This window comes from Novosphingobium sp. UBA1939, assembly GCF_002336885.1.
Taxonomy (GTDB): domain Bacteria; phylum Pseudomonadota; class Alphaproteobacteria; order Sphingomonadales; family Sphingomonadaceae; genus Novosphingobium.
This window is the reverse complement of record NZ_DDFB01000010.1, coordinates 1-54,302: the sequence shown is the minus strand read 5'-3', so window position 1 is coordinate 54,302 and position 54,302 is coordinate 1. Positions and strand designations below refer to the sequence as shown.

At 63.7% G+C, this 54,302-nt stretch carries 66 protein-coding genes, 1 tRNA gene and 1 pseudogene (1 of these 68 running past the window's edge); 34 read left to right on the top strand and 34 right to left on the bottom strand.

What is annotated here, in order from left to right; translation table 11 throughout:
* From ccmC to B3547_RS01595, 6 genes are all read right to left on the bottom strand, one after another.
* Positions 1-68, bottom strand: partial view of a heme ABC transporter permease CcmC gene (ccmC, locus tag B3547_RS01620; RefSeq protein ID WP_124808748.1) — the 5' end (the start) only. Its footprint begins 661 nt before the window's first position; only the first 68 of its 729 coding nucleotides appear in the window; it begins with the start codon at positions 66-68; the stop codon falls past the left edge of the window.
* 135 nt (positions 69-203) lie between these two features.
* A tRNA-His gene (locus tag B3547_RS01615) sits at positions 204-280 on the bottom strand.
* A 122-nt stretch (positions 281-402) separates the two neighbouring features.
* Entirely contained in the window at positions 403-1,398 is a 996-nt protein-coding gene (gspK, locus tag B3547_RS01610; RefSeq protein ID WP_292959724.1) for a type II secretion system minor pseudopilin GspK, read from the bottom strand.
* The gene (gene gspJ / locus B3547_RS01605) at positions 1,395-2,015 is read right to left on the bottom strand and encodes a type II secretion system minor pseudopilin GspJ (RefSeq protein WP_292959723.1); all 621 of its coding nucleotides are present in this window, start codon (positions 2,013-2,015) and stop codon (positions 1,395-1,397) included. Before gspJ ends, gspK begins: the two co-directional genes overlap by 4 nt.
* On the bottom strand, positions 2,012-2,398 hold the full coding sequence (gene gspI, locus B3547_RS01600) for a type II secretion system minor pseudopilin GspI (RefSeq protein WP_292959722.1): 387 nt from the start codon (positions 2,396-2,398) through the stop codon (positions 2,012-2,014). Before gspI ends, gspJ begins: the two co-directional genes overlap by 4 nt.
* Positions 2,388-2,870, bottom strand: coding sequence for a GspH/FimT family pseudopilin (locus B3547_RS01595; RefSeq protein ID WP_292959721.1), 483 nt, complete (start codon positions 2,868-2,870; stop codon positions 2,388-2,390). Before B3547_RS01595 ends, gspI begins: the two co-directional genes overlap by 11 nt.
* Before the next feature lie 100 nt (positions 2,871-2,970).
* Between B3547_RS01595 and B3547_RS01590 the strand changes: the two genes are divergently transcribed.
* Entirely contained in the window at positions 2,971-3,606 is a 636-nt protein-coding gene (locus tag B3547_RS01590; protein WP_292959720.1) for a prolyl hydroxylase family protein, read from the top strand.
* Between the two features lie 12 nt (positions 3,607-3,618).
* Here the strand turns inward: B3547_RS01590 and B3547_RS01585 are convergent, their stop codons facing one another.
* The 15 genes from B3547_RS01585 to B3547_RS01515 form a co-directional block, all read right to left on the bottom strand.
* Positions 3,619-4,059 (bottom strand): MarR family winged helix-turn-helix transcriptional regulator, encoded by a 441-nt coding sequence (locus B3547_RS01585; RefSeq protein ID WP_292959719.1) that lies wholly within the window; start codon positions 4,057-4,059, stop codon positions 3,619-3,621.
* A 139-nt stretch (positions 4,060-4,198) separates the two neighbouring features.
* Complete coding sequence (gene rpmE / locus B3547_RS01580; RefSeq protein WP_124810317.1) at positions 4,199-4,423, bottom strand: 50S ribosomal protein L31; 225 nt, start codon at positions 4,421-4,423, stop codon at positions 4,199-4,201.
* A gap of 128 nt (positions 4,424-4,551) precedes the next feature.
* A complete protein-coding gene (gene fabZ, locus B3547_RS01575) occupies positions 4,552-5,028 on the bottom strand; it encodes a 3-hydroxyacyl-ACP dehydratase FabZ (RefSeq protein WP_292959718.1) in 477 nt (158 codons plus the stop codon).
* A 36-nt stretch (positions 5,029-5,064) separates the two neighbouring features.
* Positions 5,065-5,757 (bottom strand): OmpH family outer membrane protein, encoded by a 693-nt coding sequence (locus tag B3547_RS01570; protein WP_190287303.1) that lies wholly within the window; start codon positions 5,755-5,757, stop codon positions 5,065-5,067.
* Positions 5,757-8,465 (bottom strand): outer membrane protein assembly factor BamA, encoded by a 2,709-nt coding sequence (bamA, locus tag B3547_RS01565; protein WP_292959731.1) that lies wholly within the window; start codon positions 8,463-8,465, stop codon positions 5,757-5,759. Before bamA ends, B3547_RS01570 begins: the two co-directional genes overlap by 1 nt.
* 174 nt (positions 8,466-8,639) lie before the next feature.
* The gene (gene rseP, locus B3547_RS01560) at positions 8,640-9,767 is read right to left on the bottom strand and encodes an RIP metalloprotease RseP (RefSeq protein WP_125955966.1); all 1,128 of its coding nucleotides are present in this window, start codon (positions 9,765-9,767) and stop codon (positions 8,640-8,642) included.
* Entirely contained in the window at positions 9,767-10,933 is a 1,167-nt protein-coding gene (locus B3547_RS01555; RefSeq protein WP_292959717.1) for a 1-deoxy-D-xylulose-5-phosphate reductoisomerase, read from the bottom strand. Before B3547_RS01555 ends, rseP begins: the two co-directional genes overlap by 1 nt.
* Before the next feature lies 1 nt (position 10,934).
* Complete coding sequence (locus tag B3547_RS01550; protein ID WP_255530154.1) at positions 10,935-11,684, bottom strand: phosphatidate cytidylyltransferase; 750 nt, start codon at positions 11,682-11,684, stop codon at positions 10,935-10,937.
* A complete protein-coding gene (gene uppS / locus B3547_RS01545) occupies positions 11,671-12,315 on the bottom strand; it encodes a polyprenyl diphosphate synthase (RefSeq protein ID WP_292959730.1) in 645 nt (214 codons plus the stop codon). Before uppS ends, B3547_RS01550 begins: the two co-directional genes overlap by 14 nt.
* A gap of 68 nt (positions 12,316-12,383) precedes the next feature.
* Positions 12,384-12,941: a ribosome recycling factor gene (gene frr, locus B3547_RS01540; protein WP_124810313.1), complete on the bottom strand. Its 558-nt coding sequence runs from the start codon at positions 12,939-12,941 to the stop codon at positions 12,384-12,386.
* Between the two features lie 2 nt (positions 12,942-12,943).
* Positions 12,944-13,666 carry a UMP kinase gene (gene pyrH, locus B3547_RS01535; protein WP_194917355.1) on the bottom strand — a complete coding sequence of 241 codons (723 nt, stop codon included), beginning with the start codon at positions 13,664-13,666 and terminating at the stop codon, positions 12,944-12,946.
* Positions 13,667-13,852: 186 nt separating this feature from the next.
* Entirely contained in the window at positions 13,853-14,779 is a 927-nt protein-coding gene (gene tsf / locus B3547_RS01530) for a translation elongation factor Ts (RefSeq protein ID WP_292959716.1), read from the bottom strand.
* A 129-nt stretch (positions 14,780-14,908) separates the two neighbouring features.
* Positions 14,909-15,664, bottom strand: coding sequence for a 30S ribosomal protein S2 (gene rpsB, locus B3547_RS01525; RefSeq protein WP_124810310.1), 756 nt, complete (start codon positions 15,662-15,664; stop codon positions 14,909-14,911).
* 652 nt (positions 15,665-16,316) lie between these two features.
* The gene (locus tag B3547_RS01520; protein ID WP_194917357.1) at positions 16,317-17,132 is read right to left on the bottom strand and encodes a CDP-alcohol phosphatidyltransferase family protein; all 816 of its coding nucleotides are present in this window, start codon (positions 17,130-17,132) and stop codon (positions 16,317-16,319) included.
* A 44-nt stretch (positions 17,133-17,176) separates the two neighbouring features.
* Positions 17,177-17,926: a phosphatidylserine decarboxylase gene (locus B3547_RS01515; protein WP_292959715.1), complete on the bottom strand. Its 750-nt coding sequence runs from the start codon at positions 17,924-17,926 to the stop codon at positions 17,177-17,179.
* Between the two features lie 312 nt (positions 17,927-18,238).
* Between B3547_RS01515 and B3547_RS01510 the strand changes: the two genes are divergently transcribed.
* Together B3547_RS01510 and B3547_RS01505 are read left to right on the top strand one after the other, a co-directional pair.
* Complete coding sequence (locus tag B3547_RS01510) at positions 18,239-18,973, top strand: replication protein A (protein ID WP_292959714.1); 735 nt, start codon at positions 18,239-18,241, stop codon at positions 18,971-18,973.
* A gap of 486 nt (positions 18,974-19,459) precedes the next feature.
* Positions 19,460-20,014 (top strand): hypothetical protein, encoded by a 555-nt coding sequence (locus tag B3547_RS01505; RefSeq protein WP_292959713.1) that lies wholly within the window; start codon positions 19,460-19,462, stop codon positions 20,012-20,014.
* A gap of 141 nt (positions 20,015-20,155) precedes the next feature.
* On the opposite strand, the gene B3547_RS01500 is transcribed toward B3547_RS01505, so the two are convergent.
* Positions 20,156-20,515: an IS110 family transposase gene (locus tag B3547_RS01500; protein ID WP_292959712.1), complete on the bottom strand. Its 360-nt coding sequence runs from the start codon at positions 20,513-20,515 to the stop codon at positions 20,156-20,158.
* A 220-nt stretch (positions 20,516-20,735) separates the two neighbouring features.
* Positions 20,736-20,975, bottom strand: a pseudogene (locus B3547_RS01495) (transposase); the annotation flags it as partial.
* A gap of 132 nt (positions 20,976-21,107) precedes the next feature.
* Here B3547_RS01495 and B3547_RS01490 point away from each other — a divergent pair.
* The 3 genes from B3547_RS01490 to B3547_RS01480 are packed head-to-tail and all read left to right on the top strand — an operon-like array spanning position 21,108 to position 23,168.
* The gene (locus tag B3547_RS01490) at positions 21,108-22,223 is read left to right on the top strand and encodes an ATP-binding protein (RefSeq protein ID WP_292959711.1); all 1,116 of its coding nucleotides are present in this window, start codon (positions 21,108-21,110) and stop codon (positions 22,221-22,223) included.
* Entirely contained in the window at positions 22,220-22,552 is a 333-nt protein-coding gene (locus tag B3547_RS01485) for an STAS-like domain-containing protein (RefSeq protein ID WP_292959710.1), read from the top strand. The genes B3547_RS01490 and B3547_RS01485 overlap by 4 nt, the downstream gene beginning before the upstream one ends.
* Before the next feature lie 52 nt (positions 22,553-22,604).
* Positions 22,605-23,168 carry a hypothetical protein gene (locus B3547_RS01480; RefSeq protein WP_292959709.1) on the top strand — a complete coding sequence of 188 codons (564 nt, stop codon included), beginning with the start codon at positions 22,605-22,607 and terminating at the stop codon, positions 23,166-23,168.
* A gap of 88 nt (positions 23,169-23,256) precedes the next feature.
* Here B3547_RS01480 and B3547_RS01475 read toward each other — a convergent pair whose 3' ends face one another.
* From B3547_RS01475 to B3547_RS01465, 3 genes are all read right to left on the bottom strand, one after another.
* On the bottom strand, positions 23,257-24,078 hold the full coding sequence (locus B3547_RS01475) for a DNA adenine methylase (RefSeq protein ID WP_292959708.1): 822 nt from the start codon (positions 24,076-24,078) through the stop codon (positions 23,257-23,259).
* A gap of 166 nt (positions 24,079-24,244) precedes the next feature.
* The gene (locus B3547_RS01470; protein ID WP_292959707.1) at positions 24,245-25,261 is read right to left on the bottom strand and encodes a phage portal protein; all 1,017 of its coding nucleotides are present in this window, start codon (positions 25,259-25,261) and stop codon (positions 24,245-24,247) included.
* The gene (locus tag B3547_RS01465; protein WP_292959729.1) at positions 25,261-27,141 is read right to left on the bottom strand and encodes a terminase large subunit domain-containing protein; all 1,881 of its coding nucleotides are present in this window, start codon (positions 27,139-27,141) and stop codon (positions 25,261-25,263) included. The genes B3547_RS01470 and B3547_RS01465 overlap by 1 nt, the downstream gene beginning before the upstream one ends.
* Positions 27,142-27,319: 178 nt before the next feature.
* Between B3547_RS01465 and B3547_RS01460 the strand changes: the two genes are divergently transcribed.
* The 10 genes from B3547_RS01460 to B3547_RS01415 all read left to right on the top strand — a co-directional run bounded on the left by B3547_RS01460 (position 27,320) and on the right by B3547_RS01415 (position 32,963).
* Positions 27,320-28,204, top strand: a complete 885-nt coding sequence (locus tag B3547_RS01460) for a GPO family capsid scaffolding protein (protein WP_292959706.1) — start codon at positions 27,320-27,322, stop codon at positions 28,202-28,204.
* Positions 28,205-28,270: 66 nt separating this feature from the next.
* Positions 28,271-29,302, top strand: a complete 1,032-nt coding sequence (locus tag B3547_RS01455; RefSeq protein ID WP_292959705.1) for a phage major capsid protein, P2 family — start codon at positions 28,271-28,273, stop codon at positions 29,300-29,302.
* A gap of 93 nt (positions 29,303-29,395) precedes the next feature.
* Positions 29,396-30,121, top strand: a complete 726-nt coding sequence (gpM, locus tag B3547_RS01450) for a phage terminase small subunit (protein WP_292959704.1) — start codon at positions 29,396-29,398, stop codon at positions 30,119-30,121.
* Between the two features lie 117 nt (positions 30,122-30,238).
* Positions 30,239-30,712 carry a head completion/stabilization protein gene (locus B3547_RS01445; protein WP_292959703.1) on the top strand — a complete coding sequence of 158 codons (474 nt, stop codon included), beginning with the start codon at positions 30,239-30,241 and terminating at the stop codon, positions 30,710-30,712.
* Positions 30,712-30,930 (top strand): tail protein X, encoded by a 219-nt coding sequence (locus B3547_RS01440; RefSeq protein WP_292959702.1) that lies wholly within the window; start codon positions 30,712-30,714, stop codon positions 30,928-30,930. The genes B3547_RS01445 and B3547_RS01440 overlap by 1 nt, the downstream gene beginning before the upstream one ends.
* 4 nt (positions 30,931-30,934) lie before the next feature.
* Entirely contained in the window at positions 30,935-31,336 is a 402-nt protein-coding gene (locus B3547_RS01435; protein ID WP_292959701.1) for a hypothetical protein, read from the top strand.
* Entirely contained in the window at positions 31,329-31,460 is a 132-nt protein-coding gene (locus B3547_RS01430) for a hypothetical protein (RefSeq protein WP_292959700.1), read from the top strand. Before B3547_RS01435 ends, B3547_RS01430 begins: the two co-directional genes overlap by 8 nt.
* Positions 31,457-31,948 (top strand): phage tail protein, encoded by a 492-nt coding sequence (locus B3547_RS01425; protein ID WP_292959699.1) that lies wholly within the window; start codon positions 31,457-31,459, stop codon positions 31,946-31,948. The genes B3547_RS01430 and B3547_RS01425 overlap by 4 nt, the downstream gene beginning before the upstream one ends.
* Positions 31,945-32,406, top strand: a complete 462-nt coding sequence (locus B3547_RS01420) for a phage virion morphogenesis protein (protein ID WP_292959698.1) — start codon at positions 31,945-31,947, stop codon at positions 32,404-32,406. The genes B3547_RS01425 and B3547_RS01420 overlap by 4 nt, the downstream gene beginning before the upstream one ends.
* Before the next feature lie 116 nt (positions 32,407-32,522).
* Entirely contained in the window at positions 32,523-32,963 is a 441-nt protein-coding gene (locus B3547_RS01415; RefSeq protein WP_292959697.1) for a hypothetical protein, read from the top strand.
* Between the two features lie 97 nt (positions 32,964-33,060).
* Here B3547_RS01415 and B3547_RS01410 read toward each other — a convergent pair whose 3' ends face one another.
* From B3547_RS01410 to B3547_RS01390, 5 genes are read right to left on the bottom strand one after another with little or no spacing between them, the layout of a single operon-like run.
* Positions 33,061-36,060, bottom strand: coding sequence for a hypothetical protein (locus B3547_RS01410; RefSeq protein ID WP_292959696.1), 3,000 nt, complete (start codon positions 36,058-36,060; stop codon positions 33,061-33,063).
* A 3-nt stretch (positions 36,061-36,063) separates the two neighbouring features.
* Positions 36,064-36,330, bottom strand: coding sequence for a spike base protein, RCAP_Rcc01079 family (locus B3547_RS01405; protein ID WP_292959695.1), 267 nt, complete (start codon positions 36,328-36,330; stop codon positions 36,064-36,066).
* A gap of 13 nt (positions 36,331-36,343) precedes the next feature.
* Positions 36,344-36,535, bottom strand: coding sequence for a hypothetical protein (locus B3547_RS01400; RefSeq protein WP_292959694.1), 192 nt, complete (start codon positions 36,533-36,535; stop codon positions 36,344-36,346).
* Positions 36,536-36,548: 13 nt separating this feature from the next.
* Positions 36,549-36,926, bottom strand: a complete 378-nt coding sequence (locus tag B3547_RS01395; RefSeq protein WP_292959693.1) for a hypothetical protein — start codon at positions 36,924-36,926, stop codon at positions 36,549-36,551.
* On the bottom strand, positions 36,923-37,480 hold the full coding sequence (locus B3547_RS01390; protein WP_292959692.1) for a lysozyme: 558 nt from the start codon (positions 37,478-37,480) through the stop codon (positions 36,923-36,925). Before B3547_RS01390 ends, B3547_RS01395 begins: the two co-directional genes overlap by 4 nt.
* A gap of 111 nt (positions 37,481-37,591) precedes the next feature.
* Between B3547_RS01390 and B3547_RS01385 the strand changes: the two genes are divergently transcribed.
* The 14 genes from B3547_RS01385 (at position 37,592) to B3547_RS01320 (ending at position 48,729) form a co-directional block, all read left to right on the top strand.
* Positions 37,592-38,494 carry a baseplate assembly protein gene (locus B3547_RS01385; protein WP_292959691.1) on the top strand — a complete coding sequence of 301 codons (903 nt, stop codon included), beginning with the start codon at positions 37,592-37,594 and terminating at the stop codon, positions 38,492-38,494.
* On the top strand, positions 38,491-39,054 hold the full coding sequence (locus B3547_RS01380) for a phage tail protein I (protein WP_292959690.1): 564 nt from the start codon (positions 38,491-38,493) through the stop codon (positions 39,052-39,054). The genes B3547_RS01385 and B3547_RS01380 overlap by 4 nt, the downstream gene beginning before the upstream one ends.
* A 15-nt stretch (positions 39,055-39,069) precedes the next feature.
* Entirely contained in the window at positions 39,070-40,713 is a 1,644-nt protein-coding gene (locus B3547_RS01375; protein ID WP_292959689.1) for a gp53-like domain-containing protein, read from the top strand.
* Between the two features lie 24 nt (positions 40,714-40,737).
* The gene (locus B3547_RS01370) at positions 40,738-40,971 is read left to right on the top strand and encodes a hypothetical protein (protein ID WP_292959688.1); all 234 of its coding nucleotides are present in this window, start codon (positions 40,738-40,740) and stop codon (positions 40,969-40,971) included.
* A 98-nt stretch (positions 40,972-41,069) separates the two neighbouring features.
* On the top strand, positions 41,070-41,600 hold the full coding sequence (locus B3547_RS01365; protein ID WP_292959687.1) for a phage baseplate assembly protein V: 531 nt from the start codon (positions 41,070-41,072) through the stop codon (positions 41,598-41,600).
* Entirely contained in the window at positions 41,597-41,953 is a 357-nt protein-coding gene (locus B3547_RS01360) for a GPW/gp25 family protein (RefSeq protein ID WP_292959686.1), read from the top strand. The genes B3547_RS01365 and B3547_RS01360 overlap by 4 nt, the downstream gene beginning before the upstream one ends.
* A 10-nt stretch (positions 41,954-41,963) precedes the next feature.
* Entirely contained in the window at positions 41,964-43,094 is a 1,131-nt protein-coding gene (locus tag B3547_RS01355; RefSeq protein ID WP_292959685.1) for a phage tail sheath subtilisin-like domain-containing protein, read from the top strand.
* A gap of 14 nt (positions 43,095-43,108) precedes the next feature.
* Positions 43,109-43,618 (top strand): phage major tail tube protein, encoded by a 510-nt coding sequence (locus B3547_RS01350; RefSeq protein ID WP_292959684.1) that lies wholly within the window; start codon positions 43,109-43,111, stop codon positions 43,616-43,618.
* 103 nt (positions 43,619-43,721) lie between these two features.
* Positions 43,722-44,105 (top strand): phage tail assembly protein, encoded by a 384-nt coding sequence (locus B3547_RS01345; RefSeq protein WP_292959683.1) that lies wholly within the window; start codon positions 43,722-43,724, stop codon positions 44,103-44,105.
* 11 nt (positions 44,106-44,116) lie between these two features.
* The gene (locus B3547_RS01340; RefSeq protein ID WP_292959682.1) at positions 44,117-44,245 is read left to right on the top strand and encodes a GpE family phage tail protein; all 129 of its coding nucleotides are present in this window, start codon (positions 44,117-44,119) and stop codon (positions 44,243-44,245) included.
* A gap of 18 nt (positions 44,246-44,263) precedes the next feature.
* Positions 44,264-46,537, top strand: coding sequence for a phage tail tape measure protein (locus tag B3547_RS01335; protein ID WP_292959681.1), 2,274 nt, complete (start codon positions 44,264-44,266; stop codon positions 46,535-46,537).
* A gap of 30 nt (positions 46,538-46,567) precedes the next feature.
* Positions 46,568-46,924 carry a phage tail protein gene (locus B3547_RS01330; protein WP_292959680.1) on the top strand — a complete coding sequence of 119 codons (357 nt, stop codon included), beginning with the start codon at positions 46,568-46,570 and terminating at the stop codon, positions 46,922-46,924.
* On the top strand, positions 46,924-47,961 hold the full coding sequence (locus tag B3547_RS01325) for a contractile injection system protein, VgrG/Pvc8 family (protein ID WP_292959679.1): 1,038 nt from the start codon (positions 46,924-46,926) through the stop codon (positions 47,959-47,961). Before B3547_RS01330 ends, B3547_RS01325 begins: the two co-directional genes overlap by 1 nt.
* Positions 47,962-48,006: 45 nt before the next feature.
* A complete protein-coding gene (locus tag B3547_RS01320) occupies positions 48,007-48,729 on the top strand; it encodes a hypothetical protein (protein ID WP_292959678.1) in 723 nt (240 codons plus the stop codon).
* Between the two features lie 237 nt (positions 48,730-48,966).
* Here B3547_RS01320 and B3547_RS01315 read toward each other — a convergent pair whose 3' ends face one another.
* Positions 48,967-49,251, bottom strand: coding sequence for a helix-turn-helix domain-containing protein (locus tag B3547_RS01315; protein ID WP_292959677.1), 285 nt, complete (start codon positions 49,249-49,251; stop codon positions 48,967-48,969).
* Complete coding sequence (locus B3547_RS01310) at positions 49,248-49,625, bottom strand: type II toxin-antitoxin system RelE/ParE family toxin (RefSeq protein ID WP_292959676.1); 378 nt, start codon at positions 49,623-49,625, stop codon at positions 49,248-49,250. Before B3547_RS01310 ends, B3547_RS01315 begins: the two co-directional genes overlap by 4 nt.
* A gap of 194 nt (positions 49,626-49,819) precedes the next feature.
* On the opposite strand from B3547_RS01310, the gene B3547_RS01305 reads away from it, so the two are divergent.
* From B3547_RS01305 to B3547_RS01290, 4 genes are all read left to right on the top strand, one after another.
* Positions 49,820-50,812: an HNH endonuclease gene (locus tag B3547_RS01305; RefSeq protein ID WP_292959675.1), complete on the top strand. Its 993-nt coding sequence runs from the start codon at positions 49,820-49,822 to the stop codon at positions 50,810-50,812.
* Between the two features lie 143 nt (positions 50,813-50,955).
* Positions 50,956-51,309, top strand: coding sequence for a hypothetical protein (locus tag B3547_RS01300; protein ID WP_292959674.1), 354 nt, complete (start codon positions 50,956-50,958; stop codon positions 51,307-51,309).
* 157 nt (positions 51,310-51,466) lie between these two features.
* Positions 51,467-51,868: a TIR domain-containing protein gene (locus B3547_RS01295; RefSeq protein WP_292959673.1), complete on the top strand. Its 402-nt coding sequence runs from the start codon at positions 51,467-51,469 to the stop codon at positions 51,866-51,868.
* Positions 51,869-52,858, top strand: a complete 990-nt coding sequence (locus B3547_RS01290) for a caspase family protein (RefSeq protein WP_292959672.1) — start codon at positions 51,869-51,871, stop codon at positions 52,856-52,858.
* A gap of 41 nt (positions 52,859-52,899) precedes the next feature.
* On the opposite strand, the gene B3547_RS01285 is transcribed toward B3547_RS01290, so the two are convergent.
* Positions 52,900-53,604, bottom strand: a complete 705-nt coding sequence (locus B3547_RS01285) for a TerB family tellurite resistance protein (RefSeq protein ID WP_292959671.1) — start codon at positions 53,602-53,604, stop codon at positions 52,900-52,902.
* Between the last annotated feature and the right edge of the window lie 698 nt (positions 53,605-54,302).

The window sequence follows — 54,302 nt, the reverse complement described above, 5'->3', positions numbered from 1 at the left end:
CCCAGCAGCAAAGGCATCAACCAGCGCGCAAGGCGCAGAAAACGGGCGGGATTGGCAAAACCGTGCATGGACGCGGGAAACACATATCCTCGTCCGGCGGCGCGCGCCGCCGGTTCGCGCCACGCTCTGCCACCTGCGCCGTTCCGGGGCAAGCGCTTAGCGTCCCTCGAAAGGCCGAGATGCGCAGAGAATCTGAGGAAAGATGGGGCGATCGAAGGGGTTCGAACCCTCGACCTCCGGTACCACAAACCGGCGCTCTAACCAACTGAGCTACGATCGCCACAAGATCGGCGCCCCCATCGTAACACGATGCAGGGCGCGGGCGAGCCCCTTTGCAGAAAGGAGCGGCCTTGAAAAGCGAAAACTTGCGCGACCGCCACGCGCCCGCACGATTCCGACACCCTACCGGCTTTCGCGATCACCCCAGCTGCGGAACGCCACGCGCGCGGGCGTCACCCCGGTATCGATCAGCGCTTCCTCCTCCAGCCGCACCGAATCGATAGAGACTACCTGATCCAGCAGGAACCAGCGGCTGCGCACCTGCAACTGATCGAGCGGAAGCGCGCCGGTTGCCCCGGCCGTGCCTCCCAGCCGCGCGGTCGCTTCCGCCGCGCTGGCATAGCCGGCAGGCGGCCGACCCAGCACAAGCGCACGGGCGCGTTCGGGCGGAATCGTGGCGGGAGAAAGCATGGTCAGCAGGCGGATCTGGTCCAGCCGCAGCGTGTTGACGTTGACCGGTGAAAGCTCCGCAACCGGCAGCGCACAGAGCCAGGGCCGTAAACGCTGGTAGAGCACCGGTGTCATCCCCCGCACCGCGCGCAGTTCGCTGACATCGCCGATCAGCCGGTTGGGCGGGCGATAGGGCACCGGCCCGGCGCGATAGACATCGTCCTCCGCCCCGTTCGGCGCGGGCCGCTCGTCGCTGTCGATCCAGTCCGCCATGGCATCGCTCAGGCGGACCGCCTCGTTCGCCGGCACTGCCAGCCCCGCCATCAGCGCCCGCAACTGCGTGAGCGCCACGGGCCGCAGCGTGAACGTGCCGTCCACGCCCTGCTGGACCAGCGAATTGACGTTGAAGCAATTGCCCGCGTCGTCGATCCGCACGCGCGCCGCCCCGCGCGGCAGCGGCAACGGGAACTCTCGGCCCAGCAGTCCGATGCGGTCGACCGTGCGGCGATCGTCCGCATCGACCAGGGCCTTGAGCCGGGCCATTGCCACCGTTTCCGCGCTGGTGGCAGCAAGGCGCGCCTGCGTCATCGCCTGCCCGTTGCCGGCAAGCCGCGTCGCCAGGTTGAGCCGGTCGAGCATGACCGCCGCGATCACCGCCATGACCGCCACCAGCAGCAGCACCGACAGCAGTGCCGCGCCACGTTCGTGGGGAGGACGATCCCGCCTCACTGGTAGTTCACCCCGACCAGCGAGACGATGCGCAACGGCTCGCCCCCCGGCTGTGGTAGCAGCACTTCGATCGCCACCGGCAATTCGCCCATGCGCTGCGGCTCCCACCGGCCCTGCCATTGCCCGTCACGGCTGCGGAAGCGCAAGGCCGGCGGCCCCGCCAGCGGCAGGACGGCGGCGCCCGGCTCAGGCGCGGCGCCATCGGGGAACGGATAGCCGGCGCGCACCAGCGCCTTGCCGTCCCAGCGGTATTCCACCTTCTGCAGGCTGGGCCGCGCCGCGCCATCCGCGTTGGACCAGCCGCTGCGGGTGAAGCGCAGCACCATGCCGCCCGCTCCACCAGCTTCCAGCGCGGGATGAACCGCGCCGCTTTCGTCGCGCGCCAGACGCGGCGTGATCTGCGCCAGATCGGCGGTCCAGACCGACAGGAAGCGCCGGCTGGCGGCGATACGGTCGGTCCCGGCGCGGCTTGCCAGTTCAGCATCGACGCTGAAGCGCAGCAACGCCAGCGCGCCGCCGGCAATCATCGCGAAGATCAGCAACGCCACCAGCATTTCCACCAGCGTGAAGCCGTTTGCCGGATACGAAGGTTCGCGATGGCCGTGCAATGACGTCATGACACTGGCAACCGGGCAAAGTCGAGCGTGATCGCTTGGCTGGCGCGGCCCGGCGTTACCTCGCGCACGGTCAGCGTGATGGCCAGCACGCCGAAGTCCGCCTGCGGCGCGACGTGCCGCGTCCATGCGAACTGGCGGCCGGCATTGCGGATCGTGCCGCTGGCGTCGCCGATCGCGGGGGGAGCGGGATCGGTCAGGATTTCCGCCGCCATGTTCTGCGCCACGATCTCGCGCAACAGGCGCTGGTCCAGATCGGCGGTGCGCGCGATGCTGGCGCCCTCCATCCTGAGCAAGGCCAGCGCCGCCAGCGCGAACACCGCCAGCGCGATCATCAGTTCGAGCAGGGTGAAGCCCGCTTCCGCGCCGTTGCCGTCACGCCGCATCGAGCGTGACCTTTCCATCGCGCGCGATGCGCAGGATCAGATGCCGGTCCCCGCGTTCCAGCCGGACCGCGCCATCGCCGCTGGCAAGCCCCAGCGTATCGAACACGATGCGGCCCCGTCCGCCCGGCTGGGCGACCGTGGCCTGCGTGCCCTGCTTCCACGCCGCCAGATCGAAACCCTTGCCGGGAAGCGCCTGCCACGCGCCATCAACGCGGCGTTGGAAGTAATACCCGGCCGGCCCCACCACCAGCGCCACCGGCGCGCCACCAACGATCGCTTCGTCCCGCGCCGCGATGGTGCGCGCGGCGAAGCGTTCCGCCTCGTTGCGCAGGATGCGCTCGTCGCCGGGCATCGACAGGACCACCACCGACGCCAGCAGGCCGATCACGAACAGCACCACCAGCATCTCGACCAGCGAGAAGCCGTTGGCACGCCCGATGGACGGCGCGGAGCGGGACGACGACGGAGCCATACCGACGGGATAGCAGGCCGGGCGGCCACATCCTATGGCTGGCGGCACATCGCGCACAGGCGATGTTGGCGTTCGGTCTGGGACCGGCTAGCACACGATCATGGACGCACCCGTCAACGAAGCCTCGCTCGATCGGCTGCTCGCAACGCCGGGCCTCGTTCGCGTTCCCACTCCGCGCGCCGACATGGTGATCCTGCGCGATTTCCTGACCGCTGCGGAATGCGGGGCGCTAATCGCCCGGATCGAGGCCGACCGCCGGCCCTCGACCATCGCCGACCCCAACGGCGATTACTATTTCCGCACCAGCGAGACCTGCGACCTGCCGATGGCCGCTCCCGACGTGTTGGCGCTCGACGAACGTTTTTCCGCGCTGTGTGGCATCGACCGGCCGTTCGGTGAACCGATCCAGGGCCAGCGCTATGCCCCGGGACAGGAATTCAAGGCACACACCGACTATTTCGACGAACACGGCGCCGATTTCGACCGCTATTGCGCCGTTTCCGGGCAGCGCACCTGGACCTTCATGGTCTATCTCAACGCGGTGGAAGCCGGTGGCGCCACGCGGTTCAAGGTTCTCGACAAGCTGATCCATCCCGAACCGGGCAAGCTGGTGGGCTGGAACAACCGCCGGCGCGACGGCAGCGTCAACCCGGCGACGATCCATCACGCCATGAAAGTGCGCAAGGGGCTGAAATACGTGGTGACGAAATGGTATCGCGAACGCCCCTGGCAATAAGCTGGCCCTAGCTCAGCCCTCGGGTTCGGTACCAATGCCGCGAATCGTCGGCAGGCATCGCAACAGCGTTTCCACTTCGCCCGCGGCAAGCTGGGTGACGAAGCGCGCTTCATGCGCCGCAATGCGCTGATTGGCTTCGTCCGCCATTTTGCGCCCCTGATCGGTCAGGGTGAGCGCGTGCGAGCGGCCGTCGGCCCGGGTGCGCGCAACAAAGCCCCGGTCCATCAGGCGCGCGATGATCGGCACCATGTTGGCGCGCTTGATGGCCAGCGCATGCCCCACCTCGGTCTGCGAGCAATCGGGGTTTTCGCCGATCACCAATAGCGTGGTCACTTCCGCAGGCCGCAGGTCAAGGTCCGCCAACTCGCGCGCGAGGTCGGCCATCATCACCGCGGAAGCGCGGCGCAACTGATAACCCAGGCGGCTTTCCAGCGCGTTGGTCAGGGTGGTCATGGCGATACTCTAGAACGGCTATCGCAGATAGCAATGCCACGCACCGATACGGACGGATCGCTGCGAAACGCTTTAACGAAAGGGCGAAAACGAAAAGGGCGGCCGAAGCCGCCCTGCCCGTCTGGCTTTTCGCGCGCGATCAACGCTTGAGCGAAAGACCGCCGAACCGCTTGTTGAACTGCGCAACGCGGCCGCCCTGATCCATCTGACGCGTGCCGCCGGTCCAGGCCGGGTGCGAGGTGGGATCGATGTCGAGCGCCAGCGTGTCGCCTTCCTTGCCCCAGGTGGAGCGGGTTTCGAACACGGTGCCGTCGGTCATCTGCACCTTGATCATGTGGTAGTCGGGGTGGATATTGGCCTTCATCGGTCTTGCTCCGCTTGGCGACCGGTTCCGACCGGTCTTCGGGAAACTGGAAAGCGGCGCCCCTAATGGATACCGCGCGATTTGTCGAGTCCCTGGTCGGACGCCCCCGGCGTCCGTCGGGAGCCTGCTCAGCTGTCCGCGATCATTGCGGTGAAGCTGACCTCGCAGGTCACCTTGCCATCGACCATGGCCTTGCCCGCGAACTTGCAGACGCGCGCGCGCTTCTGCGTGAATTCAACGTGCAGGTGCAACAGGCAGCCAGGCTCCACCGGATTGCGGAACTTGGCGCCCTCGATCGCCATGAAATAGACGAGCTTGCCGGTGCCGGCGAGCCCAAGCGTTTCCACCGCGAGCACGCCGGCGGCCTGCGCCAGCGCCTCGATCTGGAGAACGCCGGGCATGATCGGCCGGCCGGGGAAGTGCCCCTGGAAGAACTGCTCGTTCATCGAGACAGCCTTGACCGCGTGGATCGATTCATCGGGCACAAGGCCCAGAACGCGATCGACCAGCAACAGGGGATAGCGGTGCGGAAGCGCCGCCATCACCTTGGTCACGTCATAGTCGAACGGTGCGGCGGCCGCGCCGTCCGTCTGATCTTCCGCCATGGTGCCCCCGTTTGACGATGTTCGACGCGGACGGCCTCAGCGGCCGACCGGCGCCTTCTTGTTGTCCGGCTGCGCGGCAGCGGCCTGCGCCGCCTGCTGCTGCGCCTGCTGTTCACGCTGCGCGCGCGGCAGCCAGCCGGCCGGCGGCACGAGCTGCGCCGAGGGGATCAGCGCGTTGAGTTCGGTCAGGATGTCCTGGTTCAGGTTGTACGCCTGGTCCGCCTTGATCACCGACTGCGAATCGAGAACCAGCGAGATCTTGCGCTTGGTCATCGCGCTCTGCGTGGCATCGTCCAGCTTGTCGCCGATCTGCTCCAGAACGTACTGTTCCGAAAGCTGCAGCGGCTCCAGGATCTGCTGGATTTCGCGCTGGCCGGCCTGCTCGATCTGCTGGATCTGCGCGTACTGCTGGCGCAGCGCGGCCTGATCGGGCTTGGGCGCCTTCGAATCCGCTTCCAGCTTGGCGTACAGCGGCTGAAGCTGCGCGGTGATCTGGTTCTTGCGGGTATTGGCCTGGTCGATCTGCGCCTTGTAGGTCACCGGGCGCTGCTGCTGCGCGGTCTGGTAGGCCGAGGACGAAGCGACGATCGCCGGGGGGTTGGCCACCGCGACGCCGGCGGCGACAACGCCACCGGTAGCGGCCGGAGCGGCTGGCGCGGCGGCCATGGCCTGCGGAGCAACCGAAACGAGAAGGCCCGCGACAAGGGCCGATGCAATGCGCGTGATCATCAGAACTGGGTTCCTACGTTGAAAGTGAATGCCTTGGGGTCGTCGCCTTCGACCTTGCTGAGGACTTTGGCGAAATCGATGCGGAAGGGACCGAACGGCGAGTTCCAGTTGACGCCGATACCAACCGAGATGCGCGGTTTGGGACTATCACCCACGAAGACCTCGTCGTACTTCTGCGCAACTTGGTTAACCGCCCCGCTGGAATCCTTGCTGGAAGTCGTCAGCTTCTGGGTCAGGTTATCGAGATACAGCAACGTTCCTGCCCCCGTTGTCTGTGGATGCGCCACACCAAACACGGCGCCCGCGTCAACGAAGATCGAAGGCCGCAGCCCCATCTCGCGCGCGCCCGAGCCCAGCGGAATCTCGACCTCGGCGTGGGCAAGGTAGTAATACTTGCCGCCCAGCGCGTCATCGACCCACTGGTTGCGATCAGTCGAAACCGTGCCACCCGCGCCGGTCTGCTGATCATACCCGGAATACTGCTTGCGCAGCACGCGGGGGCCAACGCCGCGAATGTCGAAGCCGCGGATCTGGGGTTCGCCCAGGAAGAAGCGGTCGGTCAGGCGCACGTCGTCGATCGACGGATCGTTGGAGCGGCTGCCCAGCGCCTTGATCGCGCCGCCTTCACCGCGCAACGAGAAGATGAAGCCGTGGCCCAGCGGTACATACTTCGAGGCGTTGGCCGTGAGGCGGGCATACTTGACCGAACCGCCAAGCCCGGCGATGTCGCCACCCAGCACCAGCGAGGAGCCGCGCGTCGGCCGCAGGCGGTTGTCGCGCGTGTCATAGACTAGCGACACACCGAGGATCGAGCTGGTGCGCTTGCCGATGGCGTCGCACAGATACCGACCGGCCAGCAACGGGCTGCACTGGCCGTTGAGGTAGTAGGTATCCTTGTCGAGCGTCACGTTGTCGAAGTTGAGCGTGTAGCGCCCGATCAGCGAGGTATATTCGGTCAACGCCACGCCGATGCGGGCCTGGAAGCCGGTGGTGGCCTGCCGGTAGGTCGTGTTGCGGTTGCTGTTGAAGTAGTTGAAGCTGTTGTAGTCGCGCCGATAGACGTCCATGCCGAACGACACGTTCCGGTCGAACAGGTAAGGCTCGGTAAAGCTCACCTGCACCGCGCGCGAATAGCGCGAATAGTCGACGCTGAGGCCAACGGTCTGGCCACGGCCACGGAAGTTGTTCTGCTGGATCGAGGCCTGGAAGATGAAGCTTTCAAGGCTGGAGAAGCCGGCGGAAAGCTGGAGCTGGCCGGTCGGCTTTTCCTCGACGTTGGCTTCCAGCACGATGCGGTCGGCCGCGCTGCCGGGCTTCTGCTCGACCTCGAACTTTTCCTGGAAATAGCCCAGCGACTTGATGCGGTTGGTGGAGCGCTTGATCTGCAGGCTGTTGAAGGCGTCGCCCTCGCCCAGGCGGAACTCGCGGCGGACCACCTTGTCCTGCGTCAGCGTATTGCCGTTGACGTCCACGCGCTCGACATAGACGCGCGGTGCTTCCGCCATGCGGAAGGTCACGCTCATCGTCAGGTCGTCCTTGTCGCGCTGGAAGTCGGGACGGACGTCGGCGAAGGCATAACCGAAGCTGCCGGCGGTTTCGGTGAGGCTGTCGACCGTGTCTTCAACGGCCTTGGCGTTGTACCACTGGCCCTTCTTGATGCTCAGCCGCTCGGCCAGCTTGTCGCCATCGAAGTCGCGCAGCTGGCTGTCCACCTTGACGTCGCCGAACTTGTAGCGCTTCCCCTCTTCCACCACGTAGGTGATGATGAAATCGCGCTTGTCGGGCGTCAGTTCGGCCACCGCCGAAACCACGCGGAAATCGGCATAGCCGTTGGTCAGGTAATACTGGCGCAGCTTCTGCTGGTCGAAGGCGAGGCGATCCGGATCGTAGCTGGTGCCCGAGCTGAACAGGCGGAAGAAGCGCGACTGCTTGGTCACCATCTGGCCGCGCAGTTCCCCGTCGGAGAACTTCTCGTTGCCGATGATGTTGATCTGGCGGACCTTGGACTTCGGCCCCTCGCTGATCTCGAACACGATATCGACGCGGTTCTGTTCGAGCATGACCATCTTCGGTTCGACCGAAGCGGCGAAGCGGCCCTGCCGCTTGTACAGCTCGATGATGCGGGCCACGTCCGCGCGCACCTTGGAACGGGTGAAGATCTGGCGCGCCGAAAGCTTGATTTCGGGCAGGATCTTGTCTTCCTTGAGGCGCTTGTTGCCCTCCAGGATGATACGGTTGACGACCGGGTTCTCCTTGACCTGGATCACCACGTCGCCGTTGTTGTTGCGCAGTTGCACGTCCGAGAACAGCTCGGTCGCGAACAGGTCCTTCAGCACCTGGTCGGCGGCGGCCTGGGTATAGCGATCACCTTCGCGCAGGCGGATGTAGGAGCGGATGGTATCCGGCTCCAGCCGTTGCGCGCCATCGATCGTGATCGTCTTGACCGTGACTTCCGCAACCACCGGTGGCGCGGCGGGCGCCGGCGCAGGGCTGGCGGGAACCGGAACCGCGCTGGCCGGCGCGGTTTGCCGGGCATGTTTGCCGAACAGGGCCGAAGGCTTGCGCGCAGGCTTCTGATCCGCCTGGCTCTGCTGCGCCGCCGCCATTTCGGGCACGCCGGCCATGCAGGTGGTGACCATCAGGGCAATAGCCACCGACGACGCCCGTGGCGAGGCAGGAACGGTCCGGCCCGAGTTACGTCCAATCATCACCAAGCGCCATCCCGTGTGTTCTTGCGGCAAACCCTTTTCAAGGACCGGCCGCACCAGCAATCGCCGCCATCTGCCCGAAGCAGCCCCGCCAATCAAGCAAGCAGGCTGTCCAAGCGTTCGATCGCCCCGCAAATTGTGGAAAATCCGGCCCCCGCGACCGGATTGTATCCCCTACCCCCCGAACACTTTCAGCGACGCAACGTCATTGATCGTAACAAAGAGCATCAAACCGACAACAAACGCCAACCCGGTCCGGAACGCCCATTCCTGGCCGCGCCGGCTGACCGGCTTCCTGCGCACCGCCTCGGCGGCGTAGAAAGCGAGATGACCTCCGTCCAGCACCGGAATTGGCAGCAGGTTAATGAACCCCAAGTTAATCGAGATCAGCGCGACGAACCATGCGTAGTTGCGCCAGCCCGATACCAGCTGCTCGCCGGAATACTTGGCGATCTTGATCGGCCCACCAAGCTCCTTCACCTCGCGCCGGCCGGTCACGATCTGGCCGATGCCGGTCACCATCATCCCGATGATGTCGCGCGTCTGCCCCACCGCGTCGGCCACGGCATCCACCGGCCCGGCGCGCACCACGTCGAAACGGGCCGGGCCGATGCCCAAATAGCCGATACGCTGTTCGTTTCCGAAAGCATCGGACATCACCTTGGCTTCGGGCGTGACCTGCATGGGCAATTGCTTGCCATCGCGCTCGATTACCAGATCCAGCGGCTCGGCGGGGTGCTGCGACACTTCCATGCGGATTTGCAGGAAATCGTCGATGCGCGCACCTTGCAGCGACACCACGCGGTCGCCCGCGCGCAGCCCGGCCTTGTCGGCCACCGAGGTCGGCTGGACCACGCCCACCACCGGCGAGGCAACAACACGCCCATCGATCATGTTGAACGCCGCCAGGATCAGCACCGCGAAAACCAGATTGGTCACCGGCCCGGCCAGCACGATCAGCGCGCGTTGCCACAGCGGCTTGGCCTGGAACGTCCGCTCGCGTTCGGCGGCGGGCAGCGAAAGCCAGGCGGGATCGGGCTGGCTCGCCGGGTTCATGTCGCCCGCGAACTGCACGTAACCGCCCAGCGGCAGCATGGACAGCTTCCAGCGCGTGCCGCGCTTGTCGGTCCACCCCGCCAGTTCCTTGCCGAACCCGATCGAAAAGCTTTCCGCCTTCACGCCGAACAGGCGGCCGACGAGATAGTGCCCCAGTTCGTGGATGAACACGAGCGGCCCGAGCACGAGCACGAAGGCGAGCAGGGTCACCAGGATCCCCGGATCGTGCAGCGGTGGTGTGGGCATCAGTGCGCAAGCTCCATCGTTTCACGCGTTCTGGCCCGCGCGGCGCGGTCCACCAGAATAACATCATCCAGCGAGCCCGGGGCGGAAAAGTCGTTCATCGAATCGAGCACGCGCGCCGCATTCTCCGCAATATCGGTGAACGCGATCTGACCGGCCAGGAACGCGGCCACGGCGATCTCGTTGGCGGCATTGAGCACGGCCGGCGCGGAACCGCCCGCCGTCACCGCCTCGCGCGCCAGGCGGGTGGCGGGAAAGCGCGTTTCATCGGGCGCGCGGAACGTCAATTCACCGATCGCGGCAAGATCGAGCGGCGCGCAGGGCGTGTCCATTCGCGCGGGCCAGGCGAGCGCGGAGGCGATCGGCACGCGCATGTCCGAAGGGCCAAGCTGCGCCAGCGTGGACCCATCGCGGTATTCGACCATGGAATGCACGATCGACTGCGGGTGAACGATGATGCGCAGCCGCTCCACACCCACGGGGAACAGGTGGAACGCCTCGATGAATTCCAGCCCCTTGTTCATCATCGTGGCCGAATCGACGCTGATCTTGGCGCCCATCGACCAGTTGGGGTGCTTCACCGCTTCGGCCGGAGTGGCCAGGGCCAGGCGTTCGGCGGGCCAATCGCGGAACGGGCCACCGCTGGCCGTCAGCGTGATCCAGCGGACGTTGGCGGCATCGTTGCCCTGCAGGCACTGGAAGATCGCGTTGTGTTCGGAATCGACCGGCAGCAGCGTGGCCCCGGTCCGGGCGACCGCCGCGGTCATCACCTCACCAGCGGAAACCAGTGCTTCCTTGTTGGCCAGCGCGATCACCTTGCCCTGTTCGATCGCCGCCATGGTGGGGGCAAGACCCGCGCACCCAACGATCGCGGCCACGGTGATATCCGCGCCGCGCGCGGCTGCCTCGACCAGCGCCGTCGGGCCGCCCGCGGCTTCCACGCCCGATCCGGCCAGATGTTCGCGCAGCTCGGGCAGCCGCGCCTCGTCGGCCACGACCGCCACTTCCGCGCGGAATTCGCGCGCCAGCGCCGCCAGTTCCGCCGCCTGCGCGTTGGCCGTCAGCGCCACCACGCGGAAGGCATCGGGATTGCGGCGGACGAGATCAAGGGTGGAGGCGCCGATCGAACCCGTCGCGCCCAGAACCGAAATCGTGCGTTGTCCGGTCATCTCAGGCTCCTCCGCCAAGTCCCATGGCCCAGGCCGTGCCCGCGACAATCGCCACCGGCAACAGGCCGTCCACGCGGTCGAACACGCCGCCGTGGCCGGGGATCAGGCGCGAACTGTCTTTCACGCCGGCCCGGCGCTTGAGCCAGCTTTCATAGAAATCGCCGGCCTGCGCCACCACCGCCAGCCCGGCGCCGGCCAGCGCCGCCATGCCGACGTTGGTGATCGCCAGCGCCTGCTTCAGGCTTGGCCCGGTCGGCCCCAGCGCCGACAGCATGTACCCGCCCGAAAGCGTGACCAGCGCCAGCCAGATGCCCGCCGCGGCCATGCCGCCGGCAAGGCCGGCCCAGGTCTTGGAGGGGCTGATTTTCGGCGCAATCTTGGGTCCACCCAGCGCGCGCCCGGTGAAATAGGCTCCGGTATCGGTGCAGATCACCAACCCGATCACCGCGATCAAAAGCGGCGTGGGCATGACGATCAGCGCGAGCGCTGCCCAGCCGATGTAGAACGCGCCGGTAATCGCCGCCGCTCCCAGACGCGCCGGGTCCGTCGCGATCCGGCTCGCTAGCATCACGTACTCGCCATAGGCGGCGAAGGCGACCAGCGCGATGAAGCAATCGAGCACCACCCCATCGCGCCATATGGCGAAGCCCGCGATGGCGAGCATGACCACGGCCGAGGCGACGCGCACCGGCAGGTCGCTCCGCCGGGCCGGCGTGGCAGCGCCTTCGGCGGACGGATCAGCGACCGCCAAAGCGCCGCTCGCGAGTCGAGAACTGCTCCAGCGCCTGCCGCAGATGCTCGGGCGTGAAATCGGGCCACAGCACGTCGGTGAACCACATTTCGGCGTAGGCGGCCTGCCACAGCAGAAAATTGGAAAGCCGCACCTCACCCGACGTACGGATCAGCAGATCGAGCGGGGGCAGATCGGCGGTATAGAGCTCGGCCTCGATCGCCTCCGGGGTGATCGCGCCCTTGGCAGCAGCCCGCGCCGCCGCGCGGGCGATCTCCTGCTGCGATCCATAGTTCAGCGCGATGGCCAGCGTGGTGCCGGTGTTCGCCGCCGTGCGCGCCATAGCATCTTCGACCAGCTCCACGATATCGGGGGCAAGCCCATGATAATCGCCGATAATCCGGAGCCGCGCGTTGTTGTCGATCAATTCCTGCAGATCGCTGCGGATGAAGGCCTTGAGCAGCCCCATGAGGTCGGCGATCTCGTCCGCCGGGCGCTTCCAGTTCTCGGACGAGAAGGCATAGAGCGTCAGCGCTTCAAGCCCCATGTCGCGCGCGGCGCGCGCCACTTCGCGCACCGCATCGACCCCGCGCTTGTGCCCGACGACGCGCGGCAGCAGGCGCTTCTTCGCCCAGCGCCCGTTGCCATCCATGATGATGGCGACGTGCCGCGCGACGCAACCGGTATCTCCCGACCCGTTTTTCGGGGCGACCGCCGCGCTCACTTGCCCAGGATTTCCTTTTCCTTCTGGGCGGCGGCTTCATCGGCCGCCTTGATGTAATCGTCGGTCAGCTTCTGGACGTCGGTTTCGGCGCGCTTGCGCTCGTCTTCCGAGATTTCCTTCTTGTTCTCGTCGGCCTTGAGCGCTTCCATGCCATCGCGACGGACGTTGCGGATCGCGATCCGCGCCTTTTCGGCATACTGGCTGGCCAGCTTGGCCAGTTCCTTGCGGCGCTCCTCGGTCAGATCGGGGATCGGCAGGCGCAGGTTGTTGCCGTCATTGATCGGATTGAGGCCGAGCCCCGCCGAACGGATCGCTTTTTCGACCGGCCCGATGTTCGACTTGTCCCAGACCTGCACCGACAGCAGGCGCGGTTCGGGCGCGGAAACGGTGGCGATCTGGTTTAGCGGCGTGTGCGCGCCATAGACTTCTACCGTGATCGGATCGAGCAGCGCGGTGTTGGCCCGGCCGGTGCGCAGGCCCGAAAGATCGCTCTTGAACGATTCAACCGCGCCCTTCATCCGGCGTTCGAGATCGGCCTTGTCATACTTGGCCATGGTCAGGCTTCCTTCTGCACGATGGTCTGCGTTCCCTCACCCGCCAGCACGCGGGCAAGATTGCCCTGCTCACGGATCGAGAACACGACGATGGGAATGTGGTTATCGCGGCAAAGCGCCACCGCGCTGGCGTCCATCACCTGCAGGTTGGTTGCCAGGACGGTGTCGTAATCCACGGTTTCATAACGCTTTGCCGAAGGATTCTTCTTCGGATCGGCATTGTACACGCCGTCGACGCTGGTGCCCTTGAGCAGTGCGTCGCACTGCATTTCGGCCGCGCGCAACGCCGCGCCGCTGTCGGTGGTGAAATAGGGCGCGCCCACCCCCGCGGCGAAGATCACCACCCGGCCCTTTTCCAGGTGGCGTTCGGCGCGACGGCGGATCACCGGCTCGCACACCGCGTCCATCTGTATGGCGGACTGTACGCGCGTGTGGACGCCGAGCTTTTCGAGCGAGGACTGCATCGCCAGCGCGTTCATCACCGTGGCCAGCATGCCCATGTAATCGGCCTGCGCCCGGTCCATGCCCTTGGCGGCCCCCGCCATGCCGCGAAAGATGTTGCCCCCGCCGATCACGAGGCACAGTTCGACGCCGGTATCCTTTACCGCCTTCACCTCGGCGGCCAGGCGATCGACGAAATCGGTATCGATGCCAAACTGCTGGTTCCCCATCAGCACCTCGCCCGAAAGCTTGAGCAGGATGCGCTTGAACTTGGGGAGGCTCATGGGAACGGGGTACTCGCAAACGGGGGTAAACGCGGCCCTTATACGCGGATGGACCGCGCTGCCAAGGGTGGCGTGGCCAGCCATGGTGGCGGCCGCATACAGCGATCCCCGCGCCGGCGGGGAGAACGAGCCGGAGCAATACCGGCAACGCCTCCCCCGCCCGCGCGGGGACGTGCTGTTCAGAACTTACTTGATGCCGGCAGCGGCGGCGACTTCGGCGGCGAAATCGCTTTCTTCCTTCTCGATGCCTTCACCAAGCTGGAAGCGGACATAGTCCACCAGCGCGATCTTGGCGCCGGCGGCCTTGCCCGCCTGCTCCACCACCTGCGCGATCGGAGTCTTGTTGTCCATCACGAACAGCTGCGAAAGCAGCGCGTTTTCCTTGGCGTACTTCGAGACCGCGCCGTCGACCATCTTGGCCTGCACTTCGGCGGGCTTGCCGCTTTCAGCCGCCTTTTCGGCCGCGATCTTGCGTTCGCGGGCGATCAGTTCGGCGTCGAGATCGTCGGCGGTCAGCGCCAGCGGGAACGCGGCGGCGATGTGCATCGCGATCTGCTTGCCCAGCGGCTCCAGCACATCGGCGCCGGCTTCGGATTCGAGCGCGACGAGCACGCCGATCTTGCCAAGGTTCGGCGCGGCGGCGTTGTGCATGTAGGGCACGACCACGCCGTTCGTCACGGCGACGTGCTTGATGCGGCGCAGCTGCTGGTTCTCACCGATGGTGGCGACGTTGTTGGTCAGCTTGTCGGCAACCGTGCCGCCATCGGGATAGGCGGCGGCCTTCAGCGCCTCGACATCGGCCGCGGCGGTGTTCAGCGCCACTTCGGTGGCCTTGCGCACGAAGTCCTGGAACTGTTCGTTCTTGGCGACGAAATCGGTTTCCGAGTTAACTTCGACGGCCACGCCCTTGGTGCCGGCAACGGCCACGCCCACGAGACCTTCGGCGGCGGTGCGGCTGGACTTCTTGGCGGCGGCAGCCAGGCCCTTGGCGCGCAGCGCGTCGACCGCGGCTTCGAAATCGCCGCCGGATTCGTCCAGCGCCTTCTTGCAGTCCATCATGCCGGCGCCAGTGCGCTCGCGCAGGTTCTTCACGTCAGCGGCGGTATAAGCCATCGCGTTGATCCTTCTGTTCTTGAAACGGGTGAGGCCGCAGCAATCCGCTGCGGCCCGTAAGTCTTGTCCGGGTCAATTCGGTGACGGCCCGGACGGGCCGCCCCGATCATCGACCGGCGCCGCCGGGGCTCAGGCCTCGACAGCTTCCTCGGCCAGCGGCTCGGCCAGCGCGCCGAAATCCGCACCCGAAGCAATGGCGGCATCACGGCCACCCTTGGTGGCGGCGGCGGCCACCGCTTCGCAGTAGAGGCGGATCGCGCGGCTGGCGTCGTCGTTCGCCGGGATCGGGAAGGCGATGCCTTCGGGCGAGACATTCGAATCGAGAATGGCAACGACCGGAATGCCCAGCACGTTGGCTTCCTTGATCGCCAGTTCTTCCTTGTTGGCGTCGATCACGAACATCACGTCCGGAATGCCGCCCATGTCGCGGATGCCGCCCAGCGACAGTTCGAACTTGTCGCGTTCGCGGGTCAGCTGAAGGACTTCCTTCTTGGTCAGACCGGCGGTGTCGCCCGCAAGCTGCTCTTCCAGCGCCTTGAAACGCTTGATCGACTGGCTGATCGTCTTCCAGTTGGTGAGCATGCCGCCCAGCCAGCGGTGGTTGACGAAGTGCTGGCCCGAAGCACGCGCGGCCTGCGCGATCTGCTCCTGCGCCTGGCGCTTGGTGCCGACGAACAGCACCTTGCCGCCGGCCTGCACGGTGGCCGAGATGAAATCGAGCGCGCGTGCGAACAGCGGCACGGTCTGCGACAGGTCAAGGATGTGGATGCCGTTGCGGGCGCCGAAGATGTACGGCTTCATCCGCGGATTCCAGCGGTGGGTCTGGTGGCCGAAGTGCGCACCGGCCTCGATAAGTTGCTGCATCGTGACGACAGGAGCCGCCATAGGTATTTCCTTTCCGGTTCAAGCCTCCGGGAAACTGGAACCAGGCGGAGATCCCGCCACGGCACCGGTATGTGCGTTTCCCGTGTGGATTACCGTCTCTCATGCAAGGGGCACCTGCCCCTGCACCGTCCGGCGCTGGCGCCCTTAGAGCAAGTGCGCAAAGAAATCCACCTCGAATTTGCTGGCGTGCGGCCGGCCGGTTCCGACGGCGAGGACAGCGTCACGCCGACCATCTCGACTTCCGTCTGTCGCACGCAAAAAACGCCGCGCGGCATTTTCCGCTTGACGATACGGAACAAAAAGAGAACATAAGGGGTATTACGGCATCCGGTAAGGAACCGTTAACCATATTCCGAGTTATCCACATGATGTCCACAGGCTGTCAAGGCGAACCTTGGCCGGGGACACAGGGTCGAAAGGCTGGTTGTCATGCTTGGTGTTCTTGTCTCGCTGTTTTTTGCCGGTGCCGGCCTTCTGGCCATCGGTGCGATTGGGGCGACCGTAACCGCGCAAGCCGGTGCGGTGCGCGGCCTGTTGCGCCAATCGCGTGCCGGCGTGGCACACCGGGAATACTGCGTCAGCATCGTGTCGGACATGCCGGCAGTCGCGCCTGCGGTGGGATGCGGTCCGCGCCGCGCCGCAGTCCGCTCGATCAGGCGGACGGCGGAACGGCGGATCGCCCCTGCCCGCCGCGCAGCCGCCTGACGCGCGCATAGCGAACCACGCCCACCGGCACGAGCGCGAGATAGATCCCGCAGATACCCACCAGCGTCAACCACGGTTCCGTCAGCAGCGCGGCAATCACCAGCCCGAACAGCGCGATCACTTCCAGGCGGATTGCGCGGCGCGGGCGCAACGCGGTCCAACCCAGAGTGGCCATGTTGGATATCATCAGGAACGCGATCAGCGCCGCCCATACTCCGACGAACATCGGGTAGCGGAATTCCTCGCGCCCGCTGGCAATCCACAGGTACAGCGGCAGCATGGCCAGCCCCGCACCTACGGGCGCCGGCACACCCGTCAGGAAACCGGCTGATTTATGCGGTTGGTCCGCCATGTCGATCCGGGCGTTGAAGCGGGCCAGCCGCAACGCGCAGCACACCGCCAGCGCCAGTGCGGCGAACCAGCCGAAGCGCGGTTCGGTCTGCAACGACCACAGATAGAGGATCAGGGCAGGCGCGACGCCGAACGAAATCGCGTCCGACAGGCTGTCCAGTTCGGCGCCGAAGCGCGACTGCGCCTTCATCATCCGCGCCACGCGCCCATCGATGCCATCGAGAATGCCGGCGATGATCACCGCCATCACCGCGCGTTCGAAATCGCCGTTGATGGCAAAGCGGATGCCGGTCAGCCCCGAACAGAGCGCGGCGGAGGTGATCGCGTTGGGCACCAGCGCGCGCAGGGTCAATCCGCGCGGAAGGCGGGTGCGGCCGAAGTCCTCGCCGTCCGGCAGAGCTTCGCCATTCACGTCAAACGTCTCTTCGGGCTCCGCCGACGGCGCAGGCCCGGAGGTCACTGGCTGACGCCCTCGATCATCGGCGCCTGCCCGATCTCGGCCAGCACGGTTTCGCCTGCGATCACCCGCTGCCCCATCAGCACCCTGGGTTCGGTGCCTTCGGGCAGATAGACATCGACGCGGCTGCCGAAGCGAATCAGACCCACGCGCTGGCCGGCGGCGACAATGTCCCCGCCCTTCACGAACGGCACGATGCGCCGGGCGATCAGCCCCGCGATCTGTGTGAACCCGATCTGCACCCCGTCGCTGCGCTCGACCAGGAAATGCTGACGCTCGTTCTCCTCGCTGGCCTTGTCGAGATCGGCGTTGAGGAACTTGCCGGGGATATAGACCACACGGCGGATCGTGCCGCCAATCGGCGACCGGTTGATGTGGACGTCGAACACGCTCATGAAAATAGACACGCGGGTCACCGGCGTTTCCGCCATGCCCTTCGCACCCGATCCGTCATCGGCGGTCAATTCGCGCGGCGGCGGCACCTTCTGGATCAGCGTGATCAAGCCATCGGCGGGCGACACCACGAATCGGTCATCGCGCGGCGTAACGCGCAGCGGATCGCGAAAGAAGGCGAGGATGCCGACGGTGAGGAACGCCAGCGGCCAGGCCAGCGTTTCCCACGCCATGACCGCGCTGCCTAGGCTCAGCGCAGCGGAAACAAGCGCGAACTTGCGTCCTTCGGGGTGAATGGCTGGCCAGCTCCAGCCGGCGCTGCCGCGACCGCGGTTGTCAAGAATATCTCCGGGCATGGGGCTCATCTACGGGTTGGCGCGCAAGGCGGCAAGGGCAGGTTCCGGACCGGCGTCGCAACGGGGGCCTGCCTCGTGGAAAAAGCCCGACCTATCGCCAACCGAACGGACAATCGAAAGACCGGTCGCGCGGACCGGCCATCGGCCTTCACGGCCAATGCGGCGAGAAGAAGCAGCGGTGGTGGACAGGGCTAGTCTAGGGCTTCCCCCGTGCTTCAATATCTTAGCGCTGGCAACCCCCGGTCTCGATACCACGCAATTCTGCGGGTTTTTTGACGCGTTGGCGAACCATTTTCAGCGTGGTCAAACGGCATGACCGTGCGGTCGATTGGCGAGATCATCGCGCAGGCAAAGCCCAAGAAAGTGTATCGGTCCGGACAACCGGTCTGGCGGAACACTTACAACCAAGGGCAGCTCGAACATCGGCTCTGGCGGCCGATCGCGGACGGCACCAAGCGTGGTGCCAGACGCAGGATCGGCGCAATCCTGAAAAGCGCCAAGGAGCTCGAGCGCCGCACGCGCGTCGAGCGGCAACGCTCGCATCCCGGCACTCGAAATGGCGTGCTGGGGCAAATCGGGCTGGACGTCCTTGAGGTCCTTTACACAAGGTTTGTCGACTTCAAGACCGGCACACTCGAGCCGGCTATCGCTACGATTGCCGAAGCCGTCGGTCACTCCTACTCGGCCGTCCACGCTGCCTTGCGCCGGCTGCGTACCGCTGGCTTCCTACATTGGATCCGACGGTGCCGCCCCACCGACAGGAAGAGCGAAGCTGGGCCGCAGGTAGAACAGATTACCAACGCCTATGCCCTGCTCCTTCCCAAGTCGATTGAGGGGCTGGTCAAGCATCTCCTCGGCAAAGCCCCCATCCCTGACGATGCCCGTTGGCGGAAAGAGCAACAGGCAGAGGAATGGCGGACGATGGTTGCCGGCCTGAGCGCTCAGGAGCTGGTCAGGGACACCTGGACTGGCGATCAGCTCGCGGGCGAAACTCTCGCAAGAATCGCAAGGCTCATTGACCAGGAGCGCGAATCGTCGACGTGCTGAGAAACCGGGAGGGGATATATCCCCTATGGAAAGGAGTGGCTTCGCCACGCGCAATTTGATCGTGTCGCACCATCGGAACCGTCTTATCCGCCATCAGCGGAGCATGGAAGGCGCCCGTGTACAGAGCGGCTGTGCCGCTCTGGGGCTCGGCAGGGGCCGAGGGGCAAGGTTCGTGCCGGGATGGATCGTTTTGCCCATCGATATTTCCGATCAGCGCCGATGCGTGACCTGCGTAAGAATGCGTCATTCCTCACACTGCACTGTGACCACGCAAAACGGCCGTTTTTGGCGCTACGACACCGCGTTGCTTCCTACCCCGACTGCGTAATTTCGACCCAAAAAGCGTGGAGGCGGGGCGTGGGGGCAAGCGCGGCGCGTGGGGCAGAGGTTAGCCCCCGTGCGTAACCAGCCCAAGCCAGCCAGGCTCGCCTCACGCACCTACGAATTTGATATCCTCTTGGTCGGATTGTCGGCTATTTCGGCGGCATGCCCGGCGCCACCCTACCTGAAGAGCTGACCACCTTCGTCGGAGTGATGGCATATGCCTGCGTCGCCGTTCTGGCGGTTCGAGTGGATTTGCGCCTGCGTTCCAGGATTGAGGGCAGGCACCGCTGGCACTGGCTGGCCATTGCGGTTGCATTCGCACTCCTGGCGTGCTGGCGCTTTATGGGCGAGGAACATCACCTGCACGATGTCGCCAGGAGTACGAGCCTAGCCCTTGGTGACTACAGAAGCAGGCGTCTCATCCAGGTTCCTGTGGTGCTTGCCTTGTTGACCGCAACCGTGCTGGCCTTCCGATGGCTCATCAAAAGACTGGCAAACTCGCCACAGCCCGTTCGGCTATCGGGATTTTCCACGGCCGCCCTGTTGGCCTACACCACGATCCGCGCGGTCTCTCTCCATGCGATAGACCGAGTTCTGTACGCCGGCTTTGGCCCGTTCCATCTGAATCATATCGTAGACCTCGGATTGACCGCTCTCGTCGGCTGGTCCGCCCTCCGCGCGATCGGGCCAAACTCCACCCCGAGTTCAATCGTCTAGCGATCCAGTCCACGCGTCGTGTCAATGAACCTATCGATCCCGCCTTGCACATTTGTTCTCTATATGTTCATTTTTGGGAATGAAACACCGAGTCGACACCACCGCCATCGCAGAGGCTAGTTATTTCCCCGGAATCCGGGCCTAACTGTGCAGGCGCTGGAGCCAGGTTGCGTCATTCACGTCGGTTTTGCGACCCGGTACGTTCTTCGCGTATCGCGCATTGACGAGAATGACGTGGAAGCCGTGGCTCTCCAGCACTTCATAGGCCGGAATCCAGTAAACGCCGGTGGATTCCATCGCCACGCTGGTGACGCCGCAGGCTTTGAACCAGCGGGCCATATCGTGAAGGTCGCGGGTAAATGTTCCGAACGCGCGGACCGGGCGATCATCGACATCGGGATTGACCGCCGCCATGTGCATGGTCGAACCGATATCAATGGCTGCCGCGCCAGGCGAAACCAGGGGCAGTGCGTCAACGCTGCCCGATTTTGATCTGTTCATTCCAGTCCTCCATCACAACAGGAGGGCATGGGCGATGCAAACCGTCATTTTCCTAACCGGGGTCGCCGCGGACAGCGCCACCACTCTCAAGTACGCAAATGCCCACGGGCCACGTTTTTTAACGGGGTAGTCACGCCACCAATAAGCTAACGGCCGCGACCCTCCGCCTGCAATCATACCACGACTCGTTTCTACCGCGCACAGGCGGGCCAAACCCGCGACCGTTTTTTAGGATGTCGCGCTCCTCGGTCACCCGGGCCAGCTCGCGCTTCAGTTGGCGGATCTCGGCATCCTTGCTGGCATCGCCGGACACCTGCCTCGCCAGCTGCCGCTTCCACGAATACAGCGAGTGCTGGCTGACACCGAGCCGTTGCGAAACCTCGGCTACCGGATACCCTCGCTCGGTGAGCTGGGCCACCGCGTCACGCTTGAACTCATCACTGAAATTGGGCTTCCCCATCGTCGCCTCCTGTCCTCAAAATTAGGATCGAAGGCGTCCAGAAATCTAGGGGCTACTCAGTATGACCTCTCGCCCCTCTGGACAGACTTGTGGGTTGCAGGCAAGAAGCTCACGAGTATTGGGGGTACTTTCTTGAAGAAACTTAGTGAGGATGCGCGCCAACGTTTGATCCGCGTTTCCCAAAAGAGATTGGTTCGAGAGAGGACTCGTATAATCCGCCGCAAGGCCAAGCGCCTAAATCGGCACTTGGCGCTTTCAGATCGCAAAAATTTTGCAATCCTACACGATATCCCTTTTGATCGGAATGTCGCACGCGCGCAAATAGTCCTACCTGAAGTCTTTTCTTTTCGAGAAAATCATTTAGAAACAACTGCGGCTCTACAGGCTATGCGGCAGTTCGCTCTTGTGGAACGGCGGCCAATACTTTTACATTTTTCAAAAATATCGCGAATTGATCCGTCCGCCGCCCTAGTATTGGTTGCCGAGATTTTCCGCATCCGCAATCTGCGCACGCATCGAGCAGTGGCTGGAACGTACCCCAAGCACCGAATAATCTACGATTTACTTAGCGACATGGGCTTTTTCGAGTTGCTCGACATTCAGGAAGTGTTCGGAAGACCAAAGCCCGATACCACCGGCGAACGATCCGTTTTCCTCCGCTTCCATAGCGGAAACAAGGTCGACTCCCAGACCGTTGATCGATTCGTTGGCATTGTCGAAAAACATATTCTGCCCATGAACGCCGTGGCGCGCGGGAAGCTTGTGGCAGCGATCATTGAGGCGATGAACAACACGTTGGACCATGCTCACCCCGAAACCGTAGATGGGCAAACCATGCCCCATCGTTGGTGGATGAGCAGCGAAATCAGCCTCACCAGGAACGAGGTTACCATTCTCTTTTTTGACCAGGGGGTTGGGATTCCTCATACGCTGTCACCTGATCGATATGACAGGATTCGCGCCCTTGTTACACGTCTCTCGCCATTTCCAACCGATGGCGAGATGATCATGGCTGCGACGGAGCTATACCGCACGAGTACAGGGCAAAGCGGGCGGGGTAGGGGCTTTCGGAACATGAAGCAGTTTGTCGATACGTGCAGCGATGGTGAATTGCAGGTACTTTCAAACCGGGGCCGCTACGTCTATATGCCGGGAACCGACACGTACGGCGATGAGTCTCTCTCTATCGGCGGCACTGTCATTGAATGGCGGTTCCGACACAGCGGATCGGTGGATATGGAAGAATGAATACCGTGGTTTTTTCCATAGCTAAGGACTTTAGCCCGCACCCCGGCCCCCGCTACGCTAAACAAGGCGCGAATAGCGGGGAATCGCTGCGCCAGCATTTGATGAAGATTCTCAGAGATCACCCAACTAAGCTGTTGATTGATCTTGATGGTACAAAGGGAATCGGTTCCTCGTTTCTGGACGAGGCATTTGGTGGCTTGGTGCGCTCGGAGCATATGTCCAAGAATGATCTCCTCAACTGCTTCGAGTTCCGATCGACCCTCGACCCCTCTTACATCGTGGAAATCATCGACTCCATTAACAGAGCAGAGCCAGCCGCCACCCACTAAATCGAGCCGCGTAGGTGCGCTGCCTGAACAGGCAAATGGTTGCGTAATCACTATGACTAAATCGGGCGAAGTAAACGCTTCCCTACCCGTAACCATCCGAATTGCGGTCCAAGATACCCGGCCAAAACAAAAATCCCTGACCAGTGAATGGACACCCGCCATCCCCAGCGTGACCGCTGCAATGGTGAGCATTTGGGCAGTTCATAAGCTTACCAAAGGCCGCGAGCGTGAGAAGGCGGTCTACGAGCTCTACAAAACCGTTGCTGAGCACGCTGCTGCTGCGAAGGCGGCAGCTATAATAGCATGGAGTACCAGGAGAGGCACGGAACGAAAACGTGCTATCGCTGAAACCAAATGGCGCATCCAACAGGTGGGAGCGACATTGAATCGATTAGGTCTCCTGTCCCTCAGGCGCCGCTGGCGGCTCAAGCTTGCATTGTACGGGCTTGAAAGAATTAACATGGACAGCGCCATGGTAACTTTCCGCCGCGCACTTACACAAGACCCACTTGAGGATCCTGATCGGCCGGCGACATCCGCTATGAAAGAGGAGGTCGAGAGGGCTACAGGCGAATTGCTGACTGCTCTCGACAGTGAATTTGCGCGCTGGATGTAACCCGGAACGTGGCTTCCAGTTTCTCTGTTTGATCCATAGAATTTTCACATAGAGGCAAGCCGGCGCCCCCCTCGCCGGCCCGGCACCATCACTGCGAAATAATCACCTCCCGCACCATCTTGCTGCGGTCCATCCCGCCCACCTGATAGCGCACGTCCTCCACGTCGAAGGTGAAGCCCGCGAAGATCCGCCGCACTTCGGGATGGTCGTTCAGCGAAAGCAGAAACCGCCCGCTCAATCCGCGCAGCACTTCGGCCATGGCCTCGAACTGGCCCCGGTCGAATAGATCCCGGCCATAGTCGCCCTCGCACCCGAAATACGGCGGATCGAGGTAGAACAGCGTCCCCTCACGGTCATACCGGGCAAGGAAATCCGCCCAGGGCAAACGCTCGATCACCACGCCGGCAAGCCGCTCGTGCACGGCTTCGATCATCGGCCCCAGCTTGGTCATGTCGAACCGCCCCGGCGCGGGCGGATTGACGCCGAAATGACGCCCGGCAACCTTCCCCCCGAACGCCAGGCGCTGCAGATACAGGAACCGCGCCGATCGCTGCAAATCGGTCAACGATGCCGGGTCCAGCGCCGCCAGCTTGTCGAAGCCCGCCCGGCTCGTGATCTGGAAGCGGATCATGTCGAGGAAGGGCACATAGTGGTGCTGGATCACGCGGAAGAACGTGGAAACGTCTTCCGACCAGTCGTTGATCACTTCGCTTGGCGGGCGCCGATCGCGGCGGAAGAACACGCCGCCCATGCCGACAAAGGCTTCGGCATAGGTCCGGTGCGGGATCGCGTTGATCCGCGCCACCAGGCGCTTCGCAAGGTTCCGTTTGCCGCCGATGTACGGGGCAAGCGGGCGCACGGAGCCGACGGGATCGAGCTGCGCGGCATCGGCAAGGGTATTACATTGCATGGGGACTGGACTCCGCTCATTTGTTCACTAATTGCTCCCGCCGCCACGTGGTGGGCGGGATGACCGATTCGACGTCGGTCGGTTCATGGCGGGTCCAGTCCGCCGGCTTGGGCTGTTCCAGCAGCCCTGCCCCCGCCTCACGGGCGGGAATGCCGGTTGCAGAAGGTCAGGCTGCCGCCTGCGCCACCTGCACGAAATCGGGTTCCTTGGTCACGATCGCCGGCTTGCGCAGCCAGTCGTTCACTTCCAGCATGCGCATCAGGATCGGCACGATCTCCATCTGGTAGAAGGTTCGCGCCGCGTCGTTCACATTGCCAAATCCCGCCGCATTCTTGGGCACGATGCCCAACAGTTGCGGCGGCACACGGTGCGCGGCCAGCATGTCGTCCCGCGTCACTTCCTTGATGCCTAGGAATTCGTCCTTGGCCCCCAGCTCGGCGATGGGGATCACCTGCACGCCCTTTTCCTTCCCCTTGGGAATATGGAGGTACAGGTTGCGGAAGTTGCCCGGCCCCTTGGACTCTTTCAGCGCTTCACGGATCTTGTCGCTGTCCGCGTTGTTCAGCCCTTCCTCACCGATATAGAGGATGAAGCCCGCATGGCTGCCGTTGAGGTAGTATTTGCGGCGGAACAGCGTGGCGCTCTCGTTCAGCAGGCCGGATTGCAGGGCGGAGAGATACTCCGGCATCCCGTAGATCTCCTGCATCGGGTCCGGCTCCATCAGGTGGAACACCGCGCCCGGCTGATATTCCAGCGCATCGGCCATGAAGCGGCCCGGCTGCACATAGAAGAACTGATCAGGCTTCAGCCCCACGCGCGTCCATGGTGCCGGGGAAGGCTTCAGCAGCGCCGTCCCCCCGGCCAGATTCGGCACCGACTGGAGATAGGCATTGCCGAACACCAGCCAGTCGAGCGCGAACCGGGCGAAATCGGTCTTGGACAGCCACCGCGTCGGCTCGAAGCTCGCCACCAGCAGGTTGCGCTTGAGCAGGATGGCGGACTGGTGGTGCGGCGCCATGCGATAGGCGCGGCCAAGCCCCGCCTGCGACACCGGCGGTTCATACCATCGGCCATTGTGCGCCACTTCGAAGAAGTCGAACACCTCACGTCTGTCCAGCACCGGCACCGGCTCGCCAAAGGTGAAGGCATCGGCCTGCACCGGCACGGTATCTGGCTCGCTCATCAGAAGATCTCCACGGTAGAACCACCGCCGACAGGCTCGCTGCTGTCCAGCGGTTCGAAATAGAGCGCATGCATGATCGCCCACGCCAGATCGGCATGCCCCACGCCGCCGGCCCGGCTCGCGACATAGGAAACGCCGTGCTTGGTGATTTCCGGGCGGATCGCCATGAAGGCCTGCATCACGTCCATCCACCCGGCGTCGAATTCCAGGCGGCCATTGGCGATCACGTTCTTGGCCTTCAGCACCATGGCCGATTTCACCGGCACGGAATAATGGATGGCTTCGGCGGTCGGGAACCACTTGCTCACCAGCTGGTGCACCGCCTTGCCCGCGCCCGTGGTGTCGATGGCGATGCGGGTCACGGTATATTTGCTGGCCATGGCCTTCACCGCCTCGGCCTGCCCTTCGAAGTCCTTGCCCTTCAGCCGAAGCTTTTCCAGCACGCGGAACTTGCCGCCCGGCTTGGTCGGCGCCGCAACCGCCACCAGCGCGGCATCGTCGCCCGTGCCGTTCTCGCTGGCGTTGGGATCGTACCCCAGCCACACCTCGCCTTCGTAGGGCCGCAGGGCATAGGGCTGGAAATCCCGCCATACGTCCCAGCTATCCACCATGCACCGACGCATGATCTGGAACGGGAACATGCTCTGGCTGTCATCCAGGAAAACGCAGCCGAACAGGTTCTCGAATTCGTCGACGGCATATTGCAGCACAAGCTGCGCGCGGTCGATCAGGTCATATCCGCCCGCGATGGCGTCATCGAGCGAAACGATCTGGCGGTAAATGCCGTCCGGGCCGATCGCGCCGCCGCGCAAGGCTTCGTGCCCGATCTCGATCCGCACCTTGTCCGCCCTGGCGCGCCTCCGGTTGTACCGGTCGCCGCACCACATCGGATAGGCTTCGTGGGCCAGCGTGCTGGGCGTGGAAAACAGCGTGATCGTGTACTGCTTCTGCGTCGCCATCGCGCTGGCGACCTTGAACAGCTCCTCGAAGCCATAGATCCAGAAGCACTCGTCGATGATGACGTCGCCGTGATATCCCTGCGCCGTGCGATAGTTCGTGCCCAGAAAATAGAGCTCGACCGGCTCCTGCGCTTCGGTGGCGCTTTCGTCGCCGCTGCCACGCTGGATCACGATCGGATCGCCCTTCAGCGCAATCCCACAAACTTTCTGCACCCACTGCACGATGTAGTTACGGAAGATGTTGGCCTGCGCCCGGCTCGCCGAAATGAAGATCTGGTTCTTGCCGGTCTCCAGCGCCACCAGCAGCCGTTCACGCGCGAAATACCAGGTCGCCCCGATCTGCCGGCTTTTCAGCAGCATCCGCGTGCGCAGGTGCGTCGTGGAAAGCCAGGTCTCCTGATGCCCGTAAAGGTTCGCTTCGAAGTCCGCGCGCAGCGCCGCAACCATCTCGGGCGTGATGCGGTTGCGCGCCTTTTCCTTCCGTGCGTTGGTTGCCTTCGCGCCATTGGCGCGATCGGGGTTCAGGTCGGCCTCGTTGCCGCCATCCTGATACTTGCGCCGCCGGTCGAACCGCTCGAACTGCCGGCCCAGCAGGTCGATTTCCTTGAAGTCGCTGCCGGTCTTGCCGTCCTTGGCCACCAGCATCAGGTACCGCTCGAGCGTGCCCTCCTCGGCCCGCTGCATCGCGCTGGCCTCATCCCATCGCCCGCGCGTTTTCCAGCTCGCCACCGTCGAATAGGGTAGATCCAGCTCCTCCGCGATCTGGCTGATCGCCCAGCCCCGCCAGTACAGCGAACGCGCCTCGATCCGCCGCGCCACGATCGCCGGAATCGATGGCACGCCATCGGCACCGCCGGCAGGTACATCCCCGTCGGCAGCGTCCGTCGTGTTGTCGTTTCCGAAGTCGGGCGGCAGCTCCATACCCGGCACGCTATGAGCCTCGGCGCCCGCGCCTAACCCTTCCCCGTTGTCGCATCTGCGGGCACAACGCGCCCGCGTTGCGAAGCGCCGCGCCAACCTGTCCTCTGCCACTCGTCAGCCGGTCGCCCGTCCCCGCCAGGGCAGGTCAGCAAAACGATCAGAGGACGGAGTATCCCCGATGGCGCAACAGCCGCGTTTTTTCCGAGTAGCAGTCGAAGGCGACACCACCGATGGCCGCAAGATCACGCGGCAGGACATCATGGACTGCGCGGAAACCTTCAACCCCCAGCTCTATGGCGTGCGCGTCAATCTCGAACATTTCCGGGGCCTGATCCCCGGCGGCCCGTTCGATATGCTGGGCGATGTCACGGCCGTGAAGGCCGAGGAGGTCGATCTGCCCGTGGGGAACGCCACACAGCGCGTGATGGCGCTGTTCGCGGCGATCAATCCGCTCGAATCGCTGCGCGCACTCAACCAGAAGAAGCAGAAGGTCTTCAGCAGCATCGAGATCGGCCAGAACTGCCGGGGGACCGGCAAGGCCTATCTTGTGGGCATGGCGGTCACGGATTCGCCCGCGTCGTTCGGTACGCAGACGCTGGAATTCGCCGCCCAGCACCCGGATCTCTTCGCCTCGCGCAAGCAGGACAAGGCGAACCTGTTCTGCCAGGCATACGAGATTCCGGCGGAGGTCTTTGCCGAAACGCAGACGGATGCCGATCCCACCGGTGTTTTCGCATCGATCAAGGGCTTCTTCGATCGCTTCACGGCACCCCCGCAGCCGGAACCGGTCCCTCCCGCTCCCGCCGCCGCGCCTGCCTCCGCCCCGTCCGCATCCCCTGCCGCGCTTGCGGCTGATCCGGCCGGCTTTGCCGCCTTCGGCGCGATGATGGCCCAGATGGCCACCAGCGTCGATGCCATGGCTCGGGCCAGCAACGACCGGTTCGGCAGGATCGAAGCCACCATCGCCGGCATGGCCGAAACCCTCGATCGCAGCCCCGCCGGCAATTTCGTCCAGCGTCCGCCCGCCACCGGCGGCGGCAACGTCGAACGGACCGATTGCTGATCGCCCCGCTCCCGCCCGCCCCATTCCCGCCCGAGCTGCCCCCCTCCCAATCCTGAGGACCATTTCATGAAGAACACTACCCGGGCCAAATTCTATGCGATGGTTTCGCAGATCGCCCTGCTCAACGGCATCGATCCCGCCACGGCCGGCACCGCCAAGTTCACGGTCGAACCGTCCGTCCAGCAGAAGCTGGAACAGCGCGTGCAGGAATCCAGCGAGTTCCTGTCGAAGATCAACATCGAACCGGTCGATGAACTGACCGGGGAACTGCTTGGCCTTGGCATCGGCAGCACCATCGCCGGCCGCACCAACACCGCTGGCGGCACCCGCCGCACCGGCATCGATCCCTCTGCCCAGGACGGGCGGAGCTATGAATGCAAGCAGACCAATTTCGATGTCGCGATCAAGTATGCCAAGGTCGACAAGTGGGCGAAGTTCCCCACCTTCGAAACCAAGTGGCGCGATAACAACGTCAAGCGCGTGGCGCTGGACCGGATCCTGATCGGCTTCAACGGCACGCACGCCGCCGCACAGACCGATCGCGTCGCCAATCCCAAGCTGCAGGACGTAAACGTCGGGTGGCTGGCGAAGATGCGGGCCGAAAACGCGCCGCGCGTGCTGTCGGCCATTGTCGACGGCAAGGAAGCCGGCAAGGTCACCTATGGCACCGATGGCGATTACGCCACGCTCGATGCGCTGGTCTGGGATGCCAAGCAGTCGCTGCTGGCAGAATGGGCGAAGGAAGATACCGAACTCGTGGTGCTGGTCTCGGGCGACCTGCTGCACGACAAGTATTTTCCGCTGATCAACAGCGCCGAAGCGCCGACCGAACAGATCGCGCGCGACATGATCATGTCCACCAAGCGCCTCGGCGGACTGCCGGCCTATCAGGTGCCCGGCTTCCCGGCGGGCACCGTGTTCATCACGCGCTTCGACAACCTCTCGATCTACTACCAGGATGGCAAGCGCCGCCGCCTGATCAGGGACGAACCGGAACTCGATCAGGTGACCGACTACAACTCGTCGAACGAGGCCTACGTCATCGAGGATCTCGACTACGCCTGCCTCGTGGAAAACATCAAGGAACGCAACGTCTGACCGCAGCCGGCTCGCTGCGCGGGATAGCCGGTATCGATCGCCCTCCCCTCTCTCCATCGCCGGGAGAGGGGAACCAACCAAGGAAACCCGCCGATGAACTCCCCGGCACGCGCTCACCTTCTCCGCTCACTTGCCGCCATCGCCACGGGTGATCCCGATGTGCCTGGCGCGTCGCCCATGCCCGATGAAGGGCCAGTCGCCACGGAGTACCAGTTCCTGCTGGCCGCGCTGGGGCAGGATTTGTCCACTCTGCGCAACATCCAGTCGATCGAGCGCAAGATCGCCGCCAAGCGGGAAATGATCGGCCGCTATCGCCCATGGGTCGAAGGCGCGATGGCGGGCAATGCGGGAACGCAGGACGAGATTGTCGGAACCGTACTGGTCTGGTCGATCGACATCGCCGATTGGGCGCTGGCGCTTCCGCTCGCCGCCTACGTACTCGGCACCGGTATCGCGCTGCCCGAACGGTATCTGCGCAAGCCCGCCGTGCTGATCGCGGAAGAAGTGGCGACCGCCGGGCTCACCCCCACACCAACCGTGGATCTTGAAACGCTCCTCGCGATCGACGCGCTCACCATGGACCATGACATGCACCAGCAGGTCTCGGCCAAGCTCAAGAAGGCCATCGGGCTGGCGCTGAAGGCCCGTGCCGATGCCTTCGATCCGGAAGCGGAAAGCGCGTCCGCCGGCGGCAAGGGTGCCCTGATCGATGCGGCGCTGGCCGCCTTCCATCGCGCGCTGGAACTGAACGAAGGATGCGGCGTCAAGAAACTGATCGATGGCCTTGAACGCGAACGCAAAAAGCTCGCGTCCGGATAAAATTACGAGCTGCGCCACCCGCGCCGGGGGGCGGGAACGGATCTGCGGCAACAGCCACAGGGTCCGCGCCCTCACCCCCCACTTCTTCCCGGTATCGTGCGTGCCAAAGGACCCTCCATGTCGTTCGTCGCCGTCCCGCCCTCGCCTGCCTCGCCCCCGGCATCGATCGTTCCGGGCGATGGCTGGTGGCCCGATATCGACTGCAACGCCCTGCGCGAAACCCTGCAATTGGGCACGCCTGTCACGCATGCGCGCCTGGTCGGCGCGATCGAGGGCGGCCTCCTTACGATCGAAGGGCAACTCTCCGCCTGGCGCGCAACGCACGAAGCCGATGGCATGGCCTCGCTGGCAGCGATCGAACCCGAACGCAAGATCGGCTCCCGCCATCGCTTGACCGTGCTGTGGACGCGGGCAGTCACGTTCGCCACCGCTGCCGAACTGCTCGATCAGCCTCCCGACACCTCCGCCACCGGTGAAGCGCAGAACCGCGCGGGCAACCAGTACCTGACCGCCGCCGATTATCACAAGCGCGCCACCCAGGCGGTACGCGATATTCTCGGCGTTTCCCGCGTCGCCGTGGACCTGATCTGATGCCCTCCGTCGTCCGCGCCTGCCAGGGCGATACGCTGGACCTGATCTGCTGGCGCACGCTTGGCACCACCGCCGGCGGCATCGTCGAACAGGCCTACGAGCTCAACCGCGGACTGGCCGATTCCGGCGTGATCCTGGCCGAAGGCACCATGGTCACGCTTCCCGATCCACCCGCCAGCAATGCCGCCACACTCGAAACCGTAAACCTCTGGAACTAGGCTCATGGGCAACGACCTCTCCGACTGGCGCGAATTCTTTTTCTGGTGGATGGCCTCGCTGTTCGCCAGCACCACTGTCGTCGTCGCCCGGCTTGGCATCATGCTCTATGGCACGGCGGGCGATCCGCCGGCGGATCCTGTCCTGGCAGAACATTGGGCGCGCCGTCGGCGCTGGCTCGCCATTTGCGAAGTCTCGGCCCTGCCCGCCTTTGCAACCGTTTCGGTGGTCCTTGTCAGCTACTATCACCTCAACCCCGTCGCGGCGGTGCTGCTTGCGCTGGCGCAGGGTTTCATCGGCTTTCCCTTGCTGCTCGATGGCGCGGCCTGGCTGTTCCGCCGCCGCCTTGGCATGGGCACCGCCTCTTCCACGCCAGATACCCCTTCAGACGGAGCCGGCCATGGATAGGGCGGTCATTATTGCCTGCACGGCGATCAGCATTCTCGTTGCCGTGGCCGCGCTGGCGGCCGCGCTGCGCCACACCTGGCGGTATGAATGCCACCGGCATCGGACCGGGCGCGATCGGCCGTGAAGAAGCCGGACAGCCTGCGCGCTGCAATCGCCGCGATCCTGCCGGAATTCGCTGCCGATCCCGCGCGACTCGCCATGTTCGTTGAAAAGGGGCGGATCCGTGCCCCGCAAACCCGGCAACGCGGTTTCATGTGGTCCTACGATCTCACCGTGATCGCCACCGCGTTCACGCACGATCCCGATGTGCTGATGTTCGTGGTGGTGGACTGGCTGCGCCGGTATCAGCCGGATCTGCTTGCCGCCAATTCCACTGCGGGCTTCACGTTCGAAGCCGATATTCTCGATGACCGGTCGTGGGACGTGCAGATCGTCCTGCCACTCGATGAGGCGGTGCGCGCCTCACCGGCGCCCGATGGTGGCTGGCTGCTGGAAGCGGTAGAAGAACCGGCCACCCTGTTCCCTGATGATGTTCCGCTGCGGCCGAACGAAGGTCCGCTCCTCTCGATCTGGCATCAGGGTACGCGCATCGCGCCGCCTGATCTGGCATGAAGGATCTTCGCGCGATCGAGCCGTGGCTCGCCGGCTATCTCGCGCGCCTGGCGCCGGGGGAACGGCTCAAGGTCACTCGCGCTATCGCCAGGGCCTTGCGGCAGTCAAACGCGCGGCGCGTGCGCGACAATGTACAGCCCGATGGTATGCCGATGCCGCCACGCAAATCGCAGCGCGATCGGCGCGGCCGTATCCGCAAGCGCAAAGGCCGCATGTTCCCGAAGATCGAACTGGTCCGCAACACCACCATGCGGGTGCGTCCCGATGAACTGGAGATCGGCTTCAAACCCCGCGTCGCGCAGACCGCTGCCGAACATCACTTCGGCGGTGAAGCGCTCGTGGACCGCCGCATCCCCAACTCCATCCGCACCCGTTATGCCGCCAGACGGCTTCTTGGTATTTCGGCAGACGATCGCGATCTGATCATGGAACGGGCGCTACAGTCGATCGAGCGCTGATCGCGGATACCTGTTCCGCGTTCTCGCGACGGCAGAACATTGCAAATGGATTCGATTTGCGGCCTTTCCGGAGACGCCCAGTTGCGGGCGTTCGCTTGACCTGCGACTAAGGAAACATGAGCAGGCTGACCCTCCAATACCAATACGATTCAAGCTTCTTCGATGCTACCAAGCTGAGGGACGACTTCGGTCGTTTGTCTGTCGCCGTCGAAACCGAACGCTTTTCTGGCAAGGGAGGCTTTTGGGTTCAATGGCAGGACGTGAAAGAGTTCGGCGAGGCGCTAGACGTGTTTCCGATCACTGCGGAAAAACCAATCGCTGTCCAGTGGGGCTTCAACATGCAGGAAGGTGACGACCTTGTTCTGCGCCTTGAGATCGCTCGGGCCAACAAACGCGGCGATCTACTGGTTCGATTCGAGATCGCTGACGATTATGAACCTCAAAACCGCGTGCGGGGCAGGTTCCTCACCAACTACCCAGACCTCGACGCCTTCCGCGCTGGCATTAAACTCTTGATGAGCGGCGAAGCGGCGGAGGCTGTTCTTACGGGGCAGTAGTGGCAGCTTCCCCCCGCCATTCCTGCCTTTCAATCAAGGTTCCGGATTCTTCGGAAGCCGTCGGTCGCCTCTATCACCTGCCTGACGTCGTGCTCGATCACACGAAATCCGCGCCCAGCTTCCATGCGTCAGTATTGGCCGTCGCCGGCACGTTGGAGAACTGCTTGTACAGAGCATCGTTGAGATAGACGGCAAGGTTGGCCACGCGGGTGCCGGCAGGCACCGGCGTCAAAGTACCCGAAGCCAGCGCCAGCAGATACCTGGTTGATGGAGCGAGGCCGGTCGTGCTGGCGGTGGCAAACGGCAGATCGTAGGAGACGTTGTTGATCGTCAGCGTCACCTTGTTGTTCGCGTAATCCACCACGTAAGAGACTTCATACCATGTGGCGGTCGCAAACGGGGCGGCAGGACCGAACGCCACTTGGCTCAGGTTCGTGGCGCCCGCGCTGTCCTTCACGCTCGCTCTGAACCGCCCGCCCCCGGACGTAATGTACTCCAGATCAGCAGACGAACTGCTCAGCAGGAAGAACTTGGCCGAGGCACTGGGCAGCGCCGGGAAATAGAACTGGCCGCGCCATTCGATCTTGGAGACGTTCGCCGGCATCGCTCCTGCCGGGTCCTGAAAGCGGCTGAGCGATCCCAGCGTCAGATACTGCGAGGGCGCGGCCGCCTTGGTCTTGACCGACACCGAATGCGCGAACCCGTTGACGGAGTAGCTGAACGCAACGGCGGTTGCCCCGGATGCAGAGGCGGCCCCCCGGATGGAAACGTACTGGTCCGGCGAGACCGTCCCCGGCGCACTGGTCCATGCCTGGACAACCGTCACCCCGTCAGAGGCATACGACTGCCACTCCAACCCCGCGTCAACGGTAATCGCCTGCGAGGCGCGCCGGTTCAGAACCTTGCACTTTGGCAGCGTGTAGGTCGCCCCGATGTCCGCACCGGTCTGCGGCCGCCAGAACACGCCGCTCGGGATGTTCTGCCATTGAATGACGGCGGCATAGTCGGTCGTCGTCCAGTCAACAGCCGACTGGCAGGCGGCGGCGCCAAGGCCCGCGCCTTCCGCCGCAGTCGTGATGGCCGCAAGAACCTGTTCCCGTGTCCTGGCGGCCGGAACTGCAGCGATGTTCGGGAACACAGCGGCCGGATTTGCGGCCGTGCGGACATTGACGACACGGTCCTGACTGTAGGGCTTGTTGTCCGTCAGAATCGACTGGGTGACAACCGAGGCAATGTACACATTGTAGTTGCCGTCGGTGTTCATGCGGACCGCAGAGGCTCCGCCGGCAATGTCCCTCGTGTTGATGGCGGTGACGCCATAGACCATCAGATTTCCGGCGGGATAGGCTGCCTCGCCGCAATTGATCGCGTTGGTATTCCCGCCCAGCCAGGCATCGGCGATCGAGAATACGTTGTCGTAGGAAGGCACGTTGTCGTTGTCCGACCAGAACATGCCCTGGGAGACATCGCCCGAAAGGTTCCGGGTGGGAGGACGGAGGGTGATATTGCCGGCCGAGAACACGTTCCTGATCGTGGCTGAGCCATCCCCAAAGCCCTGAAACGCATCACCGTGCGGGTCTCTGGCGTCACCGGTCAGGCCTTCCGCGATGCCCTGCGAGGCGAACGGCACCGTCATCAGGTTGCGATAGACGTGCGCCACGCCCGTGCCCGGCTTCGGCGCGAACGAGATCAGGTCCATGTAAATGCGGTCCAGGTCATTATCCATGACCACCGCGAAGCTGGGCGTGCCGATGCCCTTCACGCCGTTCAGCAGATCGCGGAACGTGTTCCCGACGATGTCGATCCGCTCCATCACCGCCGCCCCGCTCGCCGAGAAGGCATAGGCGAGATACTCGGCCATGCCGATCTCGGTGCGGGCGTTGAACTCGCTGGTGCCTGAGGCGGCCATGACCGCGACGTGCGTCGTTGTCTGTGGGCTGACACCGGACGAGATGCGGGCATAGCCGCCCGCTGGCACCAGTGTGGAACCGGTCGTCGCCACAACGCTGCTGGTACCCGCAGCGACATACACGGCGCTGGAACCGCGATTGAAGAACTCGATCCAGCCACCTGAGCGCGTCGGGTCTTTCCACGTCAGGGCAAAGGCCTGAGAAACGGTGCTGGCAGTGTAGACGTTGTTGACGCGTTCGTATTCGGGATAGGTCGCCGTCATGTCGAAATCGACTTGATTGGCGCCATACCCGTGGCGGAACGTACAATCATGGAACGCCACGTTGTAGGTGCCGGTCCCGAACTGGACGCACCCGGCGTAGCGCGCCGGCCACCCGGTCATCTGAAGATTGAGGCCGATCGTGTTGAGGCCGCGCACCACACCGCTCAATAGCAGCGACGGCAGCTTGGCGGTGGCATTGCGCGAACGAAGCGTCAGGGGCGCACCGGCCGCCGTGAAATCCTTGCCAGCGATCGTGCGCTGGGTAAACGCGCCGCCGACGATCTCCACCGTCTTGCCCGCCAGCGTCGCAGCGGAATTGGCGAACACCGCGTCCCATTCGGCATCGCTGGAAACCACGTAGTCGGCCGCAGCCGGCAGCGTGACCGTGACAGCCACCACGCCGCTTTGCGCGCCGGCCGCCGCGATCGTCAGTTCTACCGTGCCCACACTGACATCGGACAGGCCGCGCAAGAGCCTCCAGCCAGCGGCCTCGCTGCCGCCAATGACGAACCGGCCATCGTTCGGCGTGACTGTGGGCACGGAACCGGGCGGCACGCCGTTGATCGCCGCCACCTGGGTACCCGCAGCGGTCACTGTGGAAATCGTCGCGGACAGGGGGGCGAAAGTAATCGCGTATCGCCCGGTCAGAACGGCCGTGAACGGGATCACGCATCCGTCGGCGCCGGTTGCGGTCCCGGTAAGCGATTGCGATGCGCCCGCCGCAATCGCGGCGGTGGCGCTGATCCCACCGGTTCCCGCGTTAATCGCAAGGTTCGCGTTACCGCCGGTTTTGACAAACGCAATCGGCGCCAGCAGGCCAAACCCCGAAACGGTGGCCAGCAATCCGGTCTTCGATGCCACGGTGAACGCAACGGTTCGCGCGCGGGGTGCGCTTCCGCCGCCGTTGCCTGACAGGCGCCGCATCGATCAGGCTTCCGCGATCAGAAAGGTGGCGGTGGTGCCGGTCTTCCGGACGTATCGAGCGCGAACGGCGATGTAGCTGCCATCGGCCAGGTTGCGATAGGTCACGTCCCCGTCGCTATCCATACCGCGCAGCGTCACATCCCCGCCACCGCCCACATAGATGCCCTTCGGCAGATAGGGCAGCGCTACCGTGTCGCTGGGATCGACGGCATAGGGCCGCCGCGATGGCGCCCACAGGGTGTCCTTTATCCAGGTAAAAAGGTCCTTCATCGGAAAGCTCCGGTCAAAACAGGCCAGGAAATTTTCGGGTGCTTGCGCGCTTCACGGCCTCCCGGTCGCGCAACTCGCAACGGGCGATGATGCCGGCTGCCGCGCGATACCGGTCGTTCGCCTTGTCGAGCTGGCCGGTCTGGGCCGAACCGAACGCGATCCAGTCCGCCACTTCGCGCGCGCCAGGCAGCGGCGCCCCGGCCACGCCCGGCAGCCAGTCATCGGGGAGGAGTGAACTGCATGCAGTCCTTGGTGCTGCGATAGGTGGCGAAGCGACACAGGCTGGCAACGCCGGCATCATGGACAGCAGGATCCACGGGCGCATGCGCGCCCGGTGCGGAACGGATGGCACGCTCGTTCTCCCGGTTGATGGAATCGATGATGGCTTCGCCGGATGCGGCACGGCCCACAGTATCCGCAGCGTCCCGGCCGGAAGCGACGGCGGCATCAGCGCGCCCGGTCTCCAGCTTCGCGCGCACTTGCTCCGATCGGGCCTTGCTCCCCAGCTCCAGAACGAATGCCAGCGCCAGTCCCGCAAGCAGCAGGGTTGCAACCACGATTGCCCAGCGCGGGGCCTTGTCGCCCCACCAGTTCATGGCCGTTCCTCCATGGCCATTGCGACCATCTGGCGAATGTCCGTCCGGCGCGGGCCAACGGGGGTATAGCGCGGCTTCGCAACCTCGTAGATCAACGCCGTTCCGTCGCCGCTCCACACCCCATCGAAGAACAGCGCCTGCTCACGCTTGCGTCGCGGCAGAAGATCGGCGGGCTTCGCCCAATCGAGCATCGAAGCGCGCGCGCCCGCGATATCTCCCGCCACGAAGCGCCTGATCCAGCTCGCCCGCGCGATCGCGCCGGTATTCCAGTGGAACGAGAGGGCGGCACCAAGCTGGGCCTCGGTCGGCTCTGCCCCGCCGAACGCCGCCAATACCGGCGGCAGGTATTTTGTGCGCAGCAGCCACAGGTAAATCGCGATGCACCGCTCGATCGGTTGCGGATTGTCCTTGTAGCGCGGAAACACCCGGTGGCCGGATGCATTGGTGATGCCTACGCTCCATGTCCACACACCCGCGCTGTCGCGATAGGCTTCGCGGACCACGCCTTCATGGCAGATCAATTCCAGGGCGATGCGGGGGGTGATGTCTTGCATGCCCTTACGCTGGCGGATCGCATTTCTCGCCGCACCGGGGCCGCGTTGTCGGAATTTCGGTAACAACGCGCGGGCGTTGAGCAGATCGCCACCGCCGTCCGATGTGGACGCATGGCCATCGCTTCAGACAGCTTCACCGGGGTCGATCTGTCCCGCCTCCCCCCGCCCGACGTAATCGAGGCGCTGGATTTCGAAACGATCCGTGCCAGCAATCTCGCCTGGCTTGCCGCAGCATGGCCCGGCTTTAGCGCGATCGTCGAAAGCGATCCCCTGGTCAAACTGGTGGAACTGTTCAGCTATCGCGAGCTGGACCTGCGCCAGCGCGGGAACGACACCGCCCGCGCCGTGATGGTCGCCTATGCCCTGGGCGCGGACCTCGACAATCTGGGCGCGCTGTTCGGCGTCGAACGCTTCATCATCACCCCTGCCGATCCGCTGACCGGCACCGCCGCCGTGCTGGAAAGCGATGACGATTTCCGCCGCCGCATCGTCCTCGCTCCCGAAGGTTATTCGGTGGCCGGGCCGGAAGGCGCCTATATTTTCCACGCCCTGTCCGCCGATGCCGATGTGATCGACGCATCGGCCACCAGCCCCGATCCCGGCGAAGTGGTGGTCACCGTGCTTTCGCGCAGCGGAGACGGCACGCCCGCGCCCGCCGTGCTGGCAGCGGTGGAAGCGCGGCTGACCGATGACAGCGTGCGGCCGATGACCGATCACGTCACCGTGCAGGCGGCGGACATCGTGGATTACGCGGTAGAGGCCACGCTCACCTTCTTCGCCGGTCCCGATCGCGCCATCGTGCTGGCGCTCGCCCAATCGCGCCTTGCCACCTATCAAGCCAATGCCCGCCGCCTTGGCCGCGACGTGACCCGCGCCGGCATCATCGCCGCTCTATGCCCTGAAGGCGTGCAGAACGTGGCACTGGCCAGCCCGCCCGCCGATATCCCGATCACGCGCCAGCAGGCTGGCAACTGCACCGGCGTGACGATCACCGATGGAGGCGTGGGCGAATGACCATCGCACTCACAACCGCCTCTCTGCTACCGCCCAATGCCACCCCGCTGGAACGTGCGCTTGATCTGCTGGCACAGATCCGCCTGGGCGCGATCGACACACCCTTCCGCGCGCTCTGGTCGCCGCAGGATTGCCCCGAGGCCGTGCTGCCGTGGCTCGCCTGGGCGCTGTCCATCGATCAGTGGGATTCCGCCTGGCCGCTGAACATCCGCCGCGCCCGCGTCGCCTCCGCCATCGCCATCCAGCGGCGCAAGGGCACGCGCCAATCGGTCGCCGACGTGGTCAACAGCTTCGGCGGCAACGTGGTCATCCGCGAATGGTGGGAAAAGACGCCACCGGCCACGCCGCATACCTTCTCGCTCACCGTCTCGCTGGGCGGGCAGAGCGATGCCGTGCCCGGCGCGGAATTCATCGATGCGGTCATTTCCGAAGTCGCCCGCACCAAGCCGGCGCGATCCCATTTCGATTTCACCGTGGGCCTTTCGGCGCGCGGGCGCCTTGGCCTGCGGGCCATGGGCCGCGCCGCCACGTATGCCCGCTTGCCCTGTATCGCCGCCTGATCCGGAGCCGCCCCCATGGCCTTCACCATCACGATCACCAACGCCGGGCGCGCCGCCATCGTCAACGCGCAGAACACCGGCACCGCCCCGGTCACCATCGCGCAGATCGGCCTGTCCGCCACCGCGATCGTGCCCGCCCCCACCATGACGGCGCTGGCCGGCGAACTGAAGCGCACCGGCTCCATCGCCGGGGACGTGGTGGCCGACGATACCATCCACGTCACCGCGATGGACGAAAGCGTCGATGTCTATTCGCTCCGCGCCTTCGGCCTCTATCTGGCGGATGGCACCCTGTTCGCCATCTATGGCCAGGCCGCCCCGATTCTCGAAAAGGTTGCCGCCTCGATCGCGCTGCTCTCGATCGACGTGATCTTCGCAGACATCGATGCGGCCTCGATCACCTTCGGCGATGCCAGCTTCGCCAACCCGCCTGCCACCACCGAACGGCAGGGCGTGGTGGAGTTGGCCACCGTGGCCGAAGCGCAAGCCGGCATCGACGCTCTACGCGCCCTCACGCCCGCCGCCGCCAAGGCCGCCATCCTTGGCTGGCTGCTGGCGCAGGACGGATCGGGCTCCGGCCTCGACGCAGATATGTTGGATGGTCAGCACGGGGCCTATTACGCCAACATCCCGGCGCGGCTTGGCTACACCCCTGCCAATGCCGCCGGGCAGAACTTTTCCGGCACGGTCACCGCTCCCGGCTTCTACAGCATCTCCGCCTTCCCATCCTATGTCTGGCGCGTGGCATCCACCGGCCAGGAGCGGACGGTGATGTATTACGATCCGGCTTATGAAGCGGTTACCATCGCCCTGTTCGATACTGCCGGCACGTTCGCGCGCGCGCTGGCGATGTACCAGTCTGGCACGCTACTATGGAGCGGCAACACGGTCTGGCACGCGGGCAACGACGGCTCCGGCTCCGGCATCGACGCCGATCTGCTCGATGGTCAGCATGGCAGCTATTACGCCAATATCCCGGCGCGGCTTGGCTACACGCCGGCGAACAAGGCGGGCGAAACCTTCGCGGGTGGTATCGCTGCACCAACTGTTGCGATCATTGATGCGGCAAACGTCTATTTGGGGCAATCCGGCGGCAACATGGTGCTGTTCGGTGACAGCAACGACCACCTGATGTTCATAAAAGCCACCAATGTGTGGCTCACGGCGGTAGACAACGTTGCGCAATGGTGGATCGGCGGCGATGGCCTGGTCAACGCCCGCGTAGGCTTTCTGGCCGGTGGCAACGCCGTCTGGCACGCCGGCAACGATGGCGCCGGCTCCGGCCTCGATGCCGATCTGTGGCGCGGCAAGACGCCAGCCCAGCACATCGCGGACTATCATTTGTCGGGCAGCAACGCGAACGGGCAATGGCGCAAGTTGCCCGACGGCAACGGCGGTTTCGTGATCGAACAGTGGGGGCGCTACAACGCCACCGTCTATCAGGGCGCCTACGACATCGACCTGCCGATCGCGTTCACCGATGCGGATTCCGTTTGCGTGGAAGCGCTGCCGATCAACGCCGGCGGCAACACCACCGGCACCGCCGACATCTGGTGTCAGTACAAGTCCAACACGCTGAGCAAGGTGACCCTGATGATGCAGGACGCCACCGGCACGGCGAACGCATCCGGCATCATGTGGCGCGCCATCGGCCGCTGATTTCCCCCCGCAAAGGAACCCCTCATGAAGACCACCATCGGCAAGTTTGACGCGAAGACCAACACCGTTCCGGTCACCTTCGTCCATGCCGGCGTCACCCATCGTCGCGCCGTCAACGCCTGCCTGACCGAAGGGAAGTACGACAAGGCCGCCACCGAAGCCCGCGTGGCCGAAGTAGCGGCCGGCGTGGAACACAAGATCGCAATCGGCGCGATCACCAACCCCGAACCCCTGCCCGAAGTGCCGGTACCGGAATAATCGCCGGAAAGCTCCGATTTCGCGCAACCGCGTTGTGCATGCCGGGGGCACAACGCGGCCCCGTGGCGAACGTCGCACAGCCAGTGTCTGGTGCGCTCATGCGAACGCCCGAAGACCACCCGACCGATCCCGACGAACTGATCCGCTATGGCGTTGTCAGTGCGATCGATCATGCGAGCGGTACCTGCACGGTCCGGATCGACGATGGCGTCGAAACCCCTCCGATCCGCTGGATCGCGCCGCGCCTAGGCGCAATCCGAATCTGGCTGCCACCGGCCGTGGGCGAACAGGTGATGCTTCTTTGCCCGGCGGGCGATATCGGTGCCGCCATTGCGCTCGGCGGGGTCGCTTGCGACGCCTTCCCCCTGCCGGCGTCCGATCCGCGCGCGCTCGTCCGGTTCAGCGATGGCGCCACCTTGTCCTACGATCCCGACGCGCACGAACTGGCACTCGCCCTGCCCGATGGCGGCACGGTGTCCATCCGCGCGAGCGTGACGGTCGAAGGCAATCTTTCCGCCTCCGGCACTGTGACGGGTGACGAGGATGTGATCGGCGCGGGCAAGAGCCTGAAAGGCCACAAGCACGGCGGCGTCCAGGGCGGCAGCGCCCAGACGGGTATGCCCCTATGACCAGTCTGACGGGCATGGACCGCGCAACCGGGAAGGTGCTGGCGGGCGATGACCACCTTGGCCAGTCCGTTGCTGATATCGTGACAACGCCGATCGGCTCACGCCCGATGAACCGCGATTACGGCTGCCTGTTCCTGCAACTGCTCGATCAGCCCCTGCACCGCGCCACGCTGATGCTCTGCACCATGGCTATCGCGATTGCCCTGGCGCGCTGGGAACCGCGCATCGCCGTGCAGGGCGTAACCTACACCGGCGAACTCGCCACCGGGCTGACCGCCGTCACCATCCTGTCCCGCCGGCGTGACCTCGCCGGCAACGCGCTTACCCGCCTGACCATCCCGTTGAACCGATAGGAGCTGCGCCATGTTGCACGGCATCAAGACCAATCTGCTTGTCACCGGCGCGCGCACCATCTCGGCCGCCGCCTCCGCCGTCATCGGCCTGGTCGGAACGGCGCCCGATGCCGCCGCCGCCGATTTCCCGCTCGACACCCCGGTCCTTGTCACCGACGTGCGCCGTGCCTTGGCCGGCATCGGCGCAACCGGCACGCTGCCCGCCGCGCTCGAGGCGATCAACGATCAGGTCAGCCCTCAGGTTGTGCTTGTGCGCGTAGCGGCCGATGCCGATGCCGCCGATCAGGATGACCTGGTCGTGGGCAATATCGCCGACTATTCAGGCATGCAGGCATTGCTGGCCGCAGAAGCGCGTACCGGGCTCCGCCCGCGCATCATCGGCGCGCCGGGGCTCGACAGCCAGGCAGTCGCCACCGAACTGGCCGTCGTCGCCGCGCGGCTGCGTGGCCGTGCCTATGCGCGCGCCGTGGGCGATACCATTGCCGATGTCGTCACCTATCGCACCCTCTTTGCCCAGCGTGAACTCTCCCTGATCTGGCCCAACTGGACCAGTACCTCCCCCGGTGACGCCGTGGCGCGCGCCCTGGGCATGCGCGCGCTGATCGATGAAACCGAAGGCTGGCACAAGACGCTGTCCAACGTGGCGGTTGCCGGCGTTTCGGGCATTTCAAAGGATCTGTTCTTCGACATCCAGGACGAATCCACCGATGTCTCCACGCTCAACGCGGCCGGCATCGTCACCATGGTCCGCCTCCCCACGGGCTTCGTCTTCTGGGGCAACCGCACCTGCGCCGAGTCCGGCCCCTGGGCGTTCGAAAGCGCGGTCCGCACCTCGCAGATCCTGCAGGATGAAATCGCCAACGGCCTCGTCTGGGCCGTGGACAAGCCACTGACTGCGCGCCTGGTCAAGGACATGCTGGAAACGATCAACGCGCGCTTCCGCACCCTCACGGTGGGCAACCGGCTGATCGGCGCGCGCGCCTGGTTCGATCCGGCGCTCAACAGCGAAACCGATCTCGCCGCCGGCAAGCTGGTGATCGATTACGATTTCACCCCTGCCGCCCCGCTCGAAGGGCTCACGCTGAACCAGCGCATCACCGACCGCTACTACCGCGATTTCGCCGCACAGATCGCCGCCTGACAGGAGACAGCACGATGGGTTTCCCTTCAAAGCTCAAGGATATGGGGCTCTACCTCGATGGCAACGACCACCGGGGTGAAGCCGCCGAAGTCACCGTTCCCAAGCTGATGATCAAGTTCGAGGACTGGCGCGGCGGCGGCATGCTTGGCCCCGTCCCGATCGATATGGGGCTCGACAAGCTGGAGCTCGAATTCACGATCGGCGGTCTGATCGCTTCCGCCCTGCGCAGCTTTGGCGCGGCCACGCACAATGCCGGGCTGGTCCGCTTTGCCGGCGCTTATCAGGACGATACCACCGGAGACGTCCAGGCGGTCGAGATCGTGGTGCTGGGCCGCTATGCCGAGGTTGATTTCGGCAACGCCAAGCCGGGTGACGATACCCAGCACAAGTACAAGATGGCCTGCAGCTACTACAAGCTCACCGTCGACGGCGTGGACTGGATCGAGATCGATCTCGTCGCCGGTATCTTCAAGGTTTTCGGCATCGATCGCCGCGCGGAGATCCGCGCCGCCATCGGCGCCTGACGGTTCGGGCGCGCCCGCGCCCCGCACCAGCTTCCTCCCGGCGACAGTGGCGGGCGCCGGGAGGGAGAACCAGACCTGCACAATCCCGCCCCAGGAACCCGCCATGGAAATCCCCGAAACGTTACCGACTGCCGCAACGCCGCCGATCGCGGCTGCTCCTTCCGCAGAGCCCGCGCCGCCGTCCTCCTCCGCCATGATCACGCTGATGGAACCGATCGAGCGCAAGTCCGGCCAGGTGATCGACAAGCTTCTTCTCAAAAAGCCCCGCGCCGGGGATCTGCGCGGCGGGCTGAAAGTGGAAGACCTGTTCGCCGGCAACGTGGACGCGCTGCTCACCGTCGTCCCGCGCATCGCCACGCCGTTCATCACCACGCAGGAAGCGGAAATGCTCTCCACCGAAGATCTGATGGAAGTGGCGGGTACCGTGCGCGGTTTTTTTCTGCCGCCGTCGATCAAGGCGGCGCTGGCGCAGATGGGGGGCGGCTGAACGTCGATGCCATGATCGCCGATATCGCGGCGGTGTTCCATTGGCCCATCGCCGATCTACTGGCGATGGATTTCTTCGAACTTTGCCGCTGGCGCCGCCTCGCCGTCGCGCGCTGGAACCGGATGCAGGGGCAGGAATAGGGCGGCGGAGCGCGGACGATGGACAACAAGCTTAGCCTGATCGTGCAGTTCCTGGGAGACGATAAGCTCTCCGGCGCGCTGCGCAACATGATCGGGCTGGGCAAATCCGGCGATCAGGCACTGCGCGGTCTCAACCGGCAGGCAGGCGATCTCAAGGGCCAGATGAAGGACGTGGCCGCCGCCATCGCCGGCGGCACCGGGAACCTCGCCCACCTGGCTGAAAAGGAAAAGGATATCGCCACCCAGCTTGCCAGGGTGAATACCCAGATCGAAAAGCAGAAGCGCGTAAACGCCTTCAAGGGCGATACCGCGCGCATCGCCGCGCGCGGCGGCGCGCTGCAGTCCAGCGGCGCCGCGAATGTCGCTGGCGGCATCGGCCTTGCCGCCCCCATCGTCCTGGCCGGCAAGGCCGCCATGGATTTCTCCAGCGGCATGGTGGACATCCAGCAAAAGGCCAACCTGTCCAACGCGGAAACGCAGGCCATGGCGCGCAACATCATGGCCGCCGCAGATGCCGCGCACCAGTTGCCCGAAGCGATGCGCGCGGGCGTCGATACGCTGGCTGGCTTCGGTCTCGATCCGCGCCAGGCGCAGTTGATGATCGGGTCAATCGGCCGGCTTGGCACCGCGTTCAAGGTCGAAATCGCCGATGGCGCCGCCGCCGCATTCGCCAATCTCAACAACCTGAAGGTCAGTATCGGGGAAACCGGCCGCGCACTCGATATCATGGCGGCGGGCGGCAACGCTGGCGCGTTCGAAGTGAAGGACATGGCCCGCTACTTCCCCGGCCTGACCGCGCAGATGCAGTCGCTGGGCCAGTCCGGTCTTGGTGCGGTCGCGGATCTGACCGCCGCGCTGCAGATCGCCCGCCGCACCGCTGGCACTTCGGAAGAAGCCGCCACCAACGTCCAGAACCTTCTCGCCAAGATCAATTCGCCCACCGTGATCGCATCGTTCCAGAAGAAGTTCGGTGTCGATCTGCCCGCCGCGCTGAAACGCGCCTATGCCGAAGGCAAGACGCCCATGGAGGCGCTGGCCGATGTCACCAGCAAGGCGCTCGGCGGCGATCTGTCGAAGCTGGGCTTCGTGGTGGAAGACATGCAGGCACAGTCCGCCCTGCGCGCGCTGATCCTCAACATGAAGGACTATCGCGATATGCGCGCCCAGATCGCGCAATCGGGCGGCACCACCGCGCAGACCTTTGCCCAGCGAGAGGCGCAGGATGCCTCGGTCGCCTGGCAATCCTTCCTGGGCACCGCCAGCGCCCTCGCCATCACGCTGGGCACCACGCTCCTGCCTTCGGCCTCCGCCTTCCTTGGCACCGTCAACGGCATGATTCAGCGCGCGAACCAGTGGGCGCAGGCCAACCCGCAACTGGCCAGTGGACTGATGACGCTGGCCACGGTCTTCATCGCCGGCAAGGTCGCGCTCGGCGCATTCCAGTTCGGCTTCGGCACGGTGCTGAACACCGTGGCCACCGCCCGCAACATCTTCACGATGGCCAGTTCTGCCTTTGGCGGCTTGCGCATGGCGGCACTGTTTCTGGCGCAGGGCGTAATGCGCGCTGGTGCCATGATGATGGCTAACCTGATGGTGGTCGGCATCGTGGCCATTGGCGCAGCGATCGTCGTGCTCGCCTATCTCGTCTATACCAATTGGGACAAGATCAAGGCGGCCTTCCAGAAGGGCTGGCAATGGATCAAGAGCACCCTGTCCGGCGCCGGCGAATGGCTGAAAGGCGCTGGCGCGGCCATGATGCAGGGTCTGCTGATGATGATCAGCCCAATGGCCTTGCGCAATCGCCTGCTGGAAGTGGCCCGCAACGGCATTGCCGCATTCAAGAACTTCTTCGGCATCAAGAGTCCGTCACGCCTGTTCATGGCCATGGGCGGGTTCATGACCAGCGGCCTCGCGCTCGGCATCGATCGCGGCGGCCGGCACCCCATGCGCGCGATAGGCAGGGTTGCCGCCGGTGTGGCCGGCGCCGGCACGTTCGCACTCGCCGCGCCGGCTTTGGCCGGCCCTGCGCTGCACCCAGGTGCTGGCCCGGCTGCCGGCGCTCTCGCTGGCGGCGCCATGCTGGCATCCGTCGGCCCCGCCCTCGCCGGCCCGGCCATGGCGCCCGCGCGTCAGCCCTCCCCGTCCACCGCCGCGCGGGCGCCGCTCAAGCTCGAGATCCACATCCACCAGCAGCCCGGCGAGGATGCCGATGCCCTGGTCGATCGCGTGATGCGCCGGATCGAGGATGAACAGCGGCGGCGCGGCCTAGGCAGCTTCGGGGACGATTTCTAGGAGAACCACACCATGCTTGCCGCCATTGGCATGTTCGTTTTCGAAACCGATTCCGCCCTGTTCGATCGCCTGCGCCGCAGCCGCGATTGGCGGCACGATCGCAGCGACCGTTTCGGCGCGCGCCCGGCCAGCCAGTTCCTTGGCCCCGGTGAGGACCGCATTTCGATCACGGGAACGCTGGTGCCGGAACTGGTGGGCGATTACTTCGCCATCGAAACCCTCGCGCGCATGGCGGACGAAGGGGAAGCATGGCCGCTGGCCGATGGTCTGGGCAATGTCATCGGCACCTACACCATCGAACGGATCGATGAGGAGAAGGACAACTTCACAGAGGAAGGCATCGCCCGCCGCAATGCCTTTTCGATCGAGCTCGCGCGGGTCGATTGATGGCGGCGGCCACCCTCAGCAGCAAGGGGCAGGCCTATGTCCAGCCCCGCGCCGGATGGCAGGTCATGCTTGCCGGCAAGGATCTGACCGACAAGCTCGCTCCGCGCCTGCTCTCGCTGCGCCTCACGGAAAAGCGCGGGGAAGAGGCGGACGCGCTCGAGATCGTGGTCCACGATCATGATGGCAAGCTGGCCCTGCCGCCCGAAGGTGCGGTGCTGACGGTGCGGATCGGATGGCTCCGCGGCACCGGCATCACGCCCGGCCTGGTCGACAAGGGCGCTTTCACCGTCGATGACGTGTCGTGGGATGGCCCGCCTGATCGCGTGACGATCACCGCCCATTCGGCCGATTTCAAGGGCAGCTTCCGCACCCGCCGCACGCGTGCCTGGACCGGCCGCACGCTGGCGGACATCGTCGGGCAGATTGCTGCCGATCATGGCCTTGCCCCGCGCTGCCATGCGGATCTCACCGGCACCACCGTCACGGCGATCGAACAGCACAACAAAAGCGATATGCAGTTCCTGCGCGATCTTGGCCGGCGTTATGATGCGGTCGCCACGGTCAAGGGCGGCTGCCTCATCCTTGCGCCGATCAACGCCACCACCACGGCCACCGGCAAGCCGATAGGCGCCTTGGTCATCGATCGCCGGCGGACCAGCAGGACGGCTTACCGCCGCTCCGCCCGCGAACAGGGGCAGGATGGTGCCGAGGCGCAATGGCACGATCGCAGCGCGGCGGCACGCAAGACGGCCGGTGCCGGTGGCAAGAACCGCAAGCGTCTGAAACGCGTTTACGCCAGCGAGGCAGACGCCAGCGCCGCAGCCGCCGCCGAAACCAATCGCCTGAAGCGCGCCACCGCCTCGCTCGATCTCACCCTGGCGCTGGGCGATGCCCTGATTGCCCCCGGCATGAAGGCCACCACCAGCGGCTTCAAGGCGGAGATCGACCGCGAAAAGTGGCTGATCGGCGAAGCCGAACACACCATGGACGGCAATGGCGGGCTCAAAACGCGGGCGAAGATGGAAGTGGCTGGTTGACGCCGGCTCGTCCCCTGCCAGATTCGATAGAAGGAGGACCCGATCGTGGATGCAGACATCTTGAGCAAACTCGCCAATCTTCCCTGGAGTTTGCAAACCGTGCTTGGCAGCGGCTACGTTGCCTATCTGCTCGCGTACGTCGGCATTCGCCAGCACCACAAGCCGGTAGACACGGTCTTCCTGACCCTTGCTTTCGGGATGATCGCGGCACTCTCAATCTGGCTCACGCCCGCCTTGCCTCCCGCTGCGCGGATGCTTAACGCGTTTGTGGCAACTCTTGCTGCCGGGGTGCTATGGCGCACAACCGGGCGCAACGTCTTCCGGTGGATTTTCCGCCACACCGGCTATTCATGGTCGGATGATACGCTCAGTTCGCTTGAGCACCTAGCCGAATATACCAGATCGAAGCCAAGGCAACTCTCCGTCGAAACCGACGACGGGATGTTCCTCTACAGCACCAACCTAGCCCGTTTCGAACACGCGGCATTCGGCCCCTACATTCTGGGCGGAAACGGCGACATGCTGATGTATGTCGACGCACGGGAAACGCCTGATGGCGTAAGGACCGAACACCATTGGGTCATGAATGACGACTGGGGAGACCTTGTGACGTGGATCCCCGCACATCGCATTCGCTCGATCGGCGTCAGGATACCGCGTCCTACTTCTGCCGCTGCGGCGGAGGCGGGCTGGAAGGCGAAGGTGTCGGGCTGGGTCGGGTTGAACCGCCGCCATCGCGCGACGGAGACGGCGCAGGAGGGCGGGTAGAATGCTTTTCGTACCCGTCGCCGCTCGCACAAACACCGAACACAGCCTGGTCACTCATCCCCGGTCTCCCCCTCGTCGAACCACAGCGATAACGCTTCCCGCACATTCGGCAAGGGACTGATCGGGGAAGCCGGACACACCATGGACGGCAACGGTGGGCTCAGGACGCAAGCGAAGATGGAAGCGGCGGCCTGCCGCCATTACGCGATCGTAAGGGTGTGGCTCGAATCGAACTGGCTAGCCTGCCAGCAGCCGCTCCGCCCCCGCCGGATCGGCCGCGATGATCGTCAGCAACGCGCGCGCCGGGGCGTCCGGCTGCCGCCGGCCCTGTTCCCAGTCCCGCACCGTGCCGATCGGCAGGTGATAGGCCGATGCGAATTCCCCCTGCGTCTTGCCTGCCGCCTTGCGGATCGCCTTGATATCGATCGGCGTATGTTCGACGAAACCATCACGAGCACCGGCCTTGTAGGCTTCCACCTGCGCCAGACCGCGCTTCAGGCTTTCAAAGTCCTGTTCGATCATCGCTGCTTGCCCTTCTTCAATTCATTCTTCTGCCGGTCGGTCAGATTGGCCTGTTTCCCCTTGGAAATAACCGTCAGCAGGAACACCGGCTGATCGACCTCGGTGTAATAGGTCACCACACGATAACCGCCGCTCTTGCCTTTGCCCTGTCGGGCAATGCGAACCTTGCGGCATCCACCCGTACCTGGAATCAGATCTCCCGCTTCCGGATTGGCCGCAATGAAATCGATCGCGCCAAGCCGTTCCTCATCCGACATCCTGGCCTTGCGCGCGGCGGAGAGGAATTCAGGCGTTTCGACTACCGTGTGCATGGCAATTCTATACGGCATTGCCGTATGGCATGCAAGCGCAATATACGGCAATGCCGTATTCATGAATGATCCGCTGGTAGTCGGAAACACCCTGCGCCTGGAGCGATCCAAATCCGTTCCGCTTCGGACTGCCCTCATCGAACTATTTCCCCTACTATCCCTAGGGGGCCATGCTGCATCGGCCGCATAGGCGATTATCGCTCCGGGGAGTTGGGTGAATTTGCATGGGGATACGAGACATCCATCGCGAAGGCGTCTTGAAGGCCATCGCGGAATATGACCGCATTGGTCAGCAAGCGTTCTATGAGAAATATGGGTTTCGTGACGCTACGGCGTATTGGCTGGTCCACAACGGCAAGCGCTATGCATCCAAAGCCATCGCGAATGTGGCCCAGGCCCATGGCATGCGAATTCCATACGACCATCGCATCAAGAAGGCAGGGGGCGTGCCGCTGATCAAACGCTTGCGCGCCGTCGGTTTCACCGTGATTGAGAGCAACGCCGCTGCGCCGCCGACAAAACCCAATTTGCCGCGCAACGACACCTGGACCCGCGAAGAACTGATCCTCGCGCTAGACCTGTACATGCAATCACCATCTTCTCCGGCGGGCAAGGACAGCCCGAAGGTGGCCAAGCTCACTGAGATCCTGCGCAAATTAGCCGTGCTGAAGGGCGGCACGCTCAGCCCCACATTCCGCAATGCCAATGGCGTCTATCTCAAGATGATGAACTTCCGCCGATTTGACCCTGCGTTCCTTCAGCAAGGCAAGCGCGGGATGCAGCGCGGCGGGAAGCTCGATGCCCTGGTTTGGAATGAATTTGCCAACAACCGGCCTGCGCTGAAGCAAGCTGCAACGCTAATTCGCGAGACGTTGGACGATCCCCTTGCCTGGGCGGAACTTCTGCAAACGGGCGACGGAGCCGATGAAGCTGAAGAAGGCAGCGTGACCCACCGGATGCACAAGCGTTACGAGCGCAACCGCCAGTTAACGGAACGCAAGAAGGCCAAGGTCTTCGCCGCCGAGGGCGCACTGCGTTGCGAATGCTGCAAGTTCGATTTCTCTAAGCGGTACGGGAAATTGGGTGAAGGCTATATCGAGGCTCATCACAAAAAGCCCGTGTTTCAAATGAAGCCAGGGGAAAAGACCAAGCTGGATGACCTCGCGCTGGTGTGCGCGAATTGCCACAGGATGTTGCATCGTCAGATCAACACCCTGACTATTGAAGATCTCGTATCGCAAATCAGGTGAGGTCACCGGGATGCCTGAAACTCGAACACACAGTTATCGCGAAAAGGGAACATCGCCTCCATTCCCCGCTGACGCCGCGAGAAATCTGGTTCGTGAGATTTTTGGGGATCTACATCTCGTGCCATTGGAAGGGTTTTGCCGCGATGGCGGCAGTCCTCGTTCCATCCGTCATCGCGATCATGTTGGGAAAAAAGGCGCTTGCCGCCCTCGGCTATCGTGATCTCGACTGGCTGGCATTTCTGGCGTTCTGGTTGCCGGCGTTTATTCGCTGTCGGCGATTGCCAAACGCCATTGCTGATGGCCTGCCAACTGGCGCGCGTTCGACACGATCACGGGCTGCGTACTGCATTGACGTACACGAGCCGAGGCGCAAAATATGGACTGTCACCCAGATCGGCTATGATAGCGTGTGCCTTGTGCATAGCCAGTCGCCAAATCCGATCCATCTTGGTCTGCCTTTCACTGACCAATATCCATTACAACAAGCCATAGCCTAGGATATCCATACTGACTCTACGGAGGGGGACGACGGACAATTTTACCACTGAATAGAAAATTACACAAGATCTATTCTGCGCAAACCCCATATAGTATAAATTTATCAATTATTGATTACGAAAAAATATAATCGCCATAATATCGAAGGATATAATTATGAACAAGACATATAGAATATTCATAAGCCATTCCTGGAAATATGGTGACGCCTATGACAAGATGGTAAAATTCTTATCAGAACATGGAATATCTTACTACGATCACTCCGTTCCAAAAAATGACCCAATCCACACAAACGGATCAGACGAACAATTGCACGATGCGATAGATGCAAAAATAAAAGGATGCAGTGGAGTTATTATTCTTGCAGGAGTATATTCTACATATAGCAAATGGATCAATAAAGAAATTGATATTTCCTTATTATATGGAAAACCAATTATCGCCATAGAACCATGGGCTTCGGAAAAAACGTCTTCGGTCGTAAAAAATTCTGCTAATAAGATTGTAAAGTGGAATGGAAAATCAATCGCTGACGCGATCAGGGAGCTATTTTGAATGTCTCGCAAAGCACTGATTGTCGGTATTGACTATTACGAAAGTGTATCACCTCTCTATGGGTGTGTGAACGACTCTTTCGCAGTCAAATCCATGCTCGATCGACATGCTGATGGATCAGTGAACTTTGGCGTACGCCATATCACTGGATCCACCCCGGCGAACATCATTTCCCGGGACATGCTTCGAAGCGCGATAACAGAGCTCTTTGCGGGAGATGGTGAGATTTCTCTCCTCTATTTTGCGGGACATGGTCATATCGAAGCAACGGGCGGCTATCTTTGCACTTCCGATGTGAAAACAGGCAATGATGGCGTCCCTCTCGCCGAGATAATGACGATGGCCAACAATTCCAAAATAGCGAACCGCGTCATAATCCTCGACAGCTGCCATAGCGGCGTGGCTGGAGGAAGCGCGCTTCAACAAAGGGTCGCTGAAATCAGTGACGGCGTGTCCATCCTCACTGCCTCGACAGACGAGCAATACGCAAGCGAGCAGAATGGCGCCGGAGTATTCACCGCCCTCTTGGTCGACGCACTGGGCGGAGCCGCGGCTAACCTAGTTGGAGAAGTCACACCTGGCGGAGTATACGCTCATGTTGATCAGTCACTTGGACCATGGGCACAGCGCCCTGTATTCAAAACCAACGTGAAGCGCTTTGTTTCTCTGCGCAAAGTTCAACCACCTCTTGAACTTTCCGAACTGCGAAAAATCTCCGAGTTTTTTCCGTTGGCAGGGTACCAGATGCCCCTCGATCCTACTTACGAGCCGGAGCGGCATGAGTCGTGGGAGGATGATCCTCAAGGCGTTCCTGCTCCCGATCCAGACCACAACGCCATCTTCGCCGTCCTGCAGAAATATAACCGCGTCGGTTTACTGGTACCCGAGGGTGCTCCGCACATGTGGCATGCGGCCATGGAATCGAAGACAGTTCGTCTTACCGCCTTGGGAGAACACTACAGGCACTTGGCAGCAAAAGGGCTCATATAAGCAATATGAAACGCAGAATGCCTAAAGCCTAATGCAGTAACCTACCGCGCCATCACCTTCAGCGTATCCGACACCAGTCCCGCCCACTCCACCTCGCTGGGATGCAGTTCGCCGTCGGCACTCGCCACGTTGGATACACAGTCGAGCAGAAGCCGGCTCAAACTCCGCGCTTCAGGGTGATGCTGGATGCGATCCAGCGATGCCACGAAATCGTCGCCATCGGGTGCGATCTTGCCGATGTTCGCCTGCGCGCTGGCCAGCATTCTGTCATCGCCGCCGAAGCGGAGAATATAGCGCTCCAGCGCCTCATCCACGCTTTCGGCCTCCAGCGGATGAACTTCGCCATCACAGCGCGCCATGAACACCAGAATGCGACCAAAATCGTTGAGTGACTTGTCCTTCACCTTCAAGGCGCCGTGCAACCTCAACTGTTCAAAATGCTGTATCGGATCAAGCACCTCGCCCGTTTCCAGGCAGACCAGCTCGGCCATCCGGTCGATCCGAAAGGACCGGCTCGCTTTTCGCTCACAGCACCAGGCATTGACGGTTTCCGCCTTCCCATACCCTTCGATCGACCGGCAGACGATACGCCGCTCGCTCATCTCGCCTTGCGCGTCCGTGTAGCGGATATATCCGGCCCAGCTCGAACTCGCGTCGCGCTGCTTCACCTCGATCAGTTCCTCGATCTCGGCAATCTTGGGATTGCACCAACTCGGCAAGGGAACCGGCACGGCCTTCCCTTTCACCGCATCCGCTAGTTGCGCCAGAAACCCGTTTGTCATTGCCCCCGCTACCTCGCCTTCAAGCGATCTCCATCATCCGATCGATCGCCAACTGCCGGTCCATCACCCCGTCAGCCATTATTGGCTACAAGGAAGACCGGTTCGCTTCCCTTTCCTCATATCGCTGAACGGCCCACCCCGGACGCCAACGCTGAAAGCCGCGCGAATCCACGCTCCCGTTTTGCAGGTGATTGAAATACCGCATGAAGATCATGATCGGAATGCCAGATGGTGCCAATCTTGCTGCACCGTTCGGACCGCCCCAACGCGCGCGATGAGAATCCCCCATCAAACAAGACAGAATGCGGGATGACCTGCCCGAGATAGCGGTCATTCCCCCAAAGACGGCCTGCGGGCCAGCCGAAGGATTTGCATTGAAAGTGCAGCGCCCTCGCCGAAGTAAGGGGGTGGTCCACCCTTCGGTTCAGGCCGCGTCGGTTTTGAAGCATGGACACCTCGAAGAACCGTCTGATTTTGGCGTAATTGCGATGTGATGGCACAGGAGCGGGTGGCGAGCTCCAGGCTTGGGTTGCTGATCTGCTTATTTTCTTGGCGGAGCCGGCTGCGTGGGCCGGTTTTTGGGTCACGCGGGCGCAGTACGCCCCTCAAGCCATGCGAGGCGCTGGAAGTTATAGGCAAGGTTGGCCATGCCGATCTTGATG

Coding starts and splice junctions, on each gene's coding strand:
- gspJ (WP_292959723.1), bottom strand. CDS start 2,015: ATGACGTCATTGCACGGCCATCGCGAACCTTCGTATCCGGCAAACGGC.
- gspI (WP_292959722.1), bottom strand. CDS start 2,398: ATGCGGCGTGACGGCAACGGCGCGGAAGCGGGCTTCACCCTGCTCGAA.
- B3547_RS01595 (WP_292959721.1), bottom strand. CDS start 2,870: ATGGCTCCGTCGTCGTCCCGCTCCGCGCCGTCCATCGGGCGTGCCAAC.
- B3547_RS01590 (WP_292959720.1), top strand. CDS start 2,971: ATGGACGCACCCGTCAACGAAGCCTCGCTCGATCGGCTGCTCGCAACG.
- B3547_RS01585 (WP_292959719.1), bottom strand. CDS start 4,059: ATGACCACCCTGACCAACGCGCTGGAAAGCCGCCTGGGTTATCAGTTG.
- rpmE (WP_124810317.1), bottom strand. CDS start 4,423: ATGAAGGCCAATATCCACCCCGACTACCACATGATCAAGGTGCAGATG.
- fabZ (WP_292959718.1), bottom strand. CDS start 5,028: ATGGCGGAAGATCAGACGGACGGCGCGGCCGCCGCACCGTTCGACTAT.
- B3547_RS01570 (WP_190287303.1), bottom strand. CDS start 5,757: ATGATCACGCGCATTGCATCGGCCCTTGTCGCGGGCCTTCTCGTTTCG.
- bamA (WP_292959731.1), bottom strand. CDS start 8,465: ATGATTGGACGTAACTCGGGCCGGACCGTTCCTGCCTCGCCACGGGCG.
- rseP (WP_125955966.1), bottom strand. CDS start 9,767: ATGCCCACACCACCGCTGCACGATCCGGGGATCCTGGTGACCCTGCTC.
- B3547_RS01555 (WP_292959717.1), bottom strand. CDS start 10,933: ATGACCGGACAACGCACGATTTCGGTTCTGGGCGCGACGGGTTCGATC.
- uppS (WP_292959730.1), bottom strand. CDS start 12,315: ATGGATGGCAACGGGCGCTGGGCGAAGAAGCGCCTGCTGCCGCGCGTC.
- frr (WP_124810313.1), bottom strand. CDS start 12,941: ATGGCCAAGTATGACAAGGCCGATCTCGAACGCCGGATGAAGGGCGCG.
- pyrH (WP_194917355.1), bottom strand. CDS start 13,666: ATGAGCCTCCCCAAGTTCAAGCGCATCCTGCTCAAGCTTTCGGGCGAG.
- tsf (WP_292959716.1), bottom strand. CDS start 14,779: ATGGCTTATACCGCCGCTGACGTGAAGAACCTGCGCGAGCGCACTGGC.
- rpsB (WP_124810310.1), bottom strand. CDS start 15,664: ATGGCGGCTCCTGTCGTCACGATGCAGCAACTTATCGAGGCCGGTGCG.
- B3547_RS01515 (WP_292959715.1), bottom strand. CDS start 17,926: ATGCCCGGAGATATTCTTGACAACCGCGGTCGCGGCAGCGCCGGCTGG.
- B3547_RS01510 (WP_292959714.1), top strand. CDS start 18,239: ATGACCGTGCGGTCGATTGGCGAGATCATCGCGCAGGCAAAGCCCAAG.
- B3547_RS01505 (WP_292959713.1), top strand. CDS start 19,460: ATGCCCGGCGCCACCCTACCTGAAGAGCTGACCACCTTCGTCGGAGTG.
- B3547_RS01500 (WP_292959712.1), bottom strand. CDS start 20,515: ATGAACAGATCAAAATCGGGCAGCGTTGACGCACTGCCCCTGGTTTCG.
- B3547_RS01485 (WP_292959710.1), top strand. CDS start 22,220: ATGAATACCGTGGTTTTTTCCATAGCTAAGGACTTTAGCCCGCACCCC.
- B3547_RS01480 (WP_292959709.1), top strand. CDS start 22,605: ATGACTAAATCGGGCGAAGTAAACGCTTCCCTACCCGTAACCATCCGA.
- B3547_RS01475 (WP_292959708.1), bottom strand. CDS start 24,078: ATGCAATGTAATACCCTTGCCGATGCCGCGCAGCTCGATCCCGTCGGC.
- B3547_RS01470 (WP_292959707.1), bottom strand. CDS start 25,261: ATGAGCGAGCCAGATACCGTGCCGGTGCAGGCCGATGCCTTCACCTTT.
- B3547_RS01465 (WP_292959729.1), bottom strand. CDS start 27,141: ATGGAGCTGCCGCCCGACTTCGGAAACGACAACACGACGGACGCTGCC.
- B3547_RS01460 (WP_292959706.1), top strand. CDS start 27,320: ATGGCGCAACAGCCGCGTTTTTTCCGAGTAGCAGTCGAAGGCGACACC.
- B3547_RS01455 (WP_292959705.1), top strand. CDS start 28,271: ATGAAGAACACTACCCGGGCCAAATTCTATGCGATGGTTTCGCAGATC.
- gpM (WP_292959704.1), top strand. CDS start 29,396: ATGAACTCCCCGGCACGCGCTCACCTTCTCCGCTCACTTGCCGCCATC.
- B3547_RS01445 (WP_292959703.1), top strand. CDS start 30,239: ATGTCGTTCGTCGCCGTCCCGCCCTCGCCTGCCTCGCCCCCGGCATCG.
- B3547_RS01440 (WP_292959702.1), top strand. CDS start 30,712: ATGCCCTCCGTCGTCCGCGCCTGCCAGGGCGATACGCTGGACCTGATC.
- B3547_RS01435 (WP_292959701.1), top strand. CDS start 30,935: ATGGGCAACGACCTCTCCGACTGGCGCGAATTCTTTTTCTGGTGGATG.
- B3547_RS01430 (WP_292959700.1), top strand. CDS start 31,329: ATGGATAGGGCGGTCATTATTGCCTGCACGGCGATCAGCATTCTCGTT.
- B3547_RS01420 (WP_292959698.1), top strand. CDS start 31,945: ATGAAGGATCTTCGCGCGATCGAGCCGTGGCTCGCCGGCTATCTCGCG.
- B3547_RS01415 (WP_292959697.1), top strand. CDS start 32,523: ATGAGCAGGCTGACCCTCCAATACCAATACGATTCAAGCTTCTTCGAT.
- B3547_RS01410 (WP_292959696.1), bottom strand. CDS start 36,060: ATGCGGCGCCTGTCAGGCAACGGCGGCGGAAGCGCACCCCGCGCGCGA.
- B3547_RS01405 (WP_292959695.1), bottom strand. CDS start 36,330: ATGAAGGACCTTTTTACCTGGATAAAGGACACCCTGTGGGCGCCATCG.
- B3547_RS01395 (WP_292959693.1), bottom strand. CDS start 36,926: ATGAACTGGTGGGGCGACAAGGCCCCGCGCTGGGCAATCGTGGTTGCA.
- B3547_RS01390 (WP_292959692.1), bottom strand. CDS start 37,480: ATGCAAGACATCACCCCCCGCATCGCCCTGGAATTGATCTGCCATGAA.
- B3547_RS01385 (WP_292959691.1), top strand. CDS start 37,592: ATGGCCATCGCTTCAGACAGCTTCACCGGGGTCGATCTGTCCCGCCTC.
- B3547_RS01380 (WP_292959690.1), top strand. CDS start 38,491: ATGACCATCGCACTCACAACCGCCTCTCTGCTACCGCCCAATGCCACC.
- B3547_RS01375 (WP_292959689.1), top strand. CDS start 39,070: ATGGCCTTCACCATCACGATCACCAACGCCGGGCGCGCCGCCATCGTC.
- B3547_RS01370 (WP_292959688.1), top strand. CDS start 40,738: ATGAAGACCACCATCGGCAAGTTTGACGCGAAGACCAACACCGTTCCG.
- B3547_RS01365 (WP_292959687.1), top strand. CDS start 41,070: ATGCGAACGCCCGAAGACCACCCGACCGATCCCGACGAACTGATCCGC.
- B3547_RS01360 (WP_292959686.1), top strand. CDS start 41,597: ATGACCAGTCTGACGGGCATGGACCGCGCAACCGGGAAGGTGCTGGCG.
- B3547_RS01355 (WP_292959685.1), top strand. CDS start 41,964: ATGTTGCACGGCATCAAGACCAATCTGCTTGTCACCGGCGCGCGCACC.
- B3547_RS01350 (WP_292959684.1), top strand. CDS start 43,109: ATGGGTTTCCCTTCAAAGCTCAAGGATATGGGGCTCTACCTCGATGGC.
- B3547_RS01345 (WP_292959683.1), top strand. CDS start 43,722: ATGGAAATCCCCGAAACGTTACCGACTGCCGCAACGCCGCCGATCGCG.
- B3547_RS01340 (WP_292959682.1), top strand. CDS start 44,117: ATGATCGCCGATATCGCGGCGGTGTTCCATTGGCCCATCGCCGATCTA.
- B3547_RS01335 (WP_292959681.1), top strand. CDS start 44,264: ATGGACAACAAGCTTAGCCTGATCGTGCAGTTCCTGGGAGACGATAAG.
- B3547_RS01330 (WP_292959680.1), top strand. CDS start 46,568: ATGTTCGTTTTCGAAACCGATTCCGCCCTGTTCGATCGCCTGCGCCGC.
- B3547_RS01325 (WP_292959679.1), top strand. CDS start 46,924: ATGGCGGCGGCCACCCTCAGCAGCAAGGGGCAGGCCTATGTCCAGCCC.
- B3547_RS01315 (WP_292959677.1), bottom strand. CDS start 49,251: ATGATCGAACAGGACTTTGAAAGCCTGAAGCGCGGTCTGGCGCAGGTG.
- B3547_RS01310 (WP_292959676.1), bottom strand. CDS start 49,625: ATGAATACGGCATTGCCGTATATTGCGCTTGCATGCCATACGGCAATG.
- B3547_RS01300 (WP_292959674.1), top strand. CDS start 50,956: ATGGCGGCAGTCCTCGTTCCATCCGTCATCGCGATCATGTTGGGAAAA.
- B3547_RS01295 (WP_292959673.1), top strand. CDS start 51,467: ATGAACAAGACATATAGAATATTCATAAGCCATTCCTGGAAATATGGT.
- B3547_RS01290 (WP_292959672.1), top strand. CDS start 51,869: ATGTCTCGCAAAGCACTGATTGTCGGTATTGACTATTACGAAAGTGTA.